51 protein-coding genes (2 of these 51 running past the window's edge) are annotated in these 57,340 nt (G+C 64.0%); 28 read left to right on the top strand and 23 right to left on the bottom strand.

All coding sequences use genetic code 11. The annotated features are described in order from the left end of the window. From hrpB to nhaA, 4 genes are all read left to right on the top strand, one after another. Window positions 1-1,956, top strand: partial view of an ATP-dependent helicase HrpB gene (gene hrpB, locus JN279_RS01040; protein ID WP_096453076.1) — the 3' portion only. Its footprint begins 507 nt before the window's first position; the window shows 1,956 of its 2,463 coding nt (coding positions 508-2,463); the start codon falls outside the window, past its left edge; the stop codon is at window positions 1,954-1,956. Window positions 1,957-1,988: 32 nt separating this feature from the next. Then, window positions 1,989-3,314 carry an ActS/PrrB/RegB family redox-sensitive histidine kinase gene (locus tag JN279_RS01035; protein WP_202351781.1) on the top strand — a complete coding sequence of 442 codons (1,326 nt, stop codon included), beginning with the start codon at window positions 1,989-1,991 and terminating at the stop codon, window positions 3,312-3,314. A 64-nt stretch (window positions 3,315-3,378) separates the two neighbouring features. Further along, entirely contained in the window at window positions 3,379-3,942 is a 564-nt protein-coding gene (locus tag JN279_RS01030; RefSeq protein ID WP_010913121.1) for an ActR/PrrA/RegA family redox response regulator transcription factor, read from the top strand. A 311-nt stretch (window positions 3,943-4,253) separates the two neighbouring features. After that, window positions 4,254-5,450: a Na+/H+ antiporter NhaA gene (gene nhaA / locus JN279_RS01025; RefSeq protein WP_096453080.1), complete on the top strand. Its 1,197-nt coding sequence runs from the start codon at window positions 4,254-4,256 to the stop codon at window positions 5,448-5,450. Between the two features lie 24 nt (window positions 5,451-5,474). Here the strand turns inward: nhaA and JN279_RS01020 are convergent, their stop codons facing one another. Further along, the gene (locus JN279_RS01020) at window positions 5,475-5,975 is read right to left on the bottom strand and encodes an MmcB family DNA repair protein (RefSeq protein ID WP_202351780.1); all 501 of its coding nucleotides are present in this window, start codon (window positions 5,973-5,975) and stop codon (window positions 5,475-5,477) included. Window positions 5,976-6,468: 493 nt separating this feature from the next. On the opposite strand from JN279_RS01020, the gene JN279_RS01015 reads away from it, so the two are divergent. Together JN279_RS01015 and JN279_RS01010 are read left to right on the top strand one after the other, a co-directional pair. After that, the gene (locus JN279_RS01015) at window positions 6,469-6,738 is read left to right on the top strand and encodes a hypothetical protein (RefSeq protein WP_096453086.1); all 270 of its coding nucleotides are present in this window, start codon (window positions 6,469-6,471) and stop codon (window positions 6,736-6,738) included. Between the two features lie 63 nt (window positions 6,739-6,801). After that, window positions 6,802-6,972 carry a hypothetical protein gene (locus JN279_RS01010; protein ID WP_244734351.1) on the top strand — a complete coding sequence of 57 codons (171 nt, stop codon included), beginning with the start codon at window positions 6,802-6,804 and terminating at the stop codon, window positions 6,970-6,972. Here JN279_RS01010 and JN279_RS38110 read toward each other — a convergent pair whose 3' ends face one another. Further along, window positions 6,973-7,158 (bottom strand): hypothetical protein, encoded by a 186-nt coding sequence (locus tag JN279_RS38110; protein WP_096453089.1) that lies wholly within the window; start codon window positions 7,156-7,158, stop codon window positions 6,973-6,975. It abuts the gene before it with no gap. A gap of 1,030 nt (window positions 7,159-8,188) precedes the next feature. Then, window positions 8,189-8,611 (bottom strand): Cu(I)-responsive transcriptional regulator, encoded by a 423-nt coding sequence (gene cueR, locus JN279_RS01005; RefSeq protein ID WP_202351779.1) that lies wholly within the window; start codon window positions 8,609-8,611, stop codon window positions 8,189-8,191. Window positions 8,612-8,839: 228 nt separating this feature from the next. On the opposite strand from cueR, the gene JN279_RS01000 reads away from it, so the two are divergent. Beyond that, window positions 8,840-9,457, top strand: a complete 618-nt coding sequence (locus JN279_RS01000) for a L,D-transpeptidase (protein WP_096458423.1) — start codon at window positions 8,840-8,842, stop codon at window positions 9,455-9,457. Between the two features lie 167 nt (window positions 9,458-9,624). Here JN279_RS01000 and JN279_RS00995 read toward each other — a convergent pair whose 3' ends face one another. From JN279_RS00995 to trpS, 3 genes are all read right to left on the bottom strand, one after another. Continuing rightward, a complete protein-coding gene (locus JN279_RS00995; RefSeq protein WP_096453093.1) occupies window positions 9,625-10,194 on the bottom strand; it encodes a NifU family protein in 570 nt (189 codons plus the stop codon). A gap of 154 nt (window positions 10,195-10,348) precedes the next feature. Continuing rightward, window positions 10,349-10,840 (bottom strand): universal stress protein, encoded by a 492-nt coding sequence (locus JN279_RS00990; protein ID WP_095200929.1) that lies wholly within the window; start codon window positions 10,838-10,840, stop codon window positions 10,349-10,351. 130 nt (window positions 10,841-10,970) lie between these two features. Further along, window positions 10,971-12,038 carry a tryptophan--tRNA ligase gene (gene trpS, locus JN279_RS00985; RefSeq protein ID WP_202351778.1) on the bottom strand — a complete coding sequence of 356 codons (1,068 nt, stop codon included), beginning with the start codon at window positions 12,036-12,038 and terminating at the stop codon, window positions 10,971-10,973. Window positions 12,039-12,221: 183 nt separating this feature from the next. Here trpS and JN279_RS00980 point away from each other — a divergent pair, with 183 nt between their 5' ends. Both JN279_RS00980 and JN279_RS00975 read left to right on the top strand, forming a co-directional pair. Then, a complete protein-coding gene (locus JN279_RS00980) occupies window positions 12,222-12,467 on the top strand; it encodes a type II toxin-antitoxin system VapB family antitoxin (RefSeq protein ID WP_096453097.1) in 246 nt (81 codons plus the stop codon). Continuing rightward, the gene (locus JN279_RS00975; protein ID WP_202351777.1) at window positions 12,467-12,871 is read left to right on the top strand and encodes a type II toxin-antitoxin system VapC family toxin; all 405 of its coding nucleotides are present in this window, start codon (window positions 12,467-12,469) and stop codon (window positions 12,869-12,871) included. The genes JN279_RS00980 and JN279_RS00975 overlap by 1 nt, the downstream gene beginning before the upstream one ends. Here JN279_RS00975 and murJ read toward each other — a convergent pair. From murJ to JN279_RS00960, 3 genes are all read right to left on the bottom strand, one after another. Beyond that, window positions 12,846-14,444: a murein biosynthesis integral membrane protein MurJ gene (gene murJ / locus JN279_RS00970; RefSeq protein ID WP_202351776.1), complete on the bottom strand. Its 1,599-nt coding sequence runs from the start codon at window positions 14,442-14,444 to the stop codon at window positions 12,846-12,848. The genes JN279_RS00975 and murJ overlap by 26 nt on opposite strands. Before the next feature lie 147 nt (window positions 14,445-14,591). After that, window positions 14,592-17,393 (bottom strand): [protein-PII] uridylyltransferase, encoded by a 2,802-nt coding sequence (locus JN279_RS00965; RefSeq protein WP_202351775.1) that lies wholly within the window; start codon window positions 17,391-17,393, stop codon window positions 14,592-14,594. Window positions 17,394-17,482: 89 nt separating this feature from the next. Continuing rightward, a complete protein-coding gene (locus JN279_RS00960; RefSeq protein ID WP_096453105.1) occupies window positions 17,483-18,280 on the bottom strand; it encodes a glycosyltransferase family 25 protein in 798 nt (265 codons plus the stop codon). Window positions 18,281-18,695: 415 nt separating this feature from the next. Between JN279_RS00960 and JN279_RS00955 the strand changes: the two genes are divergently transcribed. The 3 genes from JN279_RS00955 (at window position 18,696) to JN279_RS00945 (ending at window position 22,581) form a co-directional block, all read left to right on the top strand. Then, entirely contained in the window at window positions 18,696-21,215 is a 2,520-nt protein-coding gene (locus JN279_RS00955) for a heavy metal translocating P-type ATPase (protein WP_096453107.1), read from the top strand. Window positions 21,216-21,257: 42 nt separating this feature from the next. Continuing rightward, a complete protein-coding gene (gene copM, locus JN279_RS00950; RefSeq protein ID WP_096453109.1) occupies window positions 21,258-21,647 on the top strand; it encodes a CopM family metallochaperone in 390 nt (129 codons plus the stop codon). An 88-nt stretch (window positions 21,648-21,735) separates the two neighbouring features. Continuing rightward, window positions 21,736-22,581 carry an aldo/keto reductase gene (locus tag JN279_RS00945; RefSeq protein ID WP_096453111.1) on the top strand — a complete coding sequence of 282 codons (846 nt, stop codon included), beginning with the start codon at window positions 21,736-21,738 and terminating at the stop codon, window positions 22,579-22,581. On the opposite strand, the gene mutS is transcribed toward JN279_RS00945, so the two are convergent. Next, window positions 22,582-25,308: a DNA mismatch repair protein MutS gene (mutS, locus tag JN279_RS00940; RefSeq protein ID WP_202351774.1), complete on the bottom strand. Its 2,727-nt coding sequence runs from the start codon at window positions 25,306-25,308 to the stop codon at window positions 22,582-22,584. A 215-nt stretch (window positions 25,309-25,523) separates the two neighbouring features. Here mutS and JN279_RS00935 point away from each other — a divergent pair, with 215 nt between their 5' ends. Then, window positions 25,524-27,803: an NADP-dependent malic enzyme gene (locus JN279_RS00935; protein WP_096453115.1), complete on the top strand. Its 2,280-nt coding sequence runs from the start codon at window positions 25,524-25,526 to the stop codon at window positions 27,801-27,803. A 176-nt stretch (window positions 27,804-27,979) separates the two neighbouring features. Next, entirely contained in the window at window positions 27,980-29,065 is a 1,086-nt protein-coding gene (locus JN279_RS00930) for a sensor domain-containing diguanylate cyclase (RefSeq protein ID WP_202351773.1), read from the top strand. A gap of 39 nt (window positions 29,066-29,104) precedes the next feature. On the opposite strand, the gene JN279_RS00925 is transcribed toward JN279_RS00930, so the two are convergent. Next, window positions 29,105-29,806, bottom strand: a complete 702-nt coding sequence (locus JN279_RS00925) for an antitoxin Xre/MbcA/ParS-like domain-containing protein (RefSeq protein ID WP_202351772.1) — start codon at window positions 29,804-29,806, stop codon at window positions 29,105-29,107. Window positions 29,807-30,244: 438 nt separating this feature from the next. After that, window positions 30,245-31,237, bottom strand: a complete 993-nt coding sequence (locus JN279_RS00920; RefSeq protein ID WP_096453121.1) for an adenosine kinase — start codon at window positions 31,235-31,237, stop codon at window positions 30,245-30,247. Window positions 31,238-31,539: 302 nt separating this feature from the next. On the opposite strand from JN279_RS00920, the gene JN279_RS00915 reads away from it, so the two are divergent. Then, a complete protein-coding gene (locus tag JN279_RS00915; RefSeq protein ID WP_202351771.1) occupies window positions 31,540-32,442 on the top strand; it encodes a DMT family transporter in 903 nt (300 codons plus the stop codon). A gap of 89 nt (window positions 32,443-32,531) precedes the next feature. Next, window positions 32,532-33,230, top strand: a complete 699-nt coding sequence (locus JN279_RS00910; RefSeq protein WP_202351770.1) for a sulfate transporter family protein — start codon at window positions 32,532-32,534, stop codon at window positions 33,228-33,230. A gap of 25 nt (window positions 33,231-33,255) precedes the next feature. On the opposite strand, the gene JN279_RS00905 is transcribed toward JN279_RS00910, so the two are convergent. The 5 genes from JN279_RS00905 to JN279_RS00885 all read right to left on the bottom strand — a co-directional run bounded on the left by JN279_RS00905 (window position 33,256) and on the right by JN279_RS00885 (window position 36,751). Beyond that, entirely contained in the window at window positions 33,256-34,059 is an 804-nt protein-coding gene (locus tag JN279_RS00905; protein ID WP_202351769.1) for an isocitrate lyase/PEP mutase family protein, read from the bottom strand. Between the two features lie 76 nt (window positions 34,060-34,135). After that, window positions 34,136-34,990: a hypothetical protein gene (locus JN279_RS00900; protein ID WP_202351768.1), complete on the bottom strand. Its 855-nt coding sequence runs from the start codon at window positions 34,988-34,990 to the stop codon at window positions 34,136-34,138. 66 nt (window positions 34,991-35,056) lie between these two features. Continuing rightward, window positions 35,057-35,716, bottom strand: a complete 660-nt coding sequence (locus JN279_RS00895) for an HAD family hydrolase (RefSeq protein WP_202351767.1) — start codon at window positions 35,714-35,716, stop codon at window positions 35,057-35,059. Next, a complete protein-coding gene (gene dut / locus JN279_RS00890) occupies window positions 35,717-36,202 on the bottom strand; it encodes a dUTP diphosphatase (protein ID WP_202351766.1) in 486 nt (161 codons plus the stop codon). Window positions 36,203-36,280: 78 nt separating this feature from the next. Continuing rightward, a complete protein-coding gene (locus JN279_RS00885; RefSeq protein WP_096453133.1) occupies window positions 36,281-36,751 on the bottom strand; it encodes an Lrp/AsnC family transcriptional regulator in 471 nt (156 codons plus the stop codon). 113 nt (window positions 36,752-36,864) lie between these two features. On the opposite strand from JN279_RS00885, the gene JN279_RS00880 reads away from it, so the two are divergent. The 3 genes from JN279_RS00880 (at window position 36,865) to JN279_RS00870 (ending at window position 39,449) form a co-directional block, all read left to right on the top strand. Further along, window positions 36,865-37,113 (top strand): DUF6356 family protein, encoded by a 249-nt coding sequence (locus JN279_RS00880; protein ID WP_095200949.1) that lies wholly within the window; start codon window positions 36,865-36,867, stop codon window positions 37,111-37,113. A gap of 15 nt (window positions 37,114-37,128) precedes the next feature. Next, window positions 37,129-37,929, top strand: coding sequence for a class II glutamine amidotransferase (locus tag JN279_RS00875; RefSeq protein ID WP_202351765.1), 801 nt, complete (start codon window positions 37,129-37,131; stop codon window positions 37,927-37,929). Between the two features lie 146 nt (window positions 37,930-38,075). Beyond that, entirely contained in the window at window positions 38,076-39,449 is a 1,374-nt protein-coding gene (locus JN279_RS00870; RefSeq protein ID WP_202351764.1) for an amidase, read from the top strand. On the opposite strand, the gene JN279_RS00865 is transcribed toward JN279_RS00870, so the two are convergent. After that, window positions 39,443-40,516 (bottom strand): NAD(P)/FAD-dependent oxidoreductase, encoded by a 1,074-nt coding sequence (locus JN279_RS00865; RefSeq protein ID WP_202351763.1) that lies wholly within the window; start codon window positions 40,514-40,516, stop codon window positions 39,443-39,445. The genes JN279_RS00870 and JN279_RS00865 overlap by 7 nt on opposite strands. 127 nt (window positions 40,517-40,643) lie before the next feature. Between JN279_RS00865 and JN279_RS00860 the strand changes: the two genes are divergently transcribed. The 4 genes from JN279_RS00860 to JN279_RS00845 all read left to right on the top strand — a co-directional run bounded on the left by JN279_RS00860 (window position 40,644) and on the right by JN279_RS00845 (window position 45,087). Then, the gene (locus JN279_RS00860; protein ID WP_202351762.1) at window positions 40,644-41,240 is read left to right on the top strand and encodes a TetR/AcrR family transcriptional regulator; all 597 of its coding nucleotides are present in this window, start codon (window positions 40,644-40,646) and stop codon (window positions 41,238-41,240) included. Further along, window positions 41,237-42,166, top strand: a complete 930-nt coding sequence (locus JN279_RS00855) for a haloalkane dehalogenase (protein WP_202351761.1) — start codon at window positions 41,237-41,239, stop codon at window positions 42,164-42,166. The genes JN279_RS00860 and JN279_RS00855 overlap by 4 nt, the downstream gene beginning before the upstream one ends. A 99-nt stretch (window positions 42,167-42,265) precedes the next feature. Continuing rightward, window positions 42,266-43,858, top strand: a complete 1,593-nt coding sequence (locus JN279_RS00850; protein ID WP_202351760.1) for a peptide chain release factor 3 — start codon at window positions 42,266-42,268, stop codon at window positions 43,856-43,858. A 287-nt stretch (window positions 43,859-44,145) separates the two neighbouring features. Then, entirely contained in the window at window positions 44,146-45,087 is a 942-nt protein-coding gene (locus tag JN279_RS00845) for an IS110 family transposase (RefSeq protein ID WP_202351759.1), read from the top strand. A gap of 80 nt (window positions 45,088-45,167) precedes the next feature. On the opposite strand, the gene JN279_RS00840 is transcribed toward JN279_RS00845, so the two are convergent. Next, window positions 45,168-45,638, bottom strand: coding sequence for a VOC family protein (locus JN279_RS00840; RefSeq protein WP_202351758.1), 471 nt, complete (start codon window positions 45,636-45,638; stop codon window positions 45,168-45,170). 270 nt (window positions 45,639-45,908) lie between these two features. Here JN279_RS00840 and ilvD point away from each other — a divergent pair, with 270 nt between their 5' ends. Next, a complete protein-coding gene (gene ilvD, locus JN279_RS00835; RefSeq protein ID WP_202351757.1) occupies window positions 45,909-47,753 on the top strand; it encodes a dihydroxy-acid dehydratase in 1,845 nt (614 codons plus the stop codon). Window positions 47,754-47,877: 124 nt separating this feature from the next. On the opposite strand, the gene JN279_RS00830 is transcribed toward ilvD, so the two are convergent. After that, window positions 47,878-49,632, bottom strand: coding sequence for an ABC transporter ATP-binding protein (locus JN279_RS00830; RefSeq protein ID WP_202353613.1), 1,755 nt, complete (start codon window positions 49,630-49,632; stop codon window positions 47,878-47,880). A gap of 206 nt (window positions 49,633-49,838) precedes the next feature. Here JN279_RS00830 and JN279_RS00825 point away from each other — a divergent pair, with 206 nt between their 5' ends. From JN279_RS00825 to JN279_RS00815, 3 genes are all read left to right on the top strand, one after another. Continuing rightward, window positions 49,839-51,119, top strand: a complete 1,281-nt coding sequence (locus JN279_RS00825) for an amidohydrolase family protein (RefSeq protein WP_202351756.1) — start codon at window positions 49,839-49,841, stop codon at window positions 51,117-51,119. Between the two features lie 107 nt (window positions 51,120-51,226). Continuing rightward, window positions 51,227-52,150, top strand: coding sequence for a DMT family transporter (locus JN279_RS00820; protein ID WP_202351755.1), 924 nt, complete (start codon window positions 51,227-51,229; stop codon window positions 52,148-52,150). 255 nt (window positions 52,151-52,405) lie between these two features. Further along, window positions 52,406-52,879 (top strand): DUF805 domain-containing protein, encoded by a 474-nt coding sequence (locus tag JN279_RS00815; protein WP_202353612.1) that lies wholly within the window; start codon window positions 52,406-52,408, stop codon window positions 52,877-52,879. A gap of 56 nt (window positions 52,880-52,935) precedes the next feature. On the opposite strand, the gene JN279_RS00810 is transcribed toward JN279_RS00815, so the two are convergent. Beyond that, on the bottom strand, window positions 52,936-53,853 hold the full coding sequence (locus tag JN279_RS00810; RefSeq protein WP_202351754.1) for a phosphotransferase family protein: 918 nt from the start codon (window positions 53,851-53,853) through the stop codon (window positions 52,936-52,938). Window positions 53,854-53,955: 102 nt separating this feature from the next. Here JN279_RS00810 and JN279_RS00805 point away from each other — a divergent pair, with 102 nt between their 5' ends. Further along, window positions 53,956-54,588 (top strand): class I SAM-dependent DNA methyltransferase, encoded by a 633-nt coding sequence (locus tag JN279_RS00805; protein ID WP_202351753.1) that lies wholly within the window; start codon window positions 53,956-53,958, stop codon window positions 54,586-54,588. On the opposite strand, the gene JN279_RS00800 is transcribed toward JN279_RS00805, so the two are convergent. Continuing rightward, window positions 54,585-57,038, bottom strand: a complete 2,454-nt coding sequence (locus JN279_RS00800; RefSeq protein WP_202351752.1) for a GcvT family protein — start codon at window positions 57,036-57,038, stop codon at window positions 54,585-54,587. The two genes, JN279_RS00805 and JN279_RS00800, sit on opposite strands and share 4 nt — an antisense overlap. Further along, window positions 57,035-57,340, bottom strand: partial view of a phosphotransferase family protein gene (locus tag JN279_RS00795; RefSeq protein WP_202351751.1) — the 3' portion only. Its footprint extends 582 nt past the window's final position; only the last 306 of its 888 coding nucleotides appear in the window; the start codon falls outside the window, past its right edge; its stop codon occupies window positions 57,035-57,037. The genes JN279_RS00800 and JN279_RS00795 overlap by 4 nt, the downstream gene beginning before the upstream one ends.

Here is a 57,340-nt window from a genome sequence, read left to right as displayed (position 1 = left end):
GTCGCCAAACTCCTGTCGGGCGCACCAGTGATCGAAAGCGAAGGCCGCGCCTTTCCGGTCGACATAAGCTATGACGAACGGCCGGCTGGCGTCCCGATCGAGGACGCCATGGCCAAGGCGATCCGCGCCGCGCTTGCCGATGAGAGCGGCAGCGTGCTTGCCTTCCTGCCCGGCCAGCGCGAGATCGAGCGCACCGCCGAACGGCTGGTCGGCAAGGTCGGCGCCGATACCGACATTGTCCCGCTCTATGGCCAGCTCGACGGCAAGGCGCAGGACGCCGCGATCAAGCCGGCACCGTCGGGCCGCCGCAAGGTGGTGCTGGCAACGTCGATTGCCGAGACGTCCATCACCATCGACGGCGTGCGCGTCGTCATCGATTCCGGCCTGTCGCGCCTGCCGCGTTATGAGCCGGCAAGCGGCTTGACGCGGCTGGAAACGGTTCGCGTCAGCAAGGCTTCCGCCGACCAGCGTGCCGGCCGCGCCGGGCGCACGCAGGCCGGCGTCGCCATCCGGCTGTGGCGCGCCGAGCAGACGGCCGCACTTCCCGCCTTCACCCCGCCGGAAATCCTCGAAGCTGATCTTTCAGGCCTGTTGCTCGACTGTGCGGCCTTCGGCGTCGCCGATCCGACCGGCCTCGCCTTCCTCGATCCGCCGCCGGCGCCGGCGCTCAACGAAGCAAGGGTGCTGCTGCGTGCGCTCCATGCCATCGACGAGGCGGGGCGCCTGACGGAAGCGGGCGCTTCGATGCGCAAGCTCGCTCTGCCGGTGCGGCTGGCGCATATGGTTGCCGAGGCTGCGAAGGGCGGTTATGCCTTTGAAGCGGCCATGCTGGCCGTGCTGCTCACCGAACGCGGCCTTGGCGGCGATGGCGCCGATCTGGAGCGGCGGCTGATGCGCTTTCGCGGAGAAAGATCCCCTCGCACCACCACCGCACGGCAACTCGCGGAGAGGCTGGCCAAGCAGGTTGGCGGGGCGAAAAACAGCGAAGCTGCACCTGCGGGCTCTCTTCTGATCAACGCCTGGCCGGACCGCGTCGCCAAGGCCCGTGGCGAGCGCGGCCGCTTCGTGCTGGCCAATGGCTCCGGCGCCATGCTGGATGCCGCCGACCCGCTGGCGGGCGAGCCGTTTCTGGTCGTCGCCGACCTGCAGGGCAAGGCGCAGAATGCCCGCATCACGTCGGCGGCGGTAGTCGGCGAGGAGGACATCCGCGCCGCGCTTGATGACCGGATCGAAACACGCCGGCAAACCAGCTTCGATCGCGAGCGCCGCGCCGTGCGCGTGCGCGAAACCGTGCGCCTCGGCGCCATCACGCTCGCCGAGCGCATGCTGCCGGCTCCTTCAGGCGCCGATGCTGACCGCGCCATAACAGATGCGCTGCGCGAACACGGGCTGTCGCTGCTGAGCTGGAGCAAGGAGGCCGAGACGCTGCGCCAGCGGCTCTCCTGGCTGCATCGCGGTCTTGGCGCACCCTGGCCCGACATGTCGGACGAAGCGCTGATAGAGCGCCTCGACGACTGGCTGCTGCCCTTCCTGTCGGGCGCCGCCTCCTTGGCCGCCATCGATCCCGGTGTCGTCTCGGCCGGCTTGGCTTCGCTCGTGCCGTATGAGCTGCAGCGCAAGGTCGATGCGCTGGCGCCAACGCATTTCGACGCCCCGTCCGGCAGCCATGTGCCGATCCGTTATGACGGCGAATGGCCGGTGCTGGCGGTACGCGTGCAGGAGCTGTTCGGCCTCGACCGCCACCCCTCGATTGCCAACGGCATGGTGCCGCTGACACTTGAGCTGCTGTCGCCAGCACATAGGCCGATCCAGACGACACGCGACCTGCCCGGCTTCTGGCGCGGCTCCTGGGCCGACGTGCGCGCCGACATGCGCGGCCGCTATCCCAAGCATGTCTGGCCGGAAAATCCGCTGCTTGCCGCCGCTACCGCCCGTGCCAAGCCACGCGGGACCTAGCGCTCCTCCTTTCCCGGCTATAATCCTTGGCCATGATCAACATCCTGAACACGCCCGATTTCCAGCAGAGCCAGAGGCTGCGCCTCAACACGCTGATCCGGCTGCGCTGGCTGGCTATTGTCGGCCAGAGCGTGGCGGTGCTCGTCGTTGCCTATGGGTTGAAATTCCCGCTGCCGGTCAGCCTGTGCTTTGCGCTGATCGCCTGCTCGGCCTGGATGAACCTGTTCCTGGCCTTCCGCTTTCCAGCGGCGCACCGGCTCACCCCGTTCGCTGCCTTCGGCATCCTGATCTTCGACAGCCTGCAGCTTGCCGGCCTGCTCTACATGACCGGAGGCCTGACCAATCCGTTCTCGCTGCTGATGACGGTGCCTGTCGTCATTTCGGCGACGTCGCTGCCTCTGCGCCTCACAGCTATCCTCGGCGGGCTGGTGATGCTGGCGGCCACCTTGCTGGTGTTCTTCCATCTGCCCTTGCCCTGGTACGAAGGCGCGCCGCTGGCCATGCCCTTCATCTATGTCGCCGGCATGTGGATGGCGGTGCTGTCGTCGATCGCCTTCACCGCCATCTATGCGTTCCGGGTGGCCGCCGAAGCGCGGCTTCTGGCCAATGCGCTTGCCGCGACCGAACTGGTGCTGCAGCGCGAACAGCACCTTTCGGCGCTCGACGGCCTGGCGGCGGCCGCCGCGCATGAGCTCGGCACGCCGCTCGCCACCATCACGCTCGTCGCCAAGGAGATGGAGAAGGCGCTCGGCAGTGATCCGAAGTACGGCGAAGACGTCAAGCTGTTGCGCTCGCAGAGCGAACGCTGCCGCGAAATCCTCAAGCGCCTGACCAGCCTGTCGTCCGAAGGCGAGGCGCATCTGTCCCGCTTGCCGCTGACCTCGCTGGTCGAGGAGGTCACCGCGCCGCATCGCGACTTCGGCATCTCGATCAAGCTTCGCCCGGGCGAGCGCATCGGGCCGGAGCCGGTCGGGCGCCGCAATCCGGGCGTCATCTACGGCCTCGGCAATCTGGTCGAGAACGCCGTCGATTTCGCCCGCAAGAACGTCACCGTGCGCTGGAGCTGGGACGAGGCCGCCGTCACCTTCTCGATCATCGACGACGGGCCTGGTTTCCCGCCCGAAATCATCGACCGTATCGGCGAGCCCTATATGTCGACGCGCCAGGGCACCGAAGCCGGCGGCGGCCTGGGGCTCGGCCTGTTCATAGCCAAGACTCTGCTCGAACGCTCGGGCGCCACGCTCGATTTCCGCAATTCGAGCGGCCTGGGCGAGGGCGCCGTGGTGCAGATTTCGTGGCCGAGATCGGTCTTCCTGAATCCCGAAACGGCCCCGGCCACCATGTTTGACACTGCATAAATTGGACAATAGCGGCGCAAAACTATATCTGCGTAAAATTAAGGCAGCAGGAATTCTTACGACGATGACAGGCGATGAAAATATTGGCGCAATGGTTGAGGGCGAGGACACCTCGCTTCTGATCGTCGATGACGACAAGCCGTTCCTCACACGCCTCGCCCGCGCCATGGAAACCAGGGGTTTTGTGGTCGAGACCGCCGAGAGCGTCGAGGAGGCCGTGGGCAAGGCCCGCGCCAATCCGCCGGCCTATGCCGTGGTTGACATGCGGCTTGGCGACGGCAACGGCCTCGATGTCGTTGCCGCCATCCGCGAGAAGCGCGAGGATTCGCGCACCATCATCCTGACCGGCTACGGCAACATCGCCACCGCGGTGACCGCGGTGAAGCTTGGCGCCGTCGACTATCTGTCGAAGCCCGCCGACGCCGACGACATCTTTGCAGCCCTCACCCGCACCTCGGGCGAGCGCGCCGCACCCCCGGAAAACCCGATGTCGGCCGACCGCGTGCGCTGGGAACATATCCAGCGCGTCTATGAAATGTGCGAGCGCAACGTCTCCGAGACCGCCCGCCGGCTCAACATGCACCGCCGCACGCTGCAGCGGATACTGGCCAAGCGCGCACCGCGCTGAACCAGCATCGTCATCCTTGGGCGTAGCGACGCAAAGCGGCGCGAATACCCAAGGATCCATGCCGTGATATCAGCCGTAAAGTCCAACGGAGAAGAATTTTCCACCGCCGCAGCGCTTTGAAGTCGCGGCATGGATCCCGGGGTCTGCGCCGCGTTGCTCCGCCCCAGGATAACGAAGCGATGGGCGCTTCGGCCAATTTTCAATGCATAGATTACCAGTATGAAATCGTACGCCTTGCTTCGCCAGTGATGTTGCGCATCATTGGATTACAGATTTCCGGCCAATAGGCGGGGCGGCTTAACGGAGGCGACATGCAGGATTTGAAGCAGCGGCCGGTTTCCGTCTTCCGCGAATTTCTCGACGGCGAGGCGGCCGGCGGCATCATCCTGATGGCGGCGGCGGCCCTGGCGCTGATCGTTGCCAATTCGCCGCTTGCCGAAACCTATTTCGCCGTTCTCCACGCCTATCTTGGCCCGCTCAGCGTGTCGCACTGGGTCAATGACGGGCTGATGGCGGTGTTCTTCCTGCTCGTCGGGCTGGAGATCAAGCGCGAGATGCTGGACGGCCAGTTGTCGACGTGGCCGCGCCGCGTGCTGCCCGGCATTGCCGCGGCCGGCGGCATGTTGGTTCCGGCACTGGTCTATGTCCTGGTCAACCGCGACAATTCGGCGGCACTCTCCGGCTGGGCCATCCCGACCGCCACCGACATCGCCTTCGCGCTCGGCGTGCTGTCGCTGCTCGGCAGTCGCGTGCCGGCCTCGCTGAAGGTCTTCCTGACCGCGCTTGCCATCATCGACGACCTCGGCGCCGTCATCATTATCGCCATCTTCTACACCAGCGGCCTGTCGCTGGCCTATCTCGGTGCCGCCTTCGCCATCATTGCGGTGCTGATCGTGCTCAACCGCATGCGGGTGATGACGCTGGTGCCCTATCTCGTGCTTGGCGCGATCCTGTGGGTCCTGGTGCTGAAATCGGGCGTCCATGCCACGCTTGCCGGCGTCGCGCTGGCGCTTACCATTCCACTGGAACGCTCCGCCGGGATCGGCCACGATCTCGACCATTCGCCGCTGCACCGGCTCGAGCATGGCCTGCACAAAATCGTGCCGTTTTTCATCATTCCGATCTTCGGCTTTGCCAATGCCGGCGTTTCGCTCGCCGGCCTGAGTTTTGGCGCGCTGATCGAGCCGTTGACGCTGGGCGTCGCGGCCGGCCTCGTGGTCGGCAAGCTGGTCGGCGTGTTCGGCTCCTCGGCGCTTGCCATAAGGCTCGGCCTGGCCGACCTGCCGGCCCATGCCGGCTGGTCGCACATGCTCGGCATCTCGCTGCTCTGCGGTATCGGCTTCACCATGAGCCTGTTCATCGGCCTGCTCGCCTTCGCCAGCGATGTCGCCCTCCAGGACGCGGTCAAGGTTGGCATCCTCGCCGGCTCCTTCATCGCCGCCATCCTCGGCGCCGCGGTGCTGTTGATGGCGCCTGCCGCGGGCGGGGTGGAAGAGGAAACGGAGTAGGGTGGGATTCCTGGGTTCTGCTAACTACTCGCTCTCCCCCTCCAGCGCCGGCACCGACACCCCGGCCAGCTCCGCTGCCAGCAGCCGCGCCGCACCGGCCCGCGCGATGCGCAGCATCAGCGCCTTGCGCGTTGCCGCCGCCATGCGATGCTCGGGCGCCTCGCGCAGGATCTCGGCGCCATAGCCGTCGGAGAGGATGAAGCCGCACTCTTCCGGGAAGATTTCCGCCGGTACTCCGGGATGGGTGGCGAAGAAGAAGCGGTCGGAATGCAGCCGGTAATCGGGCCATTTGCGGTCGACCCGGAAATCCTCGATCGAGGATTTGATCTCGATGATCCAGATATCTCCCTGCCGGGTCAGCGCCACGAGGTCGGCGCGGCGGCCGGTGGCCAGCGACAGTTCAGGCAGCACATGCGCGCCCATTTCCATGAGCAGCCGCTGCACGCCACGCCGCACCAGCATGGCGCGCTCCGACTGGCGGCCGTCGATGAGGGGGTTGATCGCGATGGGGGAGATGATCGGCATGGCAGGCACCATGCCAGATTTTGTTCACGGTTTGAACCCTTTTTGCAGGGGCGATTATATCTTTGACAGACCCGGGCGGGCGGGTCTAGATTCCAACCATGACGCTAGCGTCTCGCTCATAGAGACACCGGGACAAGCTGAAACAAGCTGAAAACAGAACGGCCCGCCCTTCCAAAAGGCGGGCCGTTCGCGTTATGACTTTAGTTCCCGCTTGGGAGGGGAGCTATGTCGCGAGATATTTTCTTGGCACTATTCATGTCCATACCGATGGGCGTCGCTACTATCGTATGCATACTTTTGCAAAAGAGATATGCACTCTCGATGAAGAACGTCGTCCGAATATTTTGCGTGGCCATACTGTTTTTGGGCATGCTGGAAATTCATGTTTTGGAAGCGATGGGCTGGAAAGGTTATCCTCCTAACACGACCTCGCCCCAAACCAGCGGATGAACAGCGCATCCTTTTGGCTAGCGTTACCCAGCCGTAGGGGGACATGATTTTGGTTTTTCAATCGCTGGTGAACGGTTGGCGGCGGTTCTGGTCGCGCAAGCTTATCGCCAAGTACAAGGTTAATGCCCAATATTTCACGGTCTCGTTTAACATCTACCAGTCGGATGATGGCGAGCGGATGTGCCGTATGAGCGTCGTGTCAGGCGAAGACTCGAGCTTCTCCCCGATGCGGAAAGTGGACCTAGAACTCCTTATAGAAGCCGCTCAGGAAGCTAGGTCGCAACTAGGCGACGACGGATGGATCTCGCGCTAGGCGCTACCCACAGCCGTAGGGCTTCATTGGAGGCATCTGGCCAAATGTGCTATGATTCGCGCCGTGGGCAAGAAGGCAAAGCAGGCAATTGAAGTCCCGTTAGAAGGCGAACTTGAAGCTGAAGCCGCCTACTATGCCCGCAAGTGCGGCATCACTAGAGACGAAGCCGCCAAGATCATTCGGGAAGCCCACGCGCCGATGCTCTCGATAGTGCGCAAGGACAAAACTAGATAATCACTGCCGCACCGGCCCTGTCGTGTTCCGCTGGATGAAGGGGACTTCCTTTCCGGTCACGTCCCGCACGGCTTTCAACAGCATCTCATGCAGGACACATGTAGCCCAGTAGTCGTCGCAATGTGGCGAGATAAACGGCTTGATGATGCTTAGGTGCAGCGCTTCCGCTGCCACCAAAAATTTCAGCCTGAGGGAAAGTCGAGTCTATCCAGTGGGCCGGTGCCGCCCCTAAGGCTGGGGATCAGTTCGACTCACGCTGGAGAACTCTTTGTCTTTCGAGGAACCGCTTGGCGTGTTCCCCCCACTCCGCAGCCGTTGTTTTGTGCTCTTGAGCGTATGTTTCGAACGCCCTGCGCAGAGCGTCCAGGTCCAAAGCCCAAAACTGCTTGTCTTTATCGTCGTTCAACATAGCGTCACCCAGCCCATTGAGCCGACGATATGCCCTTCAAATCAAGCCTTCAAGAACCGATCCTGACTTCTTTTGGGTGTATCGGCTCTGTCAATATTCATCCGGTGAACCAGCACAGAACGGGTTTTGCACTCTACAGCTGGTCAGTCCGCAGGCGGGACTTCAGTCTTAATTGAGCTATGGCTAATATGCATATAACTTAGGCAGTGCGGAGACGATCCCAAAAGCCTGACCCGCAACGACCCGGCACGACCCCACGTCCCCCCGACTGCGAGCGTGCCGGGTCGTTCCTACTGGGGTGCGTGGCAAGCGGACTGGCGGACCTGCCGGCAAGATGCCTCGGCGGAAGCCAGCATGTACTGCCCGATGCGCGCGGCAAGCGGACTGGCGGGCCTGATCCCTTACACAGCGGCCCTATGCCGGGGCGAACGACTTTCGCTCTTCTTTGGAAGACGGCAGGGCTTATTTGGAAAGTAGCCGGACTAAAGTCTTGCGTGCAGATGCACAAAGGTCTGAGAGGGCCGTTTAGGTTCCGTTAATGTCCATTGGACGTTCCGTTACTTTAGTTAGTCGGCACATAAAGGATGACGCCAGGGGGATGTGCCCGCGAAATGGCCGGCGCAGTTTGCGCTTTGGTTTATAGGGGGCCGCACCGGCCATTGCGGGTGTGGGCTTTTGGGTGTGGTTGTCCCCGCGCGATCAACTTATATGTATATTAGCAATCACGCAAATAAGACTGAAGTCCCTTGTTCCTCCGGCAGATGGCTGACGGAAAGCCACCTCGCTCGGCCCGCCCGAAATCCCTTGCTATGGTCCCGCTGAAACGGCTCTTTCGCCAGGCGCCCCTGCCCCCGCCATGTCATCCAGGATCGGGCAGTCCGGCCTGTTGTCGCCATGGCAAGCATGGATCAGTTTCTGCAGGGTCGAGCGCATCGACTGCAGCTCGCGCACCTTCTCCTCGATCGCCGTGACGTGGGCGGCGGCGATCTCGCGCACGTCGGCGCTGGCGCGGTCGCGATCCTGGTAAAGCGCCATCAACTGGCGGCAATCGTCGATGGAAAAGCCGAGGTTGCGCGCGCGGCGCAGGAAGGCCAGCCGGTGGATGTCGTCGCCGGAGTAATCGCGGTAGCCGTTGGCGGCGCGCGCCGGCGCGATCAGGCCGATCTCCTCGTAGTAGCGAATGGTCTTGGCCGGCAGGCCGGACCGCTGGGCTGCATCACCGACATTCATGACTGGTCCTCGATTCCAGGTAACCGTTTGATGTCGCCCTCATTGAATTTCCTTCACAATCCGGTGAGGGCTGTTGCTGAAATGCCATAGTGATACGCCTACCAGCATGTAGGACCACGCATATAGGCATCGTGTGCTTGGCAAGCAAAGCAAATGCCAGCATGAATGATGGCCAAGAAAGCGGTCGACTCGTGCCGCTGCTATTTGGGCGGGGCTCCGGATCACCACATGCGCATGAAGTCGCTTGCAATAATTGCCGCATTGGCGCTGTCCACGGCCATCGCCGGTTGCAGCACCATTGGCGGGCAGATCTTCTCCAACGACTACGGCGCGGTGACCGATGCTGGTTACCAACTGCCGCGCATCCCGATCGAAAAAGTGCCGAGGCAGTACCACCGGCAGGAAGTCAATTACGACACCAAGGAAAAGCCCGGCACCATCATCGTCGATACGCAGAACAAGTTCCTCTACTTCGTCGAGGGCGACGGCCTGGCCATCCGTTACGGCATCGGTGTCGGCCGCGAGGGCTTCGAATGGCATGGCACCGCCCATATCGCCCTGAAGCGCGAATGGCCGACCTGGACGCCGCCGCGCGAAATGATCAAGCGGCAGCCGGAGCTGGCCAAGTTCGCCGATGGCATGGAGCCGGGCCTGAAGAACCCGCTCGGCGCGCGTGCCATGTACCTGTTCAACAAGGGCGGCGACATGGGTTACCGGCTGCACGGCAGCCCGGAATGGAATTCGATCGGCAAGGCGATGTCGTCCGGCTGCATCCGGCTGATGAACCAGGACATCATCGATCTCTATGACCGCGCCTCGGTCGGCGCCAAGGTCATCGTGATGTAGGACCAAGATCCCTCGCGGGATCATGGTCTAACGAGAAGACAAGTTTCGTACGCGGACCGTCTAGGCAACAACGGACGTCCCAAACAGAAAACCGGGCAATTCGGCCCGGTTTTTTGTTGTTTGCGGATAATTGAATGTATTGGCCGGTGCTGCGTCCGGTTGAACGGTCAGGAGACCTGTTCGACCTGCTGCACTTCGGGCACGAAATGGCGAAGCAGGTTCTGGATGCCGTGCTTCAGCGTCGCCGTCGATGACGGGCAACCGGCGCAGGCGCCCTTCATGTGCAGAAACACCGTGCCGTTCTCGAAACCGCGGAAGGTGATGTCGCCGCCGTCCTGGGCCACCGCCGGGCGCACGCGGGTATCGAGCAGTTCCTTGATGGTGATGACGAGTTCCTCGTCCGCCTTGTCGTAGAATTCGCCGGTCTGGCTGGTCTCGGCGGCCGGGCCGGTCTTGGCCATGACCGGCGCGCCGGACATGAAATGCTCCATGATGGCGCCCAGGATCGCCGGCTTCAGGTGCTGCCAGTCGGGACCGTCCTTGGTCACGGTGATGAAGTCGTAGCCGAAGAAGACGCCGGTGACGCCGGGGATTTCGAACAGCCGGCCAGCCAGCGGCGAGGCCGTGGCTGCACTGTCGGCATCGCGGAAGTCGGCGGTGCCTTCCAGCAGCACTTCCTTGCCGGGCAGGAATTTCAGCGTCGCAGGATTGGGCGTCGATTCGGTCTGGATGAACATGGCCGTCTCCGTGCCCGTCTTTGGGCAACTAGTTTGGAATAGTTCTAAATAGGCTCTATCGGCTGGACATTCAAGCGAAACACATCGCTGGAAAGGCCGGCTGGCGGAATGTTTTGCCAAGGATCTGGCTGGCGAATCGAATCCCGGGCGGACCTCAGGCGAGACTGTCGATTTCCTCGTCCGAAAGGTTTTGCGGCACCACGGTCACCGGGATCGGGAAGGCGGCACCCTTGCCGGCCACCGCACCGACCAGCGGTCCGGGACCTTCCTTGCCGGCGCCGGCCGCCAGCACCAGGATGGCGATGTCCTGGTCTTCCTCGATCAGTTTGTGGATCTCTTCCGTCGGCTTGCCTTCGCGCACCACCATTTCCGGCTCGATGCCGAGCTTCTGGCGAACCTTGTTGGCATGGCCGTCGAGAGCCGCGCGCGCCGTGGCGTTCGCCTCCTCGCGCATGATCTTCTCGACGCCCAGCCAGTGCTGGAAATCGTCCGGTACGATGACATAGAGCAGCACTAGCGTGCCGCTGGTGCTCTGCGCCCGTTTCGAGGCGTATGCGACGGCGCGCTCGCACTCGGGCGTGTCGTCGATGATCGTCAGGAATTTCCTGCGATGACCGGCTTCGCGGCTGAGGCGTTTGGAGACCATGTCTATCTACTCGGTGTCTATTCGGCCGCAATCTGCCACCGCGGCGGACCGGCGGCAAGCCGCCGGCCTTGGGCCAGTATCTGTCGGAGCCAGTCTGTCTTGGCGGGCGCAGTGCAACCGACGATGCGGATCAGCCCTGCAGCAGGCCGATAATGTCGCGCACGGTTTTCATGGTGGTCCCGGCCAGCACGCCGGCGCGTTCGCCGCCGTCCCTCAGCACCGCGTCGACATAGGCGCGGTCGCCTTCGATGCGGCGCATCTCGCCGGCGATCGGCGCCAGCTTCTCCACCGCAAGATCGGCCAGCGCCGGCTTGAACACCGAAAACTGCTGGCCGCCGAACTCCTTCAGCACATCGGCCTTCGACATCTCGGCCAGCCCGGCATAGATGCCGACCAGGTTTTCCGCCTCGGGCCGGCTTTCCAGCCCGCCGACTTCGCCCGGCAAGGCCTCCGGATCGGTCTTGGCCTTGCGGATCTTCTTCGAGATGGTGTCGGCATCGTCGGTCAGATTGATGCGCGACAGGTCCGACGGGTCCGACTTCGACATCTTCTTCGACCCGTCGCGCAGGCTCATGATGCGCGCCGCCGGCCCGCCGATGACCGGTTCGGTGATCGGGAAGAAGCCGTTCACCGTCTCCTCGCCGACCTGCATCTCGACGCCGACGCCAAGCTTGGCGATGCGGCCCGAAAAATCATTGTTGAATTTCTGCGCGATGTCGCGGGTCAGTTCCAGATGCTGCTTCTGGTCCTCGCCCACCGGCACATGCGTGGCGCGATAGAGCAGGATGTCGGCAGCCATCAGCGAGGGATAGGCGAGCAGACCCAGCGAAGCATTTTCGCGGTCCTTGCCGGCCTTGTCCTTGAACTGCGTCATCTTGTTCATCCAGCCGATGCGCGCGACGCAATTGAAAATCCAGGCAAGCTCGGCATGCTGCATCACCCGCGACTGGTTGAAGACGATGTGCTTCGTTGGGTCGATGCCAGAGGCAAGGAACGCCGCGGTGATCGAACGTGTCTGGTCGGCAAGGTCGTCATGGACCAGCTGCGCGGTCAGCGAGTGCAGGTCGACGACGCAATAGATGCAGTCGGACGTGTCCTGCAGCGCGACGAATTTCTTGATGGCGCCGAGATAGTTGCCGAGATGCAGATTGCCGGTCGGCTGGACGCCGGAGAAGACGAGTGGCTTGAAGGCGGACATGGGTTTCCTCATGGCTTGTGGAGGGCCGTTTCGCGCGCGGCGAAAGTCTTTCGACGGCGCGCTTATGAACGAGAGTTTGGAGAGGATCAAGAGGCTCTTCGGAGGTCCAAAGACTTTCCAGATGTTGACGCAATGATGTAGATAGCTACATAATATCTACTACATCGGATCGACGAGGCTGCGATGACGATCAACATCAACAACAAGGAGGCGGACAGCTTGACGCGTGCCTTCGCCAGAATCGAAGGCGTAGGCATCACCGAGGCGATCGTGATTGCCATGCGCGAAGCCCTGGAGCGGCGCCGCAATCGCGAGACGCCGCTGGAGACAGCGGCAAGGCTGCGCGCCGAGTTCGGAATCAAACTGAGCGACCAGGCGCGCAAACCGCTTCCGCGCTCGGTATACGACGAATTCTCCGGCGAAGACTGATGTTTGTCGACGCGGCCGCTATCGTCGCGATGCTCAGCCATGAGGCCGAAGCCCAGCGCTGTGCGCAGGCGGTCGTGGAAGCATCAGCTCCGTTCACATCGTCGATCGCCGTCTGGGAAGCGGCAATGGCCCTTTCGCGATCCGAAAAGCTGGCAGTGCCGGTCGAAGTGAGCCTTAAGATAGTCAGTCGTTTTCTCGAAGAGCGGGCTATCGCTTTGCGGGAGCTTCCGCCGGTCTCCGACGCAACGTCGTTGTCCATCGAGGCTGCGTCGCGGTTTCGCAATAACGCTATCCGATTGAACTTGGCGGACTGTTTTCACTACGCTTGCGCGCGTTACTACGCTGTTCCGATGCTTTCGACGGCCGACGAATTCAGGCTCACGGATCTGGAGACTGTTCCTTAGGCGCCGGCGATCCCTTGCGCTTCACATTGCGCCGGATCATGCCGAAATCGGCGCCGCCGGTGGCAAAGGCGGTGATGAAGTAGAGCAGCGCCCCGCCGGCCACCAGCGTCAGCAGCGTCGTTGCTTTGACGACCAGCGGCGAGCCGGGACCGAGCCTGACGGCCAGCCAGTGCTCGGCGAAATACAGCGCCACCGCCATCACCGCCGCCGACAGCACCAGCCGCGGAATGCGCTTCAGAAGCGGCACGTCGCGGCCCCAATGGCCACGCCGGATCAAGACGGCAAGCAGCATCAGCGCGTTGACCCAGCCGGCCACGGCCGAGGCGACCGCAATGCCGGGCGCGCCCATCCTGGGAAACAGTGTCAGCGCGATGGCGACGTTCACCGCCACCGAGATGGCGGCGAAGGTCATCGGCGTGCGCGTGTCCTCGCGGGCGAAATAGCCCGGGGTGAAGGCCTTGATCAGCACGAAGGCCGGCAAGCCGAGCCCGAAGATCGCCAGGATCGCCGCCACGGTTGGGGTCGAATGGTTGGCGGCAAACGCGCCGCGCTCATAGACCAGCCGCACGATCGGCTCCGCCATCACCCAAAGCGCCGCCGCCGCCGGCAAGGTCATGAACAGGGTGAACTCGACCGAGCGGTTCTGCAGATTGGCAGCCTCGATGAGATTGCCTGATTTCAGTGCCCGCGACAGTTCCGGCAGCAGCACGATCGCCACTGCAACACCGACGACACCGAGCGGCAGCTGATAGACGCGGTCGGCATAGGCGAGCGAGGACACCGCACTATCCTGCGCCGACGCGATCGCCGTGCCGATCAGCTGGTTGATCTGGGTGATGCCGCCGGTGATCGCCGCCGGCAGGGCCAGGATCAGCAGGCGCTTGACGTTCGGCGTCATTTTTGGCCGGCGGAAGCCGATCGCGATGCCGGCGTTGCGGACCGCCACCCAGACGATGGCGAGTTGCACGAGCCCCGCCGCCAGCACGCCCCAGGACAGGCTGAAGCCGACGGCATGGGCATCCAGCCCGTGATACCAGGCATAGCCAAGCACGCTGATCAGGATGATGTTGAGGAACGCCGGCGCGATCGCCGCAGCGAAATAGCGGCGCAGCGAATTCAGCATGCCCGCCATCATGGCGGCGAGCGACATGCAGATGAGGTACGGGAACATGATCGTCGCCAACAGGACGGTCGTCTCGAACTTGCCCGGCGTGTCGGCGAAACCCGGCGCCACCAGGTAGCGCACGATCAGTGGCATCGCCAGTTCCATGACGATGGTCAGCGCCAGCAGCGCCGAAAACAGCACGCCGAACACTTCCTCCGAAAAGCGCTTGGCGCCGTCGGTGCCGTGCGTTTCGATCTCCTTGGCAAACAGCGGCACGAAGGCGGCGTTGAAGGCGCCTTCGGCGAACAGCCGGCGAAAGGTGTTGGGGAACTGGAAAGCGGCGTTGAAGGCGTCGGCGACCGGTCCGGTGCCGAGTGCGGCGGCCATCAGCATCTCGCGGCCAAAGCCGAGCGCGCGGCTCATCAGCGTGCCGGAAGCGACGGTGGCGAATTTCTTGACGAGGCTCATGCGTCTAGGACTGCCTTAGAGCAATTCCAGGAAAAGTGTGAAACGGTTTTCCGTCCGGAATTGCGTTGAAACAAAGAGTTAGAGCGGTTCGCCGTTTCCGTGAAACGGTGAACAGCTCTAGAGATTGGGACAAAGTGAGGATGGCAGTCACTCGGCGGCCGCCTTGGCCTTGCCGCCGCGTTCGGGCGCGATGCCTTCGAGCGTCGCCATCAGCCGGTTGCGGATGGTGGCGATGCGGGCCGGGCTGTCGATCTTCTGGCTGGTGAGGTCGGTGACATAGAAGGTGTCGATGACCTTTTCGCCGAACGTAGTGATGTGTGCCGAAGCGATGTCGAGCGACAGGTCTGACAGCGTGCCGGTGATCTCCGACAGCAGGCCCGGGCGGTCGAGCCCCTCGACCTCGATGACGGAAAACCGGTTCGACAGCGTGTTGCGGATCTCGGCGCGCGGCGGGATTTTGAACACCTTGGCGCCGCGCTTTGGCTTGGTGCGCTTCTCGATCATCTCCGGCAGCCAGCTCTTGCCCGACAGCACGTCCTCGATCAGCCGGCCGACGCGCTCGGCACGACGGCGCTCGTCCTCGTCGCGGTCGAATTCCCGCGAGATCAGGATCGTGTCGAGGGCGCGGCCGTCCGAGGTGGTAAAAATCTGCGCGTCGACGATGTTGCCGCCGGCGCCGGCGCATGCTCCGGCAATGACCGAGAGAAGACGGGGATGGTCCTGCGCCAAAACGGTGATCTCGGTCACTGCCTCGAACTGATGGGTCTTGACCATGGTGGCAAGCTTGTTGCCGGCCGCGTCCGCCTCGCGGATGAATTCGGCGTGGCGAATCTGGTCCGGCAGGTCGACGGCCAGCAGATAGTTCTCGTAGTGCAGTCCGACATAGCGCTTGCGGGCCTTGTCGGGCCAGTCGGCGAACGCCTCGGCCAGGCGTTCGCGCGCCGCCGCCGTGCGCTGTGCGCGCGACACTTCCGAGAAGCCGCCGGTCAGAAGCAGTTCGGTCTCGTAATAGAGCGTGCGCAGCAGCTGGCCTTTCCAGCCGTTCCAAACACCGGGTCCGACACCCCTGATGTCGCAGACGGTGAGGATCAAAAGCATCTTCAGCCGCTCGACCGACTGCACGATCGCGGCGAAATCCTCGATGGTCTTGCGGTCGTTGAGATCACGGGTCTGTGCCGTCATCGACATGACGAGGTGGTTCTCGACCAGCCAGGCGACCGTTTCCGTATCCGCTGGCGACAACCCCATATGCGGGCAGATGCGCCGTGCGATGCGGGCGCCGGCCTCGGAATGATCTTCCGGCCTGCCCTTGGCGATGTCGTGTAGCAGCACGGCGACATAGAGCGCCTCGCGGCTCTTCTTCAGGCCCGGCATCAGCGAATGCGACAGCGGATGCACCTTCTCGCCGTCGCCGCGTTCGATTTCTGCCAGCACGCCGATGCAGCGGATCAGGTGCTCGTCCACCGTGTAGTGGTGGTACATCGAGAACTGCATCATGGCGACGATCTTGCCGAAGTCGGGGATCAGCCGCCCGAGCAGCCCGGCCTCGTTCATGCGCCGCAGATTGAGTTCGGCGTTGCGGTCCGAGGTCAATATGTCGAGGAACAGCCGGTTGGCCTCCTCGTCGCGGCGCAGCGACTTGTTGACCAGGCCGAGCGAGCGGGTGAGCAGCTTCAGCGCATCGGGGTGGAACTCCAGCCCGTGCTTGTCGGCGAACCAGAACAGTCTCAGCAGATTGACCGGATCGCGTTCGAACACCTGATCGTCGGCGATGTTGATGCGGTGGTTGTCGACGATGAAGTCCGACGTGCCGGCGAGCTTGCGCTTGCGGCGCTGGAAGGTCAGGAAGATGCGGTTGAACCCCGGCACATGCTTGGCCTGCTCTTCCTCAAGCGCGGCGCAGAAGATGCGGGTCAGGTCGCCGACATCCTTGGCGACGAGGAAGTAGTGCTTCATGAAGCGTTCGACGGCCGACAGGCCGGGATGGGTGGTGTAACCCAGCCGCCCGGCGATCTCGCGCTGGATGTCGAAATGCAGCCGCTCCTCGGCCTTGCCGGTGAGGAAATGCATGTGGCAGCGCACCGCCCAGAGAAAATCCTCGGCCTTCTGGAACTCGCGGTACTCGGCTTCGGTGAAGACGCCCTTTTCGACCAATTCCTCGCCGGTGCGCACCCGGTAGAAGTATTTGCCGATCCAGAACAGCGTCTGCAGGTCGCGCAGGCCGCCCTTGCCGTCCTTGACGTTGGGTTCCACCAGATAGCGGCTCTCGCCGGCCTTGGCGTGGCGCTCGTCGCGTTCGGCGAGCTTGGCCTGGACATATTCCGGCCCGGTCGTGCGCACCACCTCGTGGTCAAAGCGCAGCATCAGCTCGTCATAGAGCTTGCGTTCGCCCCACAGGAAGCGCGCTTCCAGGATCGAGGTGCGGATGGTGATGTCGGTGCGCGACAGCCGCAGGCACTCATCGATGTTGCGGGTGGCGTGGCCGACCTTTAAGCCGAGATCCCACAGCATGTAGAGCATGTATTCGACGGTTTGTTCGCCCCACGGCGTCTGCTTGTAAGGCAAGAGGAACAGGAGGTCGATGTCTGATCCTGGCGCCAGCGTGCCGCGGCCATAGCCGCCGACCGCGACGACGGCCATGCGTTCGGCCGACGAACGGTTCTTCACCCGGTAGACATGCGTCGCAGCGAAATCGTAGAGCGCCCGGATCAGCTCATCCATCAGGTGCGACAGCCGCTCGGCACAGGCATTGCCGCCGCCATCCGCTCTCAGCATGACCTCGGCGATCTTTCGGCCTTCGGCAAGCCGGGCCTTGAGAAGCTGCAGAACGCCGGCGCGGGCGGCCGCTCCGGAACCGTCGCCGGCGGTGGCCGTGGTCAGCGCGGTCATCTCGCGGCGCAAGGCTTCGCCGTCGATCAGTTCATCGAGCTTCAGGGAGATTTTCGCCATAGGTACCGGTTGGCCTTGCCTTTTGGGCGGCGTCTATAGCGCGTTTTCGCGGCGCTGGGTATGGGGCTGGCCGACAGCCGGTAAACGACCTAGTCCGTTGCCTCGATCGGGTCGAGCGGCACGACAATCCGTTGCCGGAATCTGCAGAAATCGGCGATCCACCGTGCGGTTCGCCCGGCCTCCCTGCTGATTCTCACGGCCATCGGCTTCCTCTGCCTTCCCATAAGCCCGCTCGCGGTCCGCGCGGCATCGCGTTCTTGGTCAAGCAGGCTTGGCAGCTTTCCGCCGATGAACTGATCCTGTGCGCAGAGTGCCGGAACAAGTTGGTAGATGGTCTTGCCGGCCGACAGGATGGGGTTGAAGATGAGATCATCGGTGGCAATGTTGACCTGCGCCGTTGCCTCCAGAAAGTCGCGCGCCGTTTGCCGCGAGAGCAGATAACCGCCGGCCCCCGGATGCCCCTTGCGGAGCCGGACCATGGAAAAACCATGTCCGGCAGAGGTCCTTCTCCTCTGGATCACGGTTGTGGAGAAGAATGTCTCGAGCTTCACGACGTCGGCGTCCGCCGGCACCCAACTCGTATCGCCCAGCAATGCCCCGGCCTTGCTGGAGAAGACCATGTCGTCCTCGAACACGGCGCCGTATGGGGCCTCGTCCTGGGCAATGATCGTCCAGCAGGCTCGATGACTGTGCAGGCAGGCGATTTCGCTGCTGGAGAGCGGCCGGATGGCATGTATCGCGTGCTGCGGCTGCAGCATCAGCTCGGGACGTTCCTTGCCATCGATCCCCGCGACCCGCTCGAACCCGATGCCCATGCGGGCGAACTCGGCTGTCATATGGGCAAGCCGGTGGGGAGATCGATCGAGATTGATAACCAGGCGCTTCATTTTTCGAGCTATTTTGTATGAAACCTTTGTTTACGAAATTGTAAGGTTCACAGGAACCGCCAAGCACCGCAGGAGCCTTCTAGCGCAGGTGACGTCGTGGTTTGTTGACCGCCTCAGAAGTGGATATTATGCCACAACCTGAAAGACAAGCTTTTAAACCCAGCCATTTTCCCAGGATTACCGGGGGATTACATGTTTCTGGCGGCTGGGGGAATTTTCTATTCAAGGTCACCGGCGGCAAGATGGAGTTCGCCCGGAGCCCAGGATTTCCCTCGGTAGCTCAAGCGAACCTGAGCTTTTGCTGGGCGAACAGCCCGGTCGTGGCCCCAAATGCGAAAAATCGGAACAGCCCTTGACCTTCCAGTTACTGGAAGCACTACCTCCGTACCAGACAGAGGCATAGAGGCATTTTGGAATGACGCATCCAGACCATGATCACCACGGCAACCACCATGCACATGGCGCGCATGGCAGCTGTTGCGCACCGAAAGCTGTGGATGCAGCGGCCGTTCTGCGCGATCCGGTCTGCGGCATGACCGTGGATCCGGCCGCCGGCAAGCCGACATCGGAGCATGGCGGCCGCCTCTATCATTTCTGCAGTGAAGGCTGCCGTTCGAAATTCCAGGCCGGGCCGGAACAATATTTGACGGCCACCGACCCTGTCTGCGGCATGAGCGTCGACCGCTCGACGGCGAAGCACTTCGTCCGCCATGAAGGCCAAGGCTTCTACTTCTGTTCCGCCGCTTGCCAGGCGAAATTCGAAGCGGCGCCGCAGACCTACCTCGGCGACAGGCCGGCGCCGCCGCCCGCGCCCAAGGGCACGCAATACACCTGCCCGATGCATCCGGAGATCATCCGCGACAAGCCCGGCTCCTGCCCGATCTGCGGCATGGCGCTTGAGCCGATGGGCGTACCATCGGGCGATGAGGGGCCAAATCCCGAGCTGGTCGACTTCACCAGGCGGTTCTGGGTCAGCGCGGCCCTGTCGATCCCGCTTCTGATCTTCGCCATGGCGCCGATGGTCGGCCTGAGCTTCGAAAACCTCGTCGGCGACCGGACAAAAACTTGGGCGGAGTTGGCGTTGGCAAGCCCGGTGGTGCTCTGGGCCGCCTTTCCCTTCTTTCATCGTGGCTGGGAGTCGGTCCTCAACCGCAGCCCCAACATGTGGACGCTGATCTCGCTGGGCGTTGGTGCGGCCTACCTCTACAGCGTCGTCGCCACGCTCTTCCCAGACATCTTCCCGCATCAGTTCCGCGGCCATGGCGGTGCCGTGCCGGTCTATTTCGAGGCCGCCGCCGTCATTGTCGCGCTGGTCTTCCTCGGCCAGGTGCTGGAACTGCGTGCCCGCGAAAAGACCGGATCGGCGATCCGCGCCTTGCTCGATCTGGCGCCGAAGACCGCGCGGCGTATCGCCGAGGACGGTTCCGAGACCGACGTGCCGCTGGACAGCGTCAAGGCCGGCGATCGCCTGCGTATCCGGCCCGGCGACGCCGTGCCGGTCGACGGCACCGTGCTCGAAGGTCGCTCCTCCATCGACGAATCGATGATCACGGGCGAACCGTTGCCGGTCGAAAAGGCCGAGGGCGACGCCCTCACTGGCGGCACGCTCAACAGGAACGGCTCGCTGATCATGCGCGCCGAGCGGATCGGCGCCGAGACCACGCTGGCGCGCATCGTCGAACTGGTCGCCAAGGCACAGCGCTCGCGCGCGCCGATCCAAGGCCTGGCCGACCGCGTTTCCTTCTACTTTGTCCCGGCCGTCGTCCTTGTCGCCATCGTGGCCTTCATTGCCTGGGCTATCTTCGGCCCCGAGCCCAGCCTGATCTTCGCCATCGTCTCGGCGGTCTCGGTGCTGATCATCGCCTGTCCCTGCGCGCTTGGCCTCGCCACGCCGATGTCGATCATGACCGCCACCGGGCGCGGTGCACATGCCGGCGTGCTGATCAAGGAAGCCGCAGCGCTCGAACGCTTCGCCTCCGTCGACACGCTGATCGTCGACAAAACCGGCACCTTGACCGAGGGCCGGCCGAAACTGACGGATGTCGTCGCGGCAAACGGCTTTTCCGAAGACGAGCTGCTGGGTCACGCCGCAAGCCTGGAGAAGGGCTCGGAGCATCCGCTGGCCGAGGCCATCGTCGAGGGCGCGGCGGCGCGCGGCGCGACCGTCACTGACGCCGGCGATTTCGAGGCGGTTACCGGCAAGGGCGTTTCAGGCACGGTGTCGGGCAAGGCCGTGGCGCTCGGCAATGCCGCGATGATGGGCGATCTCGGCATCGACGTTTCCGCCGTTTCGGCCAGCGCAGAAACGCTGCAGGGCGACGGCAAGACCGCGATGTTCGTCGCTGTCGGCGGCAGATTGGCCGGCATCGTCGCCGTCGCCGACCCGGTCAAGGCGACCACCGCCGAGGCGATCAAGGCGCTGCATGACAGCGGCTTGAGGATCATCATGGCAACCGGCGACAATGAGCGCACCGCGAACGCAATCGCCAAAAGCCTCGGCATCGACGAGGTTCGCGCCGGGCTGCTGCCGGAACAGAAGGCGGCCCTGGTCGAGGAACTGCGCGGCAGGGGCGCCGGTGTCGCCATGGCTGGCGACGGCGTCAATGACGCACCGGCCCTGGCCAGCGCCGAAGTCGGCATCGCCATGGGCACCGGCGCCGATGTCGCGGTCGAAAGCGCCGGCATCACGCTGGTCAAGGGCGACCTCAACGGCATCGTGCGGGCCCGTACGCTTGCCCAGGCGACGATCGGCAACATCCGCCAGAACCTGTTCTTCGCCTTCCTCTACAATGTGCTTGGCGTGCCGGTCGCCGCCGGCGTGCTCTATCCGCTCACCGGCATGCTTCTGTCGCCGATGCTGGCGGCGGCGGCGATGAGCCTGTCCTCCGTTTCGGTCATCGCCAACGCATTGCGGCTGCGGACGTTGAAACTCTGATCCAAACCCCCAAATACGAAAAGCTACAACAGGAGACCATGAATGACCTTAGCCAAGAAACTCGTGCTTTTGCTGATGGCGGCCGGAATGCTGCTCGCCGTTTTCCTCGAAAGCGTTCCGGCGCAGAGCGAAGAGATGAAACATGACATGGCCGGCATGGCGATGGGTGCGCAAAGCCCCGCCACTGTTGGCTACAAGAAGGCGATGGACAAGATGCACAAGGACATGATGGTCAAATACACCGGCAATGCCGATGTCGACTTCGTCCGCGGCATGATCCCGCACCATCAGGGCGCCATCGACATGGCCAAGGTCGAGCTTGCCAATGGCAAGGACCCGGAAATCCGCAAGCTTGCCGAAGGCGTCATCGCCGCGCAGGAAGCCGAAATCAAGCAGATGCAGGACTGGCTTGCCGCTCATCCGGTGAAGTGAGCCCTTTCGCGACAGGGAGATTTGGCGAGAACGCCTCTGGATTTCTCGCCCGCCCTGTGATGCGATCCGGCCTCGAACGGAGCCTGCCATGCCATCTGCCATGAGAACCACCACACTGCCCTCCGGCGAAGCCGTTCAGGTGCTTGGCCAGGGTACCTGGAAGATGGGCGAAGATTCGCGCCGTCGTGCCGATGAGGTCAAAGCGCTGAAGCTCGGCCTCGACCTTGGCATCACGCTGATCGACACCGCCGAAATGTATGCCAGCGGCGGCGCCGAGGAGGTGGTGGCCGAAGCCATTGCCGGGCGCCGCGCCGAAGTCTTCGTGGTTTCGAAAGTTCTGCCGTCAAACGCGTCGCGAGCGGGCGTGCAGCGCGCCTGCGAGAACAGCCTGAAGCGCCTGCGCACCGACCGCATCGACCTCTATCTCTTGCATTGGCCGGGCAGCGTGCCCTTGATGGAGACGGTCGAAGCCTTCGAGGCTTTGAAGAAGGCCGGCAAGATCCGCCATTGGGGCGTCAGCAATTTCGACACCGAGGAGATGGAGGATCTGGCCGGTCTGCCCGACGGCGGCAACGTCCAGACCAACCAGGTGCTCTACAATCTGGTCCGCCGTGGCCCCGAGTTCGATCTCGCGCCCTGGAGCCGGCAGCGCGGCATTCCCCTGATGGCCTATTCTCCGGTCGAGCAAGGCGCGCTGGCGCGCAATGCCAGGCTCGATGCCGTCGCCGCCCGCCACAATGCGACCCCGGCACAAATCGCCCTGGCCTGGGTGATGCACCAGGACGGCGTCATCGCCATTCCGAAGGCCAGCAGCCAGGAGCATGTCCGTCAGAATGTCGCCGCACTCGACATCAAGCTCACGGCTGAAGATCTCACCGATCTCGACCGCGCCTTCCCGCCGCCGACGCGTAAGCGCGGGCTGGAGATGATCTGACTATTTCCCCGCCAGACCCTTCAGCCGGTACAGCGCCTCCAGCGCCTCTCTCGGCGTCATCTCGTCGGGATTGATCTCGCCCAGCGCAGCACCCAGCGCGTCGCTCTTCACCGGCTTGGGCGCTTCGCGCTTCATCGCCACGGAAAACAGCGGCAGGTCGTCAACGAGCCGGTTGGTCTTGCCGGAAACCTCGCCTTCCTCCAGCTGGTGCAGCACCTGCTTGGCCCGGTCGACCACCGCTTCCGGCAGGCCGGCGAGCCGCGCCACCTGCACGCCGTAGGAGCGGTCGGCGGCACCCTTGCCGACCTCATGCAGGAAGACGACGTCGCCTTCCCATTCCTTGACCCGCATGGTGACATTGTGGAGCCGCGCCAGCTTGCCGGCGAGCGAGGTCATTTCGTGGAAATGGGTGGCGAAGATCGCCCGGCAGCGGTTCTTCTCATGCAGATATTCCACCGCCGCCCAGGCGATCGACAGGCCGTCGAAAGTGGCGGTGCCGCGGCCAATTTCATCCAGGATCACCAGCGCCCGTTCGCCGGCCTGGTTGAGGATCGCCGCCGTCTCGACCATCTCGACCATGAAGGTCGAGCGGCCGCGCGCCAGATCATCCGAGGCGCCGACGCGCGAGAACAGCCGGTCGACGACGCCGATATGGGCCGATGCCGCCGGCACGAAGGAACCGGTCTGGGCCAGGATGGCGATCAGCGCGTTTTGCCGCAGGAACGTCGATTTACCGCCCATGTTCGGGCCGGTCAGCAGCCAGATCGCACCGTTCTTGGCACTCCCCTCCGGCGAGAGGTCGCAATCGTTGGCGACGAACGGGCCGTCGCCGGAACGGCGCAGCGCCTGTTCGACCACCGGATGCCGGCCGCCGGAAATCTCGAAGGCGAGGCTCGCATCCACCACCGGACGGCACCACGCCTCGCTTTCCGAAAGCAGCGCCAGCGCCGCCGACACGTCGAGCGCGGCGAGCGCATCGGCGCCGGCGCGGATCTTTTCCGCCTCGCCGACCGCTTCCGCCGTCAGCGCATCGAAGGCCGCCAGTTCGATGCTGAGCGCCCGGTCGGCGGCATTGGCGATCTTGGTCTCTAGTTCGGCAAGCTCGGTCGTGGTGAAACGCATGGCATTGGCCATGGTCTGGCGGTGGATGAAGCGCGCCTTGGCGCCATCGCTGCCGGTCATGACCGCGTGGTGGTTGGCGGTCACCTCGATGTAGTAGCCCAGCACATTGTTGTGCCGGATCTTCAGCGAGCGGATGCCGGTTTCCTCGATCAGCGAGCGCTCCAGCCCGGCGATCACTTTTCGTGACTCGTCGCGCAGCGCCCGCATCTCGTCGAGTTCCGGATGGTAGCCGCCGCGCAGGAAACCGCCGTCGCGCTTCAACAGCGGCAGTTCCTCGCCGAGCGCCTGCATCAGATGCTGGGCAAGCGCCTGGGGCAGCGCCTGGATGGCGGCCATTGCATCAGCCAATTCCTGGGGCAGGGCGGTCGCGGCGAAGATTTCGGCGATCGCGCCGGCCGCCTCGAAGCCGGCGCGCAGCGCGCCGAGGTCACGCGGCCCGCCGCGGTTGAGCGCCAGCCTGGACAAGGCGCGCGGCATATCGGCGACGCTCTTCAGGCTCGTCCGCACCGCCTGGCACAGCCGGGTTTCGGAGCGGAAGAACGACACCGAGTCCAGGCGCGCGCCGATCGCCGCCGGGTCGGTCAGCGGCGCCATCAGCCGGTCGGCGAGCAGCCTGGCGCCGCCGCCGGTCACCGTGCGGTCGATCGCCTTGAACAGCGAACCCTCGCGGCTCCCCGACAATGTACGCAGCAGCTCCAGATTGCCGCGCGTCGCCGGATCGATGAACAGCGTCGAGCCCTGCTCCTCGCGCTCGGGCCGCGACAGGGGCGGCCGCTCGGCCTTCTGCGTCTTCTCGACATAGGCGATGGCACCTGAGATCGCCGACAGTTCGGCGCGCGAAAACGTGCCGAAACTGTCCGGCGTCGCCACATCGAAGAAGCGGGCGATGCGCCCGGTGGCCGAGGCCGAATCGAACAGCGATGGCGGCTGCGGGTTGGCGACGCGGCCAAGCACGTCGAACACCGGCCTCAGCTGCGGATCGTGGAACACCGGCTCGGCGACGATCAGCTCGCGCGGATCGACGCGGAAGATGTCGGCGAGCAGCCGGTCGGCGGTGGTCTCGGCAACGCGGAAGGCGCCGGTCGAGATGTCGATCCAGGCAATTGCGAAGCTGTGGTCGCTGCCGCCCTTCACCCGTCCCAGCGCCATCAGGAAACTGGATTCGGACGGCGCCAGCAATTTGTCTTCGGTGATGGTGCCTGGCGTCACCAGCCGCACCACATCGCGGCGCACCACCGATTTGGAGCCGCGTTTCTTGGCTTCGGCCGGATCCTCGATCTGCTCGCAGACGGCGACGCGGAAACCCTGGCCGATCAGTTTCTGCAGATAGTCGTCGGCCGCATGCACCGGCACGCCGCACATCGGAATGTCGTGGCCCTGGTGCTTGCCGCGCTTGGTCAACACGATGCCCAGCGCCCGGCTCGCCCTTTCGGCATCGTCGAAAAACAGCTCGTAGAAATCGCCCATGCGGTAGAACAGCAGCGAATCCGGGTTCGCCGCCTTGATCTCGATGAACTGCTCCATCATCGGCGTCACGGCGGCAGTGCCGGGCTGCGGCGGCGTCACCTCGGGGGCGTCGGGCTCGTTCGGGCTGTGCATGTTCATGGCGCGGCACGCTAGCAGATGTGATGGCCGGGTTTAATGCCGGGGCCTCGAAAAGCAGGGGAAGACCGAGGCGATCTCATGCACGCAATTGCCCCTCGGTCTGCGATTCCCGCGCGCTGGCGGTTTACACGCGGCGGCGCGTGGTCTTAATTCGGACCGAAACAAAGCACCCCGCCTCAAGGAGGTGCAGCACCGGCGAGGAAATCAAAAGCATCATGGCCAGGAAAACCGAGAACAACGGTCCGTCCGTCAGCGCGCAGGAAGCGCTCGAATTCCACGCGATGGGCCGGCCCGGCAAGCTGGAGATCGTCGCCACCAAGCCGATGACGACGCAGCGCGATCTGAGCCTCGCCTATTCGCCTGGCGTCGCCGTGCCGGTGCGCGCCATTGCCGAGGATCCCAGCCGCGCCTTCGACTACACGACGCGCGGCAACATGGTCGCCGTCATTTCCAACGGCACCGCCATTCTTGGCCTTGGCAATCTCGGCGCGCTGGCCTCGAAGCCGGTGATGGAAGGCAAGGCGGTGCTGTTCAAGCGCTTCGCCGATGTCGATTCCATCGATCTCGAGGTCGACACCGAGGATGCCGACGAATTCATCAATTGCGTGCGCTTCCTCGGGCCGTCCTTCGGCGGCATCAACCTCGAAGACATCAAGGCGCCGGAATGCTTCATCATCGAGCAGCGCCTGCGCGAATTGATGGACATCCCGGTCTTCCATGACGACCAGCACGGTACCGCCATCATCTCGGCCGCCGGCCTGATCAACGCGCTTGAAATCACCGGCCGCGACATGAAGACCACGAAGATGGTCTGCAACGGCGCCGGCGCCGCCGGCATCGCCTGCATCGAGCTGATGAAGGCGATGGGCTTCGCGCCGGAAAATATCACTTTGTGCGACACCAAGGGCGTCGTCTTCCAGGGCCGCACCGAAGGCATGAACCAATGGAAGTCGGGGCATGCGGTCAAGACCGAGGCGCGCAGTCTCGCCGACGCGCTCGACGGCGCGGATATCTTCCTCGGCCTCTCGGCCAAGGGCGCGCTGACCACCGCCATGGTGCAGTCGATGGCCAAGAACCCGATCATCTTCGCCATGGCCAATCCCGATCCGGAGATCACGCCCGAGGAAGTGGCAGAGATCCGCACCGACGCCATCATGGCGACCGGGCGTTCGGACTATCCGAACCAGGTCAACAACGTGCTCGGCTTCCCCTACATCTTCCGTGGCGCGCTGGATGTCAGGGCCACCACCATCAACGACGACATGAAGATCGCCGCGGCCAAGGCGCTCGCCGAACTGGCGCGCCAGGACGTGCCCGACGACGTCGCCGCCGCCTATCAGGGCAACCGGCCGAAATTCGGCCCCAACTACATCATCCCGGTGCCGTTCGACCCGCGCCTGATCTCGGCCATTCCGCTGGCGGTGGCCAAGGCGGCGATGGAGTCGGGCGTTGCCCGCAAACCGATCCTCGACCTCGACCGCTACGCGCAGGAGCTGTCGGCCCGCCGCGACCCGATCGCCTCCACCCTGCAGCGCATCTACGACCGCGTGCGGCGCCAGCCCAAACGCATCGTCTTCGCTGAGGGCGAGGAGGAGCAGGTGATGCGCGCCGCCGTCTCCTATGTGAACCAGCGCCTCGGCACCGCCATCCTGCTCGGCCGCGACGACGTCATCAAGGAAAACGCCAAGCACGCCGGCATCGACCTGAACAAACAAGGCATCGAGATCATCAATGCGCGGCTGTCGCGCCGCAACGGCATCTACACCGACTATCTCTACGAGCGCATGCAGCGCAAAGGCTTCCTGTTCCGCGACTGCCAGCGCCTGATCAACAACGACCGCAACCACTTCGCCGCCTGCATGGTGGCGCTGGGCGATGCCGACGGTATCGTCACCGGCGTGACCCGCAACTATTCGACAGCACTCGACGACATCCGCCGCGTCATCGACGCCAAGCCCGGCCACCGCGTCATCGGCGTCTCGATCGTGCTGGCACGGGGCAAGACTGTGCTGGTCGCCGACACCGCCGTGCACGACATGCCGAATGCCGAGCAGATCGCCGACATCGCCGAGGAAGCGGCAGGCTTCGCCCGCCGCATGGGTTATGAGCCGAGGCTCGCCATGCTCGCCTACTCCACCTTCGGCCACCCGCAGGGCGAACGCTCCGAGCGCGTCCAGGAGGCAGTGCGCATCCTCGACAAGCGCCGCGTCGATTTCGAATATGACGGCGAAATGGCCGCCGACGTCGCGCTCAACGCGCGCGCCATGGCGCAGTATCCGTTCATAAGGCTCACCGGTCCGGCGAATGTGCTGATCATGCCGGCGTTCCACTCCGCGTCGATCTCGACCAAGATGCTGCAGGAACTCGGCGGCTCGACGGTCATCGGCCCGCTGCTGGTCGGGCTGAACAAGCCGGTGCAGATCGTCTCGCTGAACGCCAAGGACTCGGATATCGTCAACATGGCGGCGATCGCGGCCTATACGGCGGGGACTTGAGGGGCGGGCCCCCTAGAAGGCGGGAGCCAACGATCCGGCTTTCGAACGAGGCGGCGCCCAAAGCGCCGTCGCACCCCCATAACAGATTGATAAGATTCAGCTGATATACGGAAACTCTTGCCGCATGCCGTAACGGCATCCACGGCGCGCTCAGACCGCTAAATGGGGGTGCGGCCATGAAGCATGACGGAGTTTCTGTATCCGTGGTCGGCGAGCGAGCCTACCACGACGAGCGGCTGGACGCCTTGCTCAGCATCACCGGCCGCATGGACGGTTATCTCTACCGCTGCCGCAACGACGCGTCCTACACCATGCTCTATATCAGCGACGGGATTTTCACCGTCAGCGGTTACCGGCCGAGCGATTTCATCCACAACGCGGTGCGCGACTATGTCTCGGCCATCCACCCGGATGATCTGCCGTCGGTCTATGCGGCCGTCGACACCGCGCTCGAGGCGCGCTGCAACTGGAACGTCGACTACCGCATCGTGCCCAGCGTAGGCGAACCGCTCTGGGTCCGCGAGATCGGCGGCGGTGTCTGGGATGATGCCGGCGAGCTCGAATTCCTGGAAGGCTTCGTCGTCGACATCAGCGACCGCAAGGTCGTCGAGGACCTCAACGCCCAGCTGGTCCTGGATCTGAAGACCGCCAACGAGGAATTGTCCGCGCAAAAACGCGAGATCGAGGTGGCCAAGCAGCAGAGCGACCATTCGGCCAACCACGATGCCTTGACCGACCTGCCCAACCGGCGTGCCTTCCACAACGAGCTCAAATCGGTGGTTACCCGCTGCGGCGCCACCGGCGAGGCAGCCGGGCTTTTGTTCATCGACCTCGACCGGTTCAAGGAAGTCAACGACACGCTCGGCCACGAGGCCGGCGATGCGCTGCTGCAGCGCGTGTCGAGCCAGCTTCGCTCGATCCTGCGCAGTGCCGATTTCGTCGCCCGGCTCGGCGGCGACGAGTTCGCCTTCCTGTTCTCGGCCGACACCGAACTGGCACAGCAGAAGGCCGTGCGCGTCGCCGAACGCATCCTGGAAAGGTTGCGGATCAAGGTTCCGACGCCCAATGGCGCCATCCAGGTCGGTTGCACCGTCGGCGTGGCGATGTATCCGGCGGAAGCCGCCGATTCCGAAGCGCTGATCGCACTCGCCGACCGGCTGATGTACATCGGCAAGAAGAGTGGCCGAAACCGGCTGGTCACCGCCACGGAGATGGCGCCGCAACAGCCGTCGTCCAGGCCTCGCCTTCGCAAGACGGCGTAGCGCGCCGACTCCGAAATCCGAGGGTTGACCGCGCCGGCTTCAGCCCGGCGCGAACGCCCGTGCCGCTTCGACCACGTCCTCGATCTGGTCCTGCCGCAGCAGATCAATCGGAATGCGGCCGTCGAGTTGCGCCGACGGCCGCGTCAGCCACAGCCAGGCCAGTCTCGGATTGCCGATCAGCGACTGCACGTCGCTGATGCCTGCGACCGGCCTGCCGTCGACGAACTGCGCCAAGGGGAAGACGTGCTTGCGGCCGCCCTTGCGCAAGGCGACGACGTCGCCGCGCCTTTGCCAGCGGTGCAGGGTCGAGCGGGCGATGCGCAAATTCTCTTCCAGATAGGTCGAGCCGGCGACACGGCCGGCCCAATCCTCGATCAGCATCGATTCGAGGTCGTCGGACTGGGGCGGCGGAGGAAGCGGCTCTTCGGCCAGCAAAGCCGTCGACCGATTTGTGGCCCCGGCGGTGCCGGCTTCGCTGCGGCGCGCGGCTTCCGCCGCCAGCGCGCGCACGAATTTCGAGGCGAGGCCGGGAAGGTCGGCATGGATGGCGTCGATGGCGCGCTGGTGCTTCGGTGACAGCAAGGTGACGGCTGACGCTATGCTGCCGGCGATCTTGCCGACCGAGACCACGGTGGATTGGTTTATGGCTTCGTCATAGTGGGCAAGTGCGCGCTCGACATCCTCCGCGACCATCTCCGCGAAGTCGTCCTGTCCAAGACCGGTTGGCTGAAATCTGCTCATGCATCTGTCTTCCGGCCGCGCGCGCTCCTCCCTCAGCCGCGGCCGATTGCTGAATTTCTAGTGCGGAAAACGGAAATCGTGGCGGCAACGCATCGCGTCGCCCGACAGCTTGCTGTCTTGCATCTTTTCAACATCCCATCTGACTGCGGGCGCGCCCCGAAATGTCGGTCACGGGACGCTCTCGATTTCGTGTAGGAGCGATGTGTGACAGTCACGCGACGGTGAAGCTGCCGATCTCCCCCCTTGTGGGGGAGATGCCCGGCAGGGCAGAGGGGGGCGCGAAGGATCGCTGCGTAGCTATGCCTGCGCCGTGCCCCGCGCTCTCGACGGCGTCGCGCCCTGAAGCCATGAAGTAAACATTGGAAATGCCAGCGGGACAGCGCCCCCCTCTGGCCTGCCGGCCATCTCCCCCACAAGGGGGGAGATCAGCAGTTGTCCCTACAACAACCCGGCCTGTTCCGCTTCACGGCGCAAATTCTGCCTTGGCCTTGGGCCGAGCTGCTGGATCACAAGGCCGGCGGCCAGCGAGCCGAGGTCGCCGCAGGTCTTGAGGTCGCGGCCCTGGGTGTAGCCGTGCAGGAAACCGGCGGCGTAGAGATCGCCGGCGCCCGTCGTGTCGACCAGCTCCCGGATCGCGGTGGCCTGGATGACCACGGTCTCGTCGCCGCGCACGATGACCGAGCCCTTTTCCGAGCGGGTCACGGCAGCGATCTTGCAGTCCTTGCGGATTTGCGCCAGCGCCTCGTCGAAGGACGATGTCTGGTAGAGCGATTTGATCTCGTGGCTGTTGGCAAAGACGATGTCGACCGTGCCCGAGCGCATCAGCTCGAGGAACTCGTCGCGGTAGCGGTCGACGCAAAAGGAATCCGACAGCGTCATCGACACTTCACGGCCTGCCGCATGTGCCAGCCTGGCCGTCTGCCGGATCGCTTCCTTGGCGCGCGGCGGGTCCCACAGATAGCCCTCGAAATAGGTGACCTTGGCGCCAGATGCCTTATCGGCCTCGACATCCTCCGGTCCGAGCTCGACGCAGGCGCCGAGATAGGTGTTCATCGAGCGTTCGCCATCGGGGGTGACGAAGATCATCGAGCGCGCCGTCGGCGGCTCGCCGGTGAGCGGTTTGGTGTCGAAGGCGACGCCCTGCGCATGGATGTCGTGCGCGTAGATTTCGCCCAGCGCATCATCGGAGACCTTGCCGAAGAAGGCGGCGCGGCCGCCGAAGGAGGCGACGCCGGCCGCCGTGTTGCCGGCGCTGCCGCCGGAAGCTTCGATCGCCGGGCCCATGCGGCTGTAGAGCAGTTCGGCGCGCTGGGTGTCGATGAGGTTCATCGCGCCCTTGATGATGCCGTTGGTTTCGAGGAATTCCTCCTCGCACTGGGCGATGATGTCGACAATGGCATTGCCGATGCAAAGCACGTCATAATCCGGCATCAATGTCTCCACCAAAAACCTAGAGCAATTCCAGGAAAAGTGCTTAGCGGTTTTCCGTTCGGAATTGCGTACAAAGAGAGAGCCGGCTTCTTGCCACGCTGGCCGGGCGCGGGTTTAGCGATTCGCAACGGCTTTGCCTAGGGCATGTTGATATTCAGGGGATGCCGGCCTGACCTGAATTGCATCACGGCCTGGAGCGTAACACGCCAGGCGCTACGACAATTCGACCGTGGACGAAGCATTTCTTCGCGGCGTTGCCTAAAAGTCAGGCCCGATCGACCGCATTCGAAGACGGCAGGCCCATGACCGCAAAGAACGACACGACCACCGACCTGGCCTTGCTCGGCGTGCTGGCTGTGCTGTGGGGCGCCTCCTACACCTTCATCAAGATCGGCGTCGAAACGATCCCGCCGGTCACCTTCATCGCCGCCCGCACTCTGATCGCCGGCGGCATTCTGTTGGCCATCATCCGCTGGCGCGGGCTCGCCATGCCGCGTGATGCTGCCACCTGGCGCCGCTTCGCCTTCCAGGCCTGCCTCAACAGCGTCATACCGTTCACGCTGATCGCCGCCGCCGAGCGCTCGGTCGATGCCGGCCTCGCCACCATCCTCAATTCCACCTCGCCGATTTTCACCTTCCTGCTGACGGCGCTCATCACCCGCCACGAGCCGGTGACGACGCGCAAGCTGGTGGGCGTCAGCGCCGGCATGACAGGCATCTGCCTTGTCATCGGCACCGAGGCGCTTGGCGGTCTTGGCCATGAATTGTGGGCGCAGCTGGCCATCGTCATCGCGACGATCTCCTATGCGGGCGCCGCCATTTTCGGCCGCGGCTTCAAGGGCCTCGATCCGATGCTGCCAGCCGCGGGTTCGATGCTCTGCGGCGCCGTCATGCTGGTGCCGCTCAGCCTGGTGGTCGACCATCCCTGGACGCTCACGCCGTCGTTGGCGTCGGTCCTGGCCCTGCTCGGCCTGTCGGTGTTCTCGACCGCGCTCGCCTTCGTCATCTATTTCCGCCTCATCCACACGCTGGGTTCGGTCGGCACGACGTCGCAAGCCTATCTGCGTGTGCCGATCGGCGTCGGCATCGGCGCTGTCTTCCTCGGCGAAAGCCTGGGGCCGACGGCATGGCTGGGCATGGCCTTTGTCGTGGCCGGCGTTGCGGCCATGACCATTCCGGTTAGAAAACCGGCATTTGCGCGCTAGCAATACGCGCTTGTGCTCAAGACCCGCGCTGCCTATCTCGGGAGCGTCCGCCTTTCCGGCGGCGTCCGCTGACCTGGGATTGAAGCACGGTGATTTTCGACGCTGCCCGCACCGCGGCCCTCGAGCTGCTCTCGCCGCCGTTTCGTGCCGTGTTCCTCAAGACGCTGGGCCTGACCGTGCTGGCGCTGGTCGCCTTGTGGTTCGGCCTGACCAGCCTTGTCGAGTGGCTGGCCCTGCCGTGGCTCCAGGCCTTGTTGCCCGGCATTCCGTCCTGGGCCGGCTGGCTGGGCGGCATCATCGCGGCAATCGCGCTGGCCTTCGGCATGGCGCTGCTCATCGCGCCGGTCACGGCTGTCATCGCCGGCCTGTTCCTCGACGATGTCGCCGAAGTGGTCGAGCGCACCGACTATCCCCGCGAGCCGATCGGACGCGCCATGCCGGCGCTGCGCTCGCTGGTGCTGGCGATCAAATTCTTCGGCGTCGTTATAGCAGGCAACATCGTGGCGCTTCTGCTGCTGCTGGTGCCGGGCATCAACATCGCCGCCTTCTTCATCGTCAACGGCTATCTGCTCGGCCGCGAATTCTTCGAATTCGCCGCCATGCGCTTTCGCCCGGAGGACCAAGCCAGAGCCCTGCGCCGGCAGTATGCCGGCACGGTGTTTCTCGCCGGGCTGGTCATCGCGGCCTTCCTGGCCGTGCCGCTGCTCAATCTGCTGACGCCGCTCTTCGCCGCCGCCATGATGGTGCATCTGCACAAGGCGATCAGCGCGCGGGAAAGCCGCCGGTGACCGCAAGTGTCATGCAGTCGGCCCTTTAGGCTGAGGATTTGCCGTACAGCGCTTGCAATTTGCCGAACGGCATGGCGGCGCGGGTGAAGCCGAACGTGCCGTCCTGCTGGATCTCGCGCGCCGCCGTCTCTAGCATGCCGTAGGCGAAGTTGGTCAGCCACGGCCCGAGCGAAATGCGCTTGACGCCGGCCATCGAAAGATCGGCGATGGTAAAGCCCGGCTTCGCCATGACGTTGACCGGCTTGCTGACCGCCGAGCAGAGCGTGCGCACCATCTCGACGTCGCCGATGCCCGGCGCATAGAGCACGTCGGCGCCGGCCTTCTCGAAGGCTTGCAGCCGCTTGATGGTGTCGTCGAGATCGAACTTGCCCCACAGAAAATTCTCGGCCCGCGCCGTGAAGACGAAATCGCGTTTCAGGGCCCGCGCCGCCTCCACCGCCGCCGCGACGCGCTCGACCGCATGGGAGAAGTCATAGATCGGCCTGTCCGGATCGCCGGTGTGGTCCTCGATCGAGCAGCCGGCAAGGCCGGCCGCTTCCGCCGCGAAGATGGTTTCGGCCGCTCGCTCGGCGCTGTCGCCCTTGCCTTTCTCGAGATCGGCCGAGACCGGCAGGTCGGTCGCCGCCGTCACCTCGCGGCAGTGATGGATCATCTGCTCGAAGGTCACCGCGCCGTCTGGCAGGCCGCGCGAAAAGGCAAAGCCGGCGCTGGTGGTCGCCAGCGCCTTGAAACCGAAGGACCCGAGCAGCTTGGTCGTGCCTGGATCCCAGGGATTGGGCATGACGAAGGTTGAGGCATGCAGGTCGCGAAAGATCTTGCCCTTGTCCATGAATGCTCCCCATCACAAGTGTTTGGGGGCGGATGCTATCGCGCCGTCTTCGGTCGGGCAAATAAATGCGCTTGGTTCAGAAGCGTTTCTCGTTCTCTGCTGACAATTTCTCGAAGGCGTCGGAATCCGCGACGTAGCGCGATGTCTTCTTGTCCCAATGATAGGTGACGGAAATGTCGTGTGACGCCGCCTCGGGCGGCGCGTCGTCGCAGCTTTCATCGCTCGGAATGGTGCTGTCGGTCACCGTTACCTTGAAGGCGGCATAAGGCTGGCCATTGGCGATGGCCTGGAAAGCCACATCCTGCTTGCGGCTGTAGGCGCAGAGCCTTTCGTCGAACGTGTAGATCGTGTCGATCAACTCGAATTTGTCGTCGCGGACCATGATCAGCGGCGTGATCACATAGCCCTGGCTCGAATTGAAATGCGTGCTCATGGTGATGAGCATGTCGTCGCCGGCGCCGATCGAAAGCTTGTTCGGTTCGCGGAAATAGGTGCTGCGGTCGACCGCGACATTGGCCGCATCGAGCAGTTTCGGCTTGGCGGTGACGTCGTAGAGCGCCAGTATTGCATAGCCCTCGGCGCTGTCGGGAGAATCGCCGAGGTCGAACAACATGGCCAGCCGGTCCTTGCCGGCGGCTCTGATGGGCAGCACGGCGGCGTTGGGGAAACTGGATGTCTCAGGCGGTGAACCGCCGCTATCCGGCCCCGCGATGTGGCGCATCTCGATCGGCAGCCCGCCCTTGTAGAAGCCCTGCCCGTCCGAGGCGAGATCCGGGATGACCATTTTGGCCAGGTCGAGGTAAGTCACATCGGTGCGGCCGGGCAGGGTACTTCTGAGGTCGGGAAAGCTCACAGTCTGCGCGCCGGCCGCGGTCCACAGCAGCGGCAGCAGCATCAGGGCGAGAATGAAGCGGACAAGGTTCGTCGGCATGGGGCCCCCCAAGATCAGGCCACTCACGCTAGCACGGGTTTCCGGTTCCATGCAGCCGTGCCGAAATCAGTGGATCGGCACCAGCCCGGCCAGTTCGCGCATGTCGTCGAACAGGATACCACCGGCCTCGATCAGGCCGTCGCGGTCGGAATAGGGGTCGCCATGATAGGAAAACACCCGCATGCCGGCGGCAATGCCGGCCTGCGTGCCGGCAACGCTGTCCTCGATGACGATGCAATCGGTGGGCGCGAAGCCCATGGCCTTGGCCGCATGCAGGAACAGGTCAGGAAACGGCTTGCCGCGCCCGACCATGGTCGCGGAAAACATTGCATGTTCGAACAGCGGCAGCAGCCCGGTCTGGCCAAGCGTGATGTGCATCTTCGAAATCCTGGCCGAGGTCGCGACGCAATAGGGAATGCCGGCCGCGCGGACCGCCTCGATGAACTCCCGCACATAGGGGATCGCCTCGACGCCATGGGAAAACAGGTCCGGCAGGCCGGCATTCCAGCGATCGACGAAATCGGCGCCGAGCCGGACCTCGGTCTGCTCTTCGATCTCCTTCTGCACCGAGGCCATGCTGCGGCCGGAGAAATTCTTGCGGCAATATTCGAAGTTCGTCGAATAGCCGGCAGCCGTCAGCCATTCGGCGAGGCGCCGGTTGGCGAGATTTTCGGTGTCAACGAGGATCCCGTCGCAGTCGAAGATAACGAGTTTCGGAATTTGCATTCAGGCGGTGCCGGTCGATCCGAACCCACCCGAGCCACGCGCCGTGCCGCCGGCCAGCGAACGCTCTTCCACGGCCGCTTGCGTCACCGCGGCGAAAACGATCTGGGCGATGCGCATGCCGCGCGTCACCGCAAAATCCTCATCGCCGTGGTTGATCAGCAGCACCTTCACCTCGCCGCGATAGTCGCTGTCGACCGTTCCCGGTGAATTGAGGACGGTCAGGCCATGCTTGAAGGCAAGCCCGGAGCGCGGCCGCACCTGGCCTTCCATGCCTTCCGGGATTTCCAGGATCAGCCCGGTCGGCACCAAAGCGCGTTTTCCCGGGAGGATCAGCAGCGGCCGGTCGTCGGGCACCGCCGCGCGCAGATCCATGCCGGCGGCGCCGGCGCTTTCATAGGCGGGGAGGGGCAGTCCTTCAGCATGCGGCAATCTGACGAAGCCGACAGTGGGACCGATGACGGAGGAGTTTTGGAGGGCTGCGCGCATAAAATCGATCCTATCGGCGCGAATGCCGATTCGGTCAATTCGCCCGCACCGCTATCAACGGCTTTCTTTCAGGCATCACTATGACCTGGCCATCGGAACCACCGTCGTCTCCTTGATCTCCTCCATCACGAAGGAGGCCGACACATCCGACAGCGCCACCTTGGCGATCAGCCGCTGGTAGAGCCGGTCATAGGCCTTCACATCGGCGACGCGGGCGCGCAGGACATAGTCGAGGTCGCCTGACATGCGGTAGACGCCGGTGATCTCGGGAAAGCCGGTCACCGCCGCCCGGAATTTCTGCAGCCAGTCGGGATCATGGTTGGACGTGCGGATCAGGATGAACACCGAAAGGCCGAGCCCGAGCTTGTCGGCATCGACCAGCGCCACGCGGCCGGTGATGACGCCATCCTCCTCCAGCCGTTTGACGCGCCGCCAGCAGGCATTGCGCGACAGGGCCACCCGTTCCGACAGCTGGTCGACCGACAGCGTGCCGTCACGTTGCAATTCGCTCAGCAGTTTGCGGTCGATTTCATCGATATCCAACGCCATATTGGGATGCTTGTCCCATAAAATGGCAAAAGACAAGGACATTTTGAGACCGATGAACCGGCGAGGCGTGTCAGGATACTCATATCGGAACGCAAGCGCTGAAGGGGACCTCAATGTCGCTCGCAAGCATCTTCACCTCCCATCCGGCCAAGGTCGGCGAAACCTATTTCGGCCATATGGCCTTTGCCGCCTGGTTCTCCTCGCGCCTGCTGATGGCGGCCGGCGCCGCGCTTGTTCACGCTTTCTTGCCATTTCTCTTCGAGACTACCGCCAGCCGAATCGTCCGCGAGCTTTACGAGCGGACGCACAACAGAGGCACACACGCGACCAAGGGGCCTGCGGCTCTTCCGGATCGCGCCTAGAGGACGACAGAAGCGATGTGCCGGTGGGCGGCCTATCTCGGTGAAGCGGTCTTTCTCGAAGACATTCTCACGGCACCCTGTCACTCGCTGATCGCCCAGAGCCATTGTGCCCAGGAAGCCAAGTCGCCGACCAATGGCGACGGTTTCGGCCTTGCCTGGTATGGCGACCGGCCGGAGCCTGGCCTCTACCGCGACATCCTGCCGGCCTGGTCGGACCCCAATCTGAAGAGCCTGTGCCGGCAGATCAAATCCGGCCTGTTCCTCGCCCATGTGCGCGCCTCGACCGGCGGCGCCACCAGCCGCATGAACTGCCATCCTTTTATCTCGGGGCGCTGGTCGTTCATGCATAACGGCCAGATCGGCGGCTTCGAAAAGATCCGCCGCGCGCTGGAGAACTCGCTGTCCGACGTCGTCTTCGACCAGCGCGAAGGCACCACCGATTCGGAACTCTTCTTTCTCCTGATGATCGACGAGGGATTGGCTGGCGATCCGCAAGGCGCCGCCGCCCGCGCCACCAGCCGCGTGCTCGAAGCCTCGCGTCGCGCCGGCCTCGAACCGGTACTGAAGCTCACCGCCGCTTTCTCCGACGGGCAAGCGCTGCACGCGGTGCGCTACGCCACCGACGCCCACGCGCCGACGCTCTACACCTCCTCCTTGCGCAAAGGCGGCGGCCGCTGCATCGTCTCCGAGCCGTTCGATCGCGAGGGCGGCGACTGGCAGGCGATCCCGCCATCGAGCTTCGTCACTATGACCCCTGAGGGGATCGCTATCAGGCCATTTGCTCCGGCTCCGGCGAAACTGGCATTGGTCGGGTGATCTAAGTCGGCCGTAGAGTGCCGAACTCAACAGACGGCCGGCACAATTCCGATCAAACGCAGCCAAGCTCCGAATGTTCAACTTCGCTTGAAGTCGTGCCGCTGTCCGCCATTTTCCAGGCAAGCGGCCAAGCCGGAGCATTTGCCATGGACATCGCTTTCTCCTCGACAACCGAACTCGCTGCCGCGATTCGCAACCGCAAAATCTCCGCCGTCGAAGCACTCGACGCCCATCTGGCGCAGATCAACCGGCACAACGCGGCGATCAACGCCGTCATCTCGCTCGACAGCGAAGGCGCGTACGAGTGCGCCGAAAAGGCCGACGCGACACTCGCACGCGGCGCCACGCCCGGACCGCTGCACGGCGTTCCCTTCACGCTGAAGGACACGCACGAAACCGCCGGCATGAAAACCACGGTCGGCTTCCCGTCCTTCGCCGACTATGTCGCCAGCCACGACAGCCCAGTCGTCGCCCGGCTCAAGGCGGCCGGCGGCGTGCTGATGGCCAAGACCAATGTCGCGACCATGCTGTCGGACTGGCAGTCGAACAACCTGTTGTTCGGCCGCACCGGCAATCCATGGGACCTTGAACGCACCGCCGGCGGCTCCAGCGGCGGTGCGGCTGCGGCGGCCGCGGCTGGGATGACGCCCTTCGACGTCGGCACCGACATGCAGGATTCGATCCGCCTGCCTGCCGCCTTCTGCGGTGTCTATGGCCTCAAGCCGACCGAACACCGCGTCTCGCTGGCCGGCGCCTTTCCCGATCCAGGCGGCGCTGCGCGCAGCGTGCGGCTGATGTCGTGTCTCGGGCCGCTGGCGCGTGGCGTGGACGATCTGTCGCTGATCTATCAAATCATCGCCGGGCCGGACGGGCGCGACACCGATCTGGCGCCGGTGCCGGTCGAAACCATGCCGAAGCTCGACCTCAAGGCACTGCGCATAGCCTTCGCGCCGTCCTTTGCCGGCTTCCCGGTGGCCGGCGACATTGGCGCCGCGGTTGAAACTCTCGCAAAACAGCTGCAATCGGTCGGCGCGATCGTCGAGGAAGCGAACCTGCCCAGGCTCGACCTGCACGACGATCTTGCGCAAGGCGGCGCGCTGATCGGCATGATGATGGAGGCCGCGCAGCCCCAGCCGCCAGAGCAGCCGACACCTGTCTCGCGCTGGTTCGAGGCGCTCGCCCGCCGCGACAAATCCATTCTCGCCTGGGACCAGTTCTTCGACAGCTATGACGCGCTGCTTTGCCCAGTCGCCATGACCACGGCCTTCCCGCATTGCGAACCGGGCGCGCCGATCAAGGTCGACGGCAAGGACCAAAGCTACTGGATACTGCCGGCCTATGGTGCCGTCTTCAACTACAGCGGTCACCCAGCACTTGCGATGCCGTGCGGAGAAGATCGCGACGGTCTGCCGATCGGTTTGCAATTGGTCGGCAAGCGCTGGTCGGAAGTCCGGCTGCTGGGTATTGCGGCGGCGATTGAGCCGTTCACCGGCGGCTTTCGCCGTCCGCCGGGTTATTGAGCGAAGCGCGACAACCCATACGGCGCCAGCAGCGGATCGCGTTCGCCGCCAAGAATTTCCCTTGTAGCAAACAAACCAACAGCCGGCGCCAGCGTGATGCCGGAATGCATGACCGCAACATAGAGGCCGTCCACGCCCTCGGCACGGCCGATGATCGGAAAACCGTCGATCGGATTGGGGCGGTAGCCGATGGTGTGGAAGTCGAGTTCCAGCCCCTCGGCGCCGCGCAATGCTGCCTTCGTGACCGCGAACAGCGCGCGGGCGGTCGCTTCGGCGTCCATACCGGGATCGCCGCCGGCGAAATCCGAACCGGCGACGATGCGGCCCTCGGCGGTCTGGCGCATGTGGAGCCTCTCGGCGTGCACCAGCCCATTGAGCAGCTTTTTGTATGGCCGCGAATGGACGATCAGGCCAGGCGGCGTCTCGATCGGCAGCTTGATGCCGGCCGTCGCCGCAATGGCGGGGGCGCCAACGCCAGCCGCGATCACCACCTCATCGGCGGCAATCAGCCCATGCGATGTGTCCACGCCGGTCGTCCTGCCATTGGTCTGGGCCAGCGCCGAGACCGTGCCGGCGATGACCCGCGCGCCACGCCGTTCGGCATCCGCGAGCAGAGCCCTGGCCGTCGCGACCGGCTCGGCGACGCCTTCCTCCGCGACATAGACGGCGAATTCAGGAGGCGCGACGAGGTTTGGTTCGATCTGCGCCGCCCGCTTGGCGTCGACGCGCTCGATGCCGTAGCCCCATGAAGAGTGTTCAGCCGCGTAGGCGTCGAGCCGGTCGGCCGGCAGGTCCCAGCACAGCCCGCCACACCAGGCGAGCGGCAGCCCGGGCAGCTCACTTGCCAGCCGTTTCCATTCGGCCATGGCGCGGGTGCGCAGCCGGAAATAAATCTCGGGATTGCCCCAACTGGCGTTGATCCAGGCAAACGAATTCGGCGTTGCGACGCCGCCCGCGCCGCTTTCGGAAACGACCGTCACCTGTGCGCCCGCTCTGGTCAGGTGCCAGGCGATGGAGGCGCCGATGATGCCGGCGCCGATGACGATCACTTGTTTCGCCGCAGCCATGTTCGCTCCTTGCCTGGTGGTCCGCCGAGGACGTTCTTCCAGTGCCACCCCATTCGTCACTTGCCAACATCGGACACGGCGAAAATATGCGCTTGACGACAATACGTACGTACGTATTATTACCACCATGGCTAGGCAATCACTCCGCGAGAAACTCCTCGACGCCGGGTTCCGGACCATCTGGGATTCAGGCTATGCCGCCGCCGGCGTGCGCGACATCGTTGCCGCCGCCAACGCGCGGCCGGGCTCCTTCACCAACCATTTCGCCTCCAAGGAGGCGTTCGCCGGCGAGGTGCTGGACCGCTACTTCGCCTATGTCGGCGGGCTGGTCGAGAAAGCGCTGGCGCAGGACGGCACGCCGCCCATCGGCAGGCTGCGCCGCTACCTCGACGTCATCACCTCGAAGCTCGAGGCGCATGACTGGGCACGCGGCTGCATGATCGGCAATCTCAGCCTCGAGACAGCCGTGCACAGCGAGCCGCTGCGTTTGCAGCTCGTCGCCATTTTCGAGCGCTGGCGCCAACCATTCGCCGCCTGCATCGCCGAAGGCCAGGCAGCCGGCGACATCGCGAAAACCTTCGACGCCGACGACCTCGCCGACTTCCTGCTGTCGTCCTGGCAAGGCGCCATGCTGCGCATGAAGGTCGAGCGCAGCCCCGAACCGCTCGAGCGGTTCAAGAAAATCATCTTCAGCACAGTGTTCGCAAAGGAGACGACCCCATGAGTTCGAAAGCCAACCCGTCTCAGCCCGTCGCCACCACGCCGAGACGTTCGCAGGTTCCCTTACTCGATTCGACCATGTCCTATGTCGAGGCCGGAACATCCGGCCCGGCCGTGCTGTTCCTGCACGGCAACCCGACCTCGTCCCATATCTGGCGCAATATCATCCCGCATGTCGCGCCGTTTGGCCGCTGCATCGCGCCGGACCTGATCGGCTATGGCCAGTCCGGCAAGCCCGATATCGACTATCGCTTCTTCGACCATGTCCGCTATCTCGACGCTTTCCTCGACGCGCTCGACATCCAAGATGTGGTGCTGGTCGCGCAGGATTGGGGAACCGCGCTTGCCTTTCATCTCGCGGCAAGGCGGCCGCGGCGCATTCTTGGCCTCGCCTTCATGGAATTCATCCGGCCCTTCGCGCGCTGGGAGGATTTTCATCAGCGCCCGCAAGCCCGCGAAATGTTCAAGGCGCTGCGCACGCCCGGTGTCGGCGAAAAGCTCGTCCTGGAAGACAATGTCTTCGTCGAGAAAGTGCTGCCGGGCTCGGTGCTGCGCACGATGAGCGACGAGGAAATGGCCGCCTATCGGGCGCCGTTCCCGACGCCGCAATCGCGAAAGCCGGTGCTGCGCCTGCCCCGGGAATTGCCGATCGAGGGTCAGCCCGCCGACGTTGCCGCCATCAGCGAGCACGATCATCGCGCGCTGCTTCTGTCCACCTATCCAAAACTGCTGTTCGCGGGCGATCCTGGCGCGTTGATTGGGCCGCAGGCGGCAAAGGAATTCGCGGCCGGGCTGAAAAACTGCCGCTTCATCAATCTCGGACCCGGCGCGCACTATCTGCAGGAGGATCATGCCGACGCGATCGGCAGCGCGATCGCCGGCTGGCTTCCGCAGGCCGTCCAGGCGAGCCGCATGGGCGAGTTGGCCTGAGGCAGGCCATGGTATCCGGCGGCTTCTCGCCGCCGGACCGGTCGACAGCCCTGCGCTGCGCTGCTAGAAGCCCGGCCTGTCACACGGAAATCCCAGAGAATGCCCGAAACAATACCAGAGGAAGTGGCGCGCCGCCGCACCTTCGCGATCATCGCGCACCCCGACGCCGGCAAGACGACGCTGACTGAGAAGCTGCTGCTGTTCGGCGGCGCCATCCAGCTTGCCGGCGAGGTCAAGGCCAAGAAGGACAAGATCCAGACGCGCTCGGACTGGATGAAGATCGAGCGCGAGCGCGGCATTTCGGTCGTCACCTCGGTGATGACCTTCGAGTATGAGGACAATGTCTTCAACCTGCTGGACACGCCCGGCCACGAGGATTTCGCCGACGACACCTACCGCACCCTGTCGGCAGTGGACTCGGCCGTCATGGTCATCGACGCCGCCAAGGGCATCGAGCCGCGCACGCTGAAACTGTTCGAGGTCTGCCGGCTGCGCGACATCCCGATCATCACCTTCGTCAACAAGATGGACCGCGAAAGCCGCGATCCGTTCGAGATTCTGGACGAGATCGAGCAGAAGCTGGCGCTGGATACGGCCCCCATCACCTGGCCGATCGGCCGCGGCAGGACGTTTTCCGGCACCTATCATCTGGCGCTGAACGCCGTGCGCAAGGGCGACGACGAGAAGGAGCGCACGCCGGTCAACGGTCCCGATTCCAACCGCGTTGCCGGGCTGCTGCCGGAAAACGAGCGCGAGGCCTTCATCGAGGAACTGGAACTCGCGCGCGAAGCCTGTCGGCCACTCGACATCGATGCCTTCCGCGAAGGCCATCTGACGCCGGTCTATTTCGGCTCGGCGCTCCGCAATTATGGCGTCCGCGACCTGATCGAGGCGCTCGGCGCCTTCGGCCCACCGCCGCGCGCGCAGGAGGCCGACACCCGCAAGGTCGAAGCGACGGAGGACAAGATGACCTCCTTCGTCTTCAAGATCCAGGCCAATATGGACCCCAACCACCGCGACCGCATCGCTTTCGTGCGCGTCTGCTCGGGCAAGCTCGAGCGCGGCATGAAGGCCAAACTGGTGCGCACGGGCAAGCCGATGAGCCTGTCGGCGCCGCAATTCTTCTTCGCCCGTACCCGTGTCACCGCCGATGAGGCTTTCGCCGGCGATGTCGTCGGCATCCCCAATCACGGCACGCTGCGCATCGGCGACACGCTGACCGAGGGCGAGGAGATTCTCTTCAGGGGCGTGCCGAACTTCGCCCCGGAAATCCTGCGCCGCGTCCGTCTCGGCGACGCCATGAAGGCGAAAAAACTCAAGGAAGCGCTGCACCAGATGGCCGAGGAAGGCGTCGTGCAGCTGTTCTCGCCCGAGGACGGCTCACCGGCTATCGTCGGCGTCGTCGGCGCGCTGCAGCTCGACGTGCTGAAGGAGCGGCTGAACTTCGAATACACGCTGCCGGTCGAGTTCGAGATGTCGCGGTTTTCCGTCTGCCGCTGGATATCGGCCGACGACAAGGCCGAAGTGCACCGCTTCATCGAGGCGCATCGCGGCGACATCGCCCGCGACCTCGACAACGATCCGGTGTTCTTGGCCCAGCACGCCTTCTCGCTGAACTACGAAGCCGAACGCTGGAAAGCGATCCGCTTCGCCACGATCAAGGACTACCAGGTCCGCGACAAGGCGGCCTGAAGTCTTCCTTCTCCCCTTGTGGGAGAAGGTGTCGCCGAAGGCGACGGATGAGGGGTGTTCCAGGGAACGCCAACGTCTCACTCCGCTGGAACACCCCTTGTGTCTCTCGAATCATGCAGGATCGGGCTGACGGGTGACCCGGGTCATGACCGGATCACCCGTTGCGGCGGAAGCCCGTACACCCCTTGGCATAAGCCCGTGGATGAGCAAGGAACTCCGACCGCATCTTCCACAGCCCGAACGGTTGCTAGGGTTCGACCCCGCACCAGCAAGGAAGGGATCAGAAGATGACACAAATTGCACTGCATGTCGGCATCGATGTGGCCAAGGAGCGACTGGACGTGGCCATTCGGGAAACAGGGGAGTTGTTCGCAGTCGACAATGACGAAGCCGGTTATGCGGCATTGGTCGAGCGTCTGTCGGGTCGGGCGATCGCCGCCGTCGGCCTTGAGGCGAGCGGCGGCTATGAGCGGGCTGTGCTCAAGGCGCTGTGGCAGAAAGGCCTGCCGGTGCGTCGCATCAATCCGCACAGGCTGCGCCAATTCGCACGGGCGGCCGGCGTCAACGCCAAGAACGATCGCCTCGATGCACGTGTGATCGCCCGTTTCCTTGCGACGTTGCCGGTGCATCCGGTGGAGTTTGATCCAAGTCTGGAGTTGGTGATCGAACTGGTCACCGCGCGGCGCCAGCTCCAAGCCGAGCTCAGCCGTGTCAACAACCAGCTCGAACACGTGCGCGATGCCGCTCTCAAGCGCCTGGCCAAGCGGCGAGCGACCCGGCTCAGTGCCGACATCCTGTTGCTCGACAAACGCATCGCCCAAGCCATCGCGGCCGACCATGCCCTGGCACGGCGCGACCGCCTGCTGCGTTCAACTCCCAGTGTCGGCCCGGTCCTGAGTGCCACACTGATCGCACAGCTGCCTGAACTGGGCCGCTTGTCCAACCGGCGGATTGCCGCCCTTGTCGGGCTCGCCCCCTACGACCACGACAGCGGCAAGCTCAAAGGCAAGCGATGTATCTGGGGTGGCCGCGAGCCGGTCCGCAACGTCCTCTATATGGCCGCGCTCAGCGCCGGAGTGCATAATCCCGTCTTCGCCGCTTTCCGCCAGCGCCTGCGAGCGAAAGGCAAGATGGCAAAGGTCGCCATCGTTGCCGTCATGCGCAGGCTGATCACAACCCTCAACGCCATGATCCGGGACGACAAACCTTGGAACCCGGCTTGCGTCTGAAACACGGTTGCTCATCCGTCTCGGCGCTGCGCGCCGATCCACCTTCTCCCACAGGGGGAGAAGGGAAGATCGCGCAGCTCTCACCCTCTCGCAGCCTCTTCGATCTTGGCGATGTCGATCTTGCTCATCTGCATCATCGCCGCCATCACCCGGCCGGCCTTGGCCCTGTCCGGATCCTTAAGCAGGCGCGGCAGTTGCTCCGGCACGACCTGCCAGGAAACACCGAACCTGTCCTTCAGCCAGCTGCATTGCGATGGTTCGCCGCCACCTTCGAGGAGCCTGTCCCAGAAATAATCCACCTCTTCCTGCGTCTTGCAGTCGATCGACTGTGACATCGCCTCGCTGAACTTGAATTGCGGTCCACCGTTGAGCGCCTGGAACTGCACGCCGTCGAGCTCGAACGTGGTCACCAGCGCCTTGCCCTCATCGGCGTGGCCTTCGGGCCAACGCATCACGCTCAGCACCTTCGAATTCTTGAAGATGGAGACATAGAAATTCATCGCCTCTTCGGCCTGGTCGTCGAACCACAGGCAGGTGGTGATCTTTTGCATGTCATGCTCCTCGGGTTGCTTCTTTGCTGTTGCGGTGAAACGGCTGACTCCGAGAATGGTGCCATTTCGTTTGCCGTCTGCCCAAGGACGCTTGTGCGGCTCGCGATCCGACAGCGGCACGCGATTTTTTCGGCGGCTCTCGTTTTTTCGCGGAATCTGGCGCATTGCAAAAATGTGGCCAGACCATACTTGCGAGTCTATAAAGCCAGCGATCTGAATTCAGCTCCGCCGCGCCATTCCTCGGCTGCGGCCAGCCACCAAGGAAAAGACATGCCTGCCTATCGCTCCCGCACCACCACCCATGGCCGCAACATGGCCGGCGCCCGCGGCCTCTGGCGCGCCACCGGCATGAAGGACAGCGACTTTGGCAAGCCGATCATCGCGGTGGTCAACTCGTTCACCCAGTTCGTGCCGGGCCATGTGCATTTGAAGGACCTCGGCCAGCTGGTGGCGCGCGAGATCGAAAAGGCCGGCGGCGTCGCCAAGGAATTCAACACCATCGCCGTCGATGACGGCATCGCCATGGGCCATGACGGCATGCTCTATTCGCTGCCGTCGCGCGAGCTGATCGCCGACTCCGTCGAATACATGGTCAACGCCCACTGCGCCGACGCCATGGTCTGCATCTCCAATTGCGACAAGATCACCCCCGGCATGCTGATGGCCTCGCTGCGCCTCAACATCCCGACCGTGTTCGTGTCCGGCGGGCCGATGGAGGCCGGCAAGGTGGTGCTGGCCGGCAAGACGCAGGCGCTCGACCTGGTCGACGCCATGGTCGCTGCGGCCGACGACAAGATCTCCGACGAGGACGTCAAGGTCATCGAGCGTTCGGCCTGCCCGACCTGCGGCTCCTGCTCGGGCATGTTCACCGCCAATTCCATGAACTGCCTGACCGAGGCGCTCGGCCTGTCGCTGCCCGGCAACGGCTCGACATTGGCGACGCACGCCGACCGCAAGCGGCTGTTCGTCGAAGCCGGCCATCTCATCGTCGATCTCGCCCAGCGCTATTATGAGCAGGACGACGAAACGGCGCTGCCGCGCAGCATCGCGTCGAAAGGCGCCTTCGAGAATGCCATGACGCTCGACATCGCCATGGGCGGCTCGACCAACACCGTGCTGCACATCCTGGCCGCCGCCCATGAGGGCGAGGTCGACTTCACCATGGAAGACATCGACCGGTTGTCGCGCCGGGTTCCGGTGCTCTGCAAGGTGGCGCCGGCCAAGTCCGACGTCCATATGGAAGACGTCCACCGCGCCGGCGGCATCATGGCGATCCTCGGCCAGCTCGACAATGCCGGGTTGATCAATCGCGAGCTGCCGACCGTGCACACGGCCAGCCTCGGCGAGGCGCTCGACCATTGGGATATCTCCCGCACCTCCAGCCAGAATGTCCGAGACTTCTTCCTCGCCGCACCCGGCGGCGTGCCGACACAGGTCGCCTTCAGCCAGGACCGCCGCTGGGACGATCTCGACCTCGACCGCGAGAAGGGTGTCATCCGCTCGGCGGAAACGCCGTTCTCGAAGGACGGCGGCCTTGCCGTGCTGAAAGGCAATCTGGCGCTCGACGGTTGCATTGTGAAGACGGCCGGCGTCGACGAGTCGATCCTGAAATTCACCGGCCCGGCGCGGGTGTTCGAAAGCCAGGACGCCTCGGTGAAGGCCATCCTCTCCAACGAGATCAAGGCCGGCGATGTCGTCGTCATCCGCTATGAGGGCCCGCGCGGCGGCCCCGGCATGCAGGAAATGCTCTATCCGACCAGCTATCTGAAGTCGAAGGGCCTGGGCAAGGCCTGCGCGCTGGTCACCGACGGCCGCTTCTCCGGCGGCACGTCTGGCCTGTCGATCGGCCATGCCTCGCCGGAAGCCGCCGAAGGCGGCACGATCGGGCTGGTCCAGGAGGGCGACACGATCGAGATCGACATCCCCAACCGCACCATCCGCCTCGCCGTCAGCGACGCCGAACTTGAAGCACGCCGGGCGGCGATGGTGGCCAAGGGCGCCCTGGCCTGGAAGCCCGAGGAAAAGCGCAAGCGCAAGGTGACAACGGCGCTGCGCGCCTACGCCGCCTTCGCCACCAGCGCCGACAAGGGCGCGGTGCGGCAGGTGCCGGAGTGAATAAAGGCGGCGACTCCTACCTCCCCCTTGTGGGGAGGTCGGACCGAAGGTCCGGGTGGGGGCGGCGCCGCACCCCCGCCCCGCTGCTGCGCAGCGACCCTCCCCACAAGGGGGAGGGTAAGGCTCACGGCATCAACTGATACTCGTAAAGCTTCTGGTAAAGCCCGCCCTGCTTGAGCAGCGCCTTGTGCGGTCCGCTCTCCACCACCTTGCCGCCCTCCAGCACCACGATCGTGTCGGCCTGGTGCACGGTCGACAGGCGGTGGGCGATGACGATCGTCGTGCGGCCTTCGGTCAGCTGCTGCAGCGCGTCGCGGAACAAGGCTTCCGACTCGGCGTCGAGCGCGCTGGTCGCCTCGTCCAGCAGCAGGATTTCGGCGTTGCGCAGCATGGCGCGCGCGATCGAGATGCGCTGGCGCTGGCCGCCCGACAAGAGCCCGCCATTCTCGCCGACATCGGTCTCGTAGCCCTTCGCCTGCGCCATGATGAAGTCATGCGCGTTGGCGGCCTTGGCCGCAGCGATCACCTCGTTGTCGGTCGCGTCCTGCCGCCCAAGCCGGATGTTGTGCATGATGGTACCGGCGAACAGGAACGTGTCCTGGCTGACATAAGCGATCTTTTCCCGCAGTGAGGCGAGCGTCGCATGGGAAATGTCCTGGCCGTCAAGCAGCACCTTGCCGCTCTTGGGGTCATACATGCGCATGATCAGGTTCAGGATCGTCGACTTGCCGCCGCCGGAAGGGCCGACCAGCGCCGTCATCTTGCCGGGCGCAAGGGTGAGGTCGAACCGGTCGAGCACCGGCGGGCCGTTCTGGTAGGCGAAGCTGACGGCATCGAACCGGATCTCGCCCGGTCCGGCCCGAAGCGGCTTTGCATCGGGCTTCTCGGCCAGTGTCAGCGGCGCGTCGGCGAGCTGGAACATCATGCGCACGCCGACGATGCCGCTTTCCAGCGAGATGCGCACGCGCGCCAGGCGCTTTGCCGGCTCATAGGCGAGCAGCAGTGCTGCGATGAACGCCATGATGTTGCCCGGCATCTGGCCGCCCTGCAGAACCAGGAGACCGCTGACCATGACGGCGCCGGCGATCGCCAGCCCGGCCAGCGTCTCCATCACCGGGCTGGTCACCGCTTCCAGCGCGGCAATGTTGTTGGCCCGATCCTCGACGTCTGCCACCGCCTTGTACATGCGCTTGCGCATCAAGCCTTCGAGGTTGAAGGATTTGACCACGCGCACGCCGATAGCGGTTTCCTGCATCACCTGAATGATCTGGCCAACCGAGCGGAACTCCATGGCGGCGAACTTGCGCACGCGCTTCAGGATGCGGTTGACGCCATAGATGGCCACGGGCCCGGCGACGAAGCAGATCAGCGACAGCACCGGCTGCTGCCAGACCATGACCCCAATCAACGCAAGCAGGGTCACCAGATCGCGCACATAGGAGGTGACGATCAGGTCGAGCACGTTGCGCGCCGCCTGGGCATTGTTGGTCATGCGGGTGATCAGGTCGGATGACGAGGTCGAATGGTAGAATTCGATGCCTTGCGCCAGGATGCGGTCGTAGATCTTGCGCTGCCGGTCGGCAATGATGGCATTGCCGACGCGGCTCATGAAATAGGCCTGGACGAAATTGGCGAGGCCCTTGAGGATGAAGATCCCGGCGACCGCGCCGGCAATCATGTTGACGCGGTCGACCCGCTTGTCGATCACGAATTCATTGGTGATCTCGCGCAGGATCCAGGCGCTGGCTGCCGTCATGCCGGCCACCACCAGCATCGATAGAATGGCCGCGCCATATCCGAACATATGCTGCCGGAAGGACTCTTTGACCAGCCTCACGATAAGGCGCTGGTTCTCCGCCGAGCGTTCGTCGCGTTTCAGGAACGGCAAGTTCAAGCTCACACGGGACTTCCATGGTTTGCGACTATGGCCTTGGGTCCGAAGCCGATCGCTGCGTGGACGAAAGGCGGCTTATAGAGCGAGTTACCGCCAGAGGGAACCTTTCGAGGCCGCTGAAAGAAACGGCTGCGGCAAGCTGTCTTTTGCGCCACCATGGCTGGGTGATTCTGGAAATGGGATGACGACAGATGGATTTCGACCTTATCGTTCGTGGCGGCACGCTGCCGGATGGCCGGATTGCCGATATCGGCATCAGCGGCGAGACGATCGCGGCGATCGAGCCCAAACTGCAGGGTTCGGCGCGGACCGAGGTCGACGCCCGCGGCAATCTGGTCTCGCCCCCCTTCATCGATCCGCATTTCCATATGGATGCCACGCTGTCCTATGGTATTCCGCGCATCAACGCCTCGGGCACGCTGCTCGAAGGCATTGCGCTATGGGGTGAGCTGAAACCGCTTTTGACGCATGAAGCGGTACGCGACCGGGCGCTCGCCTATTGCGACTGGGCGGTGTCGATGGGCCTGCTCGCCATCCGCACCCATGTCGATGTCTGCGATGACCGTTTGCTGGCGGTCGAGGCCCTGCTCGACGTCAAGAAAACGATCGCGCCCTATATCGACCTGCAATTGGTGGCTTTCCCGCAGGACGGTTTCTACCGCTCGCCAAAGGCGCGTGAAAACACCATTCGGGCGCTGGACATGGGCGTCGACATCGTTGGCGGCATTCCGCATTTCGAGCGCACCATGGCGGACGGCACGCGCTCGGTGACCGAGCTTTGCGAGATCGCGGCCAAACGCGGCCTGATGGTCGACCTGCACTGCGACGAGACCGACGACCCGCTGTCACGCCACATCGAGCAACTGGCCTATGAAACGCAGCGCCTCGGCCTGCAGGGCAGGGTCGCCGGCTCGCACCTCACCTCGATGCACTCGATGGACAGTTACTACGTCTCGAAGCTTCTGCCGCTGATTGCCGAGGCCGGCGTTTCGGCTATCCCCAATCCTTTGATCAACATCATGCTGCAGGGCCGTCACGACACTTTCCCGAAGCGGCGTGGCCTGACCCGGGTCAAGGAGATGCAGGCGCTGGGCATCCGCGTCGGCTGGGGCCAGGATTGCGTGCTCGATCCCTGGTATTCGCTGGGCACCGCCGACATGCTCGACGTCGCCTTCATGGGCCTGCACGTTGCCCAGATGTCGAGCCCGGCCGACATGGCGCGCTGCTTCGACATGGTCACCAACGTCAACGCCGTCATCATGGGGTTGGATCATCTTGGCCTGGCTGTCGGCAAGCGCGCCAGCCTTGTCGTCCTCGACGCCGGCAATCCGATCGAAGCCCTGCGCCTGCGCGCCGAGCGCGTCTGCGTCATTGCCAGGGGCAAGGTGGTGGCGGAACGGACAAGGCAGGACACCAGGCTTTCCATCCCTGGCAGGCCGGCGCAGGTGAACCGCAGGCACAAAGCCATGTAGGCCCAGCCGATTCCCGGTTCTGGTCCCGCGATTTCCCGGATTCTTCTCGTCAAAGCCGCTGCTTCCGTCTAGGACGCGGCTTACGCGAAGGAGGAATCGGGATCGGCATGACGCAACCCGTGGCGCAGAATTCCACGATCAGGAACGTGCTTCTGGCCGGCATTCTGCTGATGCTGGCCGGTGACTTCCTGTTTGCGTTGAACGACGCGATGGGCAAGTGGCTGGTCGCCAGCTTCTCCGTCGGCCAGGTGGTGCTGATCCGCTCCATCGGCGCCTTTATCGTGCTTGGCCCGATGATCGCTAATCAGGGCGCCGGCAGACTGTTCCGGATGGAGCGGCCCGGGCTGCAGATCCTGCGCGTGTTGGCGACGACGCTGGACACCGCATTGTTTTACGCCGCCGTCGTCTATCTGCCGCTCGCCGATGTGATGAGCTTCTACATGGCCGGGCCGATCTATGTCGCGGCGCTGTCGCATTTCCTGCTTGGCGAAAAGGTCGGCTGGCGCCGCTGGGTGGCGATCCTGCTCGGCTTCTGCGGCGTGGTGATCATGCTGAAGCCTTCCTCGGCCGCGCTCTCGCTGTCGTCGAGCTTTGCGCTGGTCGGCAGCATCGCCTTTGCCTTCGCCATCATCCTCAACCGGCGGCTGCGCGGCACCAGCGATACCAATCTGGTGACATGGCAGACGATTGGCACGCTGCTGGTCGGCGGCGTGCTGACCATCGGCGCTTGGCAGACGCCGTCGGCGCTCGATTTCGGTGCCATGCTGCTGCTCGGCATCGTCTCCTGCAGCGCCCATCTGATGATCACGCGGGCACTCAAGCTGGCGCCGGCCTCGACGCTGGCGCCGCTGCATTACACGCTGCTGCTGTGGGCGGTGGTGTTCGGGCTGGTGTTCTTTGGCGATGTTCCCGGCCCGCGCATCCTGATCGGTTCCGGCATCATTGTTCTCGCCGGCCTGTTCATCTTCCACCGCCAGAAGGTCGTCGACACCACGGTGCCGCCCGAAAACGTGCCGAAGGGCGTCAATTGAGGCAGCTCAGGAAAGTGTGAAATCGCTTTCCGTCCGCGACTGCATCCAAACAAAGCATTCAGCGCGTCGCACGAAACGATGCGCTTAGCCGCTGAAGGCTATCACCCGGAATTGCCTGGGTTTCCAGTCAAGCAGTTCGGTATTTACATCGATATTTTGCGGTGTACGTTGCTTTTCGGGCGCAATACGGGATTGATTCTTCGCCGGGAGAGGCAAGAACAATATCTCCGCAAAGACTGCGATAGAGGGGGGATAATGGGCAGTTTCTCTATATGGCATTGGCTGATCGTTCTAGTCCTGATCGGCTTACCATTGGTGTTTGTTCTAAGAGCGGCACCAGCTGGCGGCAATCGCTTCGGAGAAATGCCGCCTCCGGTGAGTTTTAGTGAAGCTGTTTCAAGTTTCTTTCGAAATTATGTGAATTTTTCAGGCAGGGCCAGTCGCTCGGAGTTCTGGTATTCCTACCTCTTCCTTTTCATCGTCGGCGTCATTCTCGTCATAGTCGATGCCGTTGTGAAGAATGAAATTATTTCATCGATATGGAATCTGGCCGCCCTCCTGCCGACACTGGCCATGACCACCCGCCGGCTGCATGACATCAACCGAAGCGGTTGGCATCAGCTCCTGGTGGGATTATTCCCCATCGGCACCATCGCGCTGATCATCTGGTATTGCAAAAAGTCTGACGACACAGTGACGTTGAGTGAAATAGAGCGGGTTTTCAGGTAGACGCGGCAACAGGCATTTGGGCGCTTGATGGAATCGCGGGAACGCCAAAACCGCTGTCACTTGGAATTGCTCTCCCCCAAACGCACAGCCGCCAGGTGCCGGGAAAATTCCGGGGCTTCCATCAGTGCCTTGCAGCGGGCGAAGCGGCCATCGGCATAGGCGCGGAAATCGTCGACCGGGTTGTTGTTGGCGAGCTGGATTAATCCCCATAGCGTCCACAACAGATCGCACATTGCCTTGTAGATGACGACCCGGCCGCGCTCGGCCGGCCTCGCCTCACCGCCGAAATAAGCTCGCATCAGCTCTTCGTCCTGGTCCGCATCGAACTTGCCTTCCACGCTGAGGTCGCCGAGATCCCAGAGCGGGTCGTTCATCCCCGAATATTCCCAGTCGACGATCCACATCCGCTCGCCCGTATCGAGAAAGTTCTCGCACAGCGGGTCGCAATGGCAGGCGACGAGCGGCAGCGGATGGGCGGCCAGCGCCGAGCGCACGCTGCCGGCCTCGCGCACCACGTCGTGATAGCCGGCGGGCAGGGTGACATCCTTGGTCGACAGCACTTTGAGATAGTCGTCGATCATCGCGAACAGTTCGAAGCGGAAGGGAAACACCGCACCGGACGCGTGCAGCTTGCGGAAGGCTTCGCCGGCGCGGGCCGGACTGCCCGGCCTCTCCCTGAATTTCTCCGGCGACATCGTCACGGCGCCGGCGATGAAACGTGTCACCATCACGCCGGTATCGGCATCGGCATGCAGGACTTCGGGACTGACGCCGGCTTTAGCCGCCTCGCGCGCGGCCACTGCTTCGTTGGCGCGGTTGATGTATTCCTCGGTGCCTTTGCCTGGAATGCGCAGGCAGAGATCGCCGGCCCTGAAGACAAGGTTGGTGAGGCCGCCAAGCCGGTCCAGTGGCCCGGTATAGCCGGCCAGCACCGGAATGGCGGCCAGTTTTGCCCGCGCCTCTTCTGTCACCATGCCCACGCCCCCACGCCGTTATTTCTCACCGCAACGGTTCCACAATTTTCGCGGTTTGGCTATCATTGGTCGAAGGCAACTCGATCAGGCGACAGACCAGCGATGACGGACGGCAAACATTTGGGCGCGCTCAGCGCAGCCTATGCAGCGACGCGGCCCGAAGAAGTGGCGGCGCTGTATGACCGCTGGTCGCAGACCTATGACGCGGACATGTCGGCCGCCGGTTATCGTCATCCGACGATCTGCCTCGCTCTGATCGCCCGCCATTTGCCGCGCGGCGCGGCCCCGCTGCTCGATGCCGGCGCGGGCACCGGGCTCATCGGCGAATGGCTCGATATTGCAGGCTATCCGCAAGTCGAGGCGCTGGACATCTCGCAGGGCATGCTGGACCAGGCCGCTCGCAAGGGTGTCTATTCCGCGCTGCATTGTCTAGCGCTCGGCAACACGCTGCCCTTTGCCGACAATGCCTATGCCGGGATCGTCTCGGCCGGGGTCTTCACCTCAGGCCATGTCGGTGTCGAAGGGCTGGACGAGCTGATCCGCATATGCCGGCCCGGCGGGATGATCGTGCTGACGGTCAAGAACACGCTGTGGGATCAGGGTTTTGCCGCACGTATCGCCGAGCTCGAGGCGCAAGGCGTCGTCACCCGTGCCGAGGAAACGCGCCCTTACGTCTCGATGCCGGGCGAAGCTGATACCGTGCCCAGCCGCGGCCTCGCCTTGCGTGTGAGCTAGGCCCTCACCTTCTCCGCTGCCGGATCGTACATCGGCTCGAGATGGATTTTGGCCGGCGTCCGCTCCATTGCGACCACCAATTCATAGTCGCCCGAAGCAAGGAAATCGTCGCTCACGCCGTCGCCGTTGCGCACATAGCCGTAGCCGATGTTTTTGCTCACCGTGTAGCCATAGCCGCCGCTGGTCAGATAGCCGACCGGCTCGCCATTGCGCAGGATGGTCTCGCGGCCGAGCAGCACGATTTCAGGATTGTCGACCGTGAAGCCGGCAAAGCGTTTCTTCAGAGGCGCCCCGCCGATCGTCTCCAGCGCGCGCCGTCCGACGAAATCGGTGTTCTTGCGCAGCTTGACCGCCCAGCCGAGCCCGGCCTCCTGCGGCGTGTCGTTGGGGGTGATGTCGGAGCCCCAGGCGCGGTAGCCCTTTTCCAGCCGCAGCGATTCCAGCGCCCGGTAGCCGACCGGGCGGATGCCGTGCGTCTTGCCTGCCGCCATCAGCGCGTCGAAGACCTCGCCTGTCGCCGCGATCGGCACATGCAGTTCCCAGCCAAGCTCGCCGACATAGGTGACGCGCAGCGCCCGGATTGTGTGGCCGGCGATGGTGATCTCGCGGACATGGCCGAACGGGAATAGAGCATTCGACACATCCGCATCGGTCACATCGGAAAGCACGTCGCGGGCGCGCGGACCCATCAGCGACAGCGTGCCGAAATCCTCGGTGACATCGGTCAGCTTGGCATCGAGGTCCTCGCCTATATGGTCGCTGATCCATGAGGCATCATGGGTGCGGAAACCGGTGCCGGTGACGATGTAGAAATTCTCCTCGGCCAGCCGCGCCACGGTCAGGTCGGCCTCGATGCCGCCGCGCGTGTTGAGAAGCTGCGTATAGGTCAGCCTTCCCACCGGCTTGCTGACATCGTTGGCGCAGATCCAGTCCAGTGCCTTGGCCGCGTCGGGTCCGCTCAGCTCGTATTTGGCGAAAGACGATTGGTCGAAGATGCCGACCTTCTCGCGCACATGCCGATGCTCGTCGCCGACCGCCGCGAACCAGTTCTGCCGACCCATCGAGTAGATGTCCTGTGGCTCGACGCCTTCCGGTGCGAACCAGTTCGGCCGCTCCCAGCCAAGCTTGGAGCCGAACACGGCGCGTTGCTGCTTCAGCCTGTCGTATAGCGGCGAAACGATGCGGGGCCGGCCGCTGGCATACTCCTCATGCGGGAAGCCGATCGTATAATGCTTGCCATAGGCTTCCAGCGTGCGTTCGCGCACCCATTGCCGGTCGCGGTGCAGGTTGGAAAAGCGCCTGATGTCGACGACCCACAGGTCTAGCGGCGCCTCGCCGTCGACCACCCATTGCGCCAGCACCCAGCCGGCGCCGCCGCCAGACGCGATGCCGAAGGCATTGAAGCCGGCGCCGACGAACATATTGGCGCATTCAGGCGCCGTGCCGAGAATGAAATTGCCGTCCGGTGTGAAGCTTTCCGGCCCGTTGATCATCTGCTTGACGCCGACGGTTTCCAGCGCCGGAACGCGCGCGATCGCCTGGCTCATATGCTGCTCGAAATGGTCGTAGTCGTCGTCGAACAGCCGGAATTCCCAATCGTTGGGCACGTCGCCGCCGGGGAGACCGGTCGTCCACGCCTGCGGGTTCGGCTCATAGCCGCCCATCACCAGCCCGCCGACCTCTTCCTTGAAATAGGTGCGCCGGTCAGGGTCGCGCAGCGTCGGCGCATCGGTCGCCAGGCCATCGATCTTCTCGGTTATGATGTATTGGTGCTTCACCGGCTGCAGCGGCACGTTGATGCCGGCCATGGCGCCCACTTGCCGCGCCCACTGACCGGCGCAGTTCACCACCTTCTCGCAGGCGATGTCGCCTTGATCGGTCTTCACCGCTGCGATGCGGCCGCCCTTCATCTCGAAGCCGGTGACGCGGACATTCTCATAAAGCTTCGCGCCATGCATGCGCGCGCCCTTGGCCAAGGACTGGGTGATGTCGGAGGGGCTTGCCTGGCCGTCGGTCGGCAGCCAGGAGGCGCCGACAAGATCGCCGGTTTCCATCAGCGGCCACATCGCCTTGACCTCGTCCGGCGACAAAAGCTGCATGTCCATGCCGAAGCTCTTCGCCGTCGTCGCCAGCCTTTTGTACTCGGTCCAGCGGTCGGCATTGGTGGCGAGCCGCAGGCAGCCGGTCATCTTCCAGCCGGTGGCAAGACCGGTTTCGGCCTCCAGCCCCTTGTAGAGGTCGACCGAGTATTTGAGCACGCGGGTGATCGAGGCAGAGGAGCGCAATTGCCCGACAAGGCCGGCCGCGTGCCAGGTCGAGCCCGAGGTCAGCTTGCCCTGTTCGAGCAGCACCACGTCGGCCTTGTGGTCGCGCGCCAGATGATAGGCCGTCGAGCAGCCGATGATGCCGCCGCCGATGACGACGATGGCGGCATGGCTGGGCAAGGTCATGATTTCAGGATCCCGTATTTTGTCCGGTAGTTTTCCAGCGCCGCGTCGAGCCGCACCAGATTTTCCTCGGTGTAGGCGACGTAGTCGATGCCGGGCGCGTCGAGATAGAGTTCCGACACCATGCTCCACATCGCCTCGCGCAGCAGCGAGGCGCATTGCATGGCGGCGTGCGATCGGCGGATCGCCTGGTCCGGCTCTTTCATGAAATAGGCGGTCAGGAAGGCGAAGGATTCCTCGTCGCTCATGCCGGCGTTCGAGGCGACGCCGGCAAGATCGAACATCGCCGTGTTGAAGCCGGCATA

It is taken from the genome of Mesorhizobium sp. 113-1-2 (assembly GCF_016756475.1).
GTDB classification, from domain to species: Bacteria; Pseudomonadota; Alphaproteobacteria; order Rhizobiales; family Rhizobiaceae; genus Mesorhizobium; species Mesorhizobium loti_C.
This window is presented reverse-complemented; position numbering and strand designations above follow the sequence as displayed.

Coding starts and splice junctions, on each gene's coding strand:
- JN279_RS01035 (WP_202351781.1), top strand. CDS start 1,989: ATGATCAACATCCTGAACACGCCCGATTTCCAGCAGAGCCAGAGGCTG.
- JN279_RS01030 (WP_010913121.1), top strand. CDS start 3,379: ATGACAGGCGATGAAAATATTGGCGCAATGGTTGAGGGCGAGGACACC.
- nhaA (WP_096453080.1), top strand. CDS start 4,254: ATGCAGGATTTGAAGCAGCGGCCGGTTTCCGTCTTCCGCGAATTTCTC.
- JN279_RS01020 (WP_202351780.1), bottom strand. CDS start 5,975: ATGCCGATCATCTCCCCCATCGCGATCAACCCCCTCATCGACGGCCGC.
- JN279_RS01015 (WP_096453086.1), top strand. CDS start 6,469: ATGATTTTGGTTTTTCAATCGCTGGTGAACGGTTGGCGGCGGTTCTGG.
- cueR (WP_202351779.1), bottom strand. CDS start 8,611: ATGAATGTCGGTGATGCAGCCCAGCGGTCCGGCCTGCCGGCCAAGACC.
- JN279_RS01000 (WP_096458423.1), top strand. CDS start 8,840: ATGCGCATGAAGTCGCTTGCAATAATTGCCGCATTGGCGCTGTCCACG.
- JN279_RS00995 (WP_096453093.1), bottom strand. CDS start 10,194: ATGTTCATCCAGACCGAATCGACGCCCAATCCTGCGACGCTGAAATTC.
- JN279_RS00990 (WP_095200929.1), bottom strand. CDS start 10,840: ATGGTCTCCAAACGCCTCAGCCGCGAAGCCGGTCATCGCAGGAAATTC.
- trpS (WP_202351778.1), bottom strand. CDS start 12,038: ATGTCCGCCTTCAAGCCACTCGTCTTCTCCGGCGTCCAGCCGACCGGC.
- JN279_RS00980 (WP_096453097.1), top strand. CDS start 12,222: ATGACGATCAACATCAACAACAAGGAGGCGGACAGCTTGACGCGTGCC.
- JN279_RS00975 (WP_202351777.1), top strand. CDS start 12,467: ATGTTTGTCGACGCGGCCGCTATCGTCGCGATGCTCAGCCATGAGGCC.
- murJ (WP_202351776.1), bottom strand. CDS start 14,444: ATGAGCCTCGTCAAGAAATTCGCCACCGTCGCTTCCGGCACGCTGATG.
- JN279_RS00965 (WP_202351775.1), bottom strand. CDS start 17,393: ATGGCGAAAATCTCCCTGAAGCTCGATGAACTGATCGACGGCGAAGCC.
- JN279_RS00960 (WP_096453105.1), bottom strand. CDS start 18,280: ATGAAGCGCCTGGTTATCAATCTCGATCGATCTCCCCACCGGCTTGCC.
- JN279_RS00955 (WP_096453107.1), top strand. CDS start 18,696: ATGACGCATCCAGACCATGATCACCACGGCAACCACCATGCACATGGC.
- copM (WP_096453109.1), top strand. CDS start 21,258: ATGACCTTAGCCAAGAAACTCGTGCTTTTGCTGATGGCGGCCGGAATG.
- JN279_RS00945 (WP_096453111.1), top strand. CDS start 21,736: ATGCCATCTGCCATGAGAACCACCACACTGCCCTCCGGCGAAGCCGTT.
- mutS (WP_202351774.1), bottom strand. CDS start 25,308: ATGAACATGCACAGCCCGAACGAGCCCGACGCCCCCGAGGTGACGCCG.
- JN279_RS00935 (WP_096453115.1), top strand. CDS start 25,524: ATGGCCAGGAAAACCGAGAACAACGGTCCGTCCGTCAGCGCGCAGGAA.
- JN279_RS00930 (WP_202351773.1), top strand. CDS start 27,980: ATGAAGCATGACGGAGTTTCTGTATCCGTGGTCGGCGAGCGAGCCTAC.
- JN279_RS00925 (WP_202351772.1), bottom strand. CDS start 29,806: ATGAGCAGATTTCAGCCAACCGGTCTTGGACAGGACGACTTCGCGGAG.
- JN279_RS00920 (WP_096453121.1), bottom strand. CDS start 31,237: ATGCCGGATTATGACGTGCTTTGCATCGGCAATGCCATTGTCGACATC.
- JN279_RS00915 (WP_202351771.1), top strand. CDS start 31,540: ATGACCGCAAAGAACGACACGACCACCGACCTGGCCTTGCTCGGCGTG.
- JN279_RS00905 (WP_202351769.1), bottom strand. CDS start 34,059: ATGGACAAGGGCAAGATCTTTCGCGACCTGCATGCCTCAACCTTCGTC.
- JN279_RS00900 (WP_202351768.1), bottom strand. CDS start 34,990: ATGCCGACGAACCTTGTCCGCTTCATTCTCGCCCTGATGCTGCTGCCG.
- JN279_RS00895 (WP_202351767.1), bottom strand. CDS start 35,716: ATGCAAATTCCGAAACTCGTTATCTTCGACTGCGACGGGATCCTCGTT.
- dut (WP_202351766.1), bottom strand. CDS start 36,202: ATGCGCGCAGCCCTCCAAAACTCCTCCGTCATCGGTCCCACTGTCGGC.
- JN279_RS00885 (WP_096453133.1), bottom strand. CDS start 36,751: ATGGCGTTGGATATCGATGAAATCGACCGCAAACTGCTGAGCGAATTG.
- JN279_RS00880 (WP_095200949.1), top strand. CDS start 36,865: ATGTCGCTCGCAAGCATCTTCACCTCCCATCCGGCCAAGGTCGGCGAA.
- JN279_RS00875 (WP_202351765.1), top strand. CDS start 37,129: ATGTGCCGGTGGGCGGCCTATCTCGGTGAAGCGGTCTTTCTCGAAGAC.
- JN279_RS00870 (WP_202351764.1), top strand. CDS start 38,076: ATGGACATCGCTTTCTCCTCGACAACCGAACTCGCTGCCGCGATTCGC.
- JN279_RS00865 (WP_202351763.1), bottom strand. CDS start 40,516: ATGGCTGCGGCGAAACAAGTGATCGTCATCGGCGCCGGCATCATCGGC.
- JN279_RS00860 (WP_202351762.1), top strand. CDS start 40,644: ATGGCTAGGCAATCACTCCGCGAGAAACTCCTCGACGCCGGGTTCCGG.
- JN279_RS00855 (WP_202351761.1), top strand. CDS start 41,237: ATGAGTTCGAAAGCCAACCCGTCTCAGCCCGTCGCCACCACGCCGAGA.
- JN279_RS00850 (WP_202351760.1), top strand. CDS start 42,266: ATGCCCGAAACAATACCAGAGGAAGTGGCGCGCCGCCGCACCTTCGCG.
- JN279_RS00845 (WP_202351759.1), top strand. CDS start 44,146: ATGACACAAATTGCACTGCATGTCGGCATCGATGTGGCCAAGGAGCGA.
- JN279_RS00840 (WP_202351758.1), bottom strand. CDS start 45,638: ATGCAAAAGATCACCACCTGCCTGTGGTTCGACGACCAGGCCGAAGAG.
- ilvD (WP_202351757.1), top strand. CDS start 45,909: ATGCCTGCCTATCGCTCCCGCACCACCACCCATGGCCGCAACATGGCC.
- JN279_RS00825 (WP_202351756.1), top strand. CDS start 49,839: ATGGATTTCGACCTTATCGTTCGTGGCGGCACGCTGCCGGATGGCCGG.
- JN279_RS00820 (WP_202351755.1), top strand. CDS start 51,227: ATGACGCAACCCGTGGCGCAGAATTCCACGATCAGGAACGTGCTTCTG.
- JN279_RS00815 (WP_202353612.1), top strand. CDS start 52,406: ATGGGCAGTTTCTCTATATGGCATTGGCTGATCGTTCTAGTCCTGATC.
- JN279_RS00810 (WP_202351754.1), bottom strand. CDS start 53,853: ATGGTGACAGAAGAGGCGCGGGCAAAACTGGCCGCCATTCCGGTGCTG.
- JN279_RS00805 (WP_202351753.1), top strand. CDS start 53,956: ATGACGGACGGCAAACATTTGGGCGCGCTCAGCGCAGCCTATGCAGCG.
- JN279_RS00800 (WP_202351752.1), bottom strand. CDS start 57,038: ATGACCTTGCCCAGCCATGCCGCCATCGTCGTCATCGGCGGCGGCATC.